Source organism: Microbacterium sp. Root322 (genome assembly GCF_001425645.1).
In the GTDB taxonomy this organism is placed as follows: Bacteria; Actinomycetota; Actinomycetes; order Actinomycetales; family Microbacteriaceae; genus Microbacterium; species Microbacterium maritypicum.
The window spans coordinates 1,494,939-1,550,854 of record NZ_LMCS01000002.1; the positions used below are offsets into that span (position 1 = coordinate 1,494,939).

A 55,916-nucleotide genomic window follows, 5' to 3' on the forward strand; every position below is an offset into this window, starting at 1 on the left:
GTCCAGGTTCTTGGGGGTCTCCACGCGACGTCCGTGGACGTACACGCCGTTGTCGATGAGCGCCATGATGCGGCTCCGTTCTCGCAGGGGCACGGCGGCAGGGAGCACCGTGGGCGGATTCGTCAGTGGGCGGATGACGCCGCCGACGGCTGCGAGGAAGGACGTGCGAAGCGGACCGGAAGGTCAACGCGTGAGCGCAGGGAGTCTCGACGCAGCGAGGGCGGCGTCGTAACTGTCACCGGAAATCTGCCGTCGCGCGGCCCGACACCTCTATGGCGACCTTTGTGCACGTTTGATGGACCTTCGTCGAACCGGCCGGTGGCCATGAGCTTGTCCCCCAAAAAGCCTACAGCGGTAGGCCTGCGGTGGTCGGTACTTTTGCTGCACCGTCTTGATGTTGCGCTGTCTGCGCAGCGGCCGGCTAGAACTGAATGGATGTGAGATGAAGAAGATCAAGGTTGCTCTGGTAGCGCTGACAACCGTCTCTCTGGTATTGGCGGGAACTCCCGCTATTGCCGCCGAGGACGACTTAGCGGGGGATGCGGCTCAGTCCGTTGCCGCGGCGGTGGAGAATCACCCCCTCGCCGAAGATGCTGAGATTATTGCGCCCGAGGCTCGTGACGGAGTGTTTGTCGCTGATTCTGAAGCAGCGCAGATCACCGTGCCGCGTACAGTCGATATGCCCATTGATGTTTCCCCAACGGGGCATTGGGCGGGAGCCCTGACTGGGATCAGCGTTGGTCTCCCGGAGCCTGTTCAGGGGGCCGCAACTGAGGTTGCAGATGACGGGAGTGTGGTAGCTGATGGGGACGGCGTGCAAGCGGTCGTCCAGACACTTGAGGGTGGTCTTCGGCTGAGCACAGTTATCGACGGGCCGAGTGCACCTACTTCCTTCGCCTACGAGCTGCCTGAGGATCTGGATATCACCCTTAATGAAGATGGGTCCGCCACGCTGTCAAGGACGGCAACCGGGCTTGACGAAGAAGGCAATGAAGTGTCCTTCACGGCTGAAGTGGGCTATGTGGGAGCTCCGTGGGCGGCTGATGCAGATGGTTCGGAGATCGAGACTCGGTACGAAGTCGTTGGCAACGAACTGATCCAGTACGTGGAGCATGGGCCCGGGACCAGCTATCCGGTTGTCGCCGACCCGACGTTCTGGTGGGGATGGAATGTGTACGCAAGCAACACGGTGGTCAGCCAGATCACCAAGCTGCTTCTGGGCGGGTCTAGCGCGGCTCTCTTGGCGAGCCGGATCACTGCGCTCATCCCCGCGGTTGGCACGTTGACCACGAACGTCATTGCTCTCGCTGGGGCGCTGCTTGCTTTCGGTGCAGCTGCGATCAACGCCTGCAACTGGAACAATCGGGGTGTCTACTTTGGCCACACCTGGGTCACTGGCGTTTTGCCTTTCGCCCCATCTATCGTGAGGAACGGGTACTTCTGCGTTCCCAACTAGTTGGTAGCGTGGGTCCAGGTGGAGCGAGGCGGCTCCCCTGGACCCACAAGGCGTTCGAGGGGCTCATATGACGGCTGTGATCTTGGTTGTCGTCCTGCTTGTGTCAACCATTGGGCTGATGCCGCGTCCTGGCCAGTCGAGGGGATTGTCCCGCGTCGTCCTGGGTGTTCTAGCCCTGGCCGAGGCGGCGTTGATCGTCCTTCTGCTGACGGACGAGGCGATCTCCTCAAGCCCATGGGTCGTTGCGGGCATAGCTGTTCTCGCCGCGATCGTCGTGACCTTCTGGTGCTTCGCTGTGGTCTCCGAATTGCAGCGGCCGACTGACTCATCCTGACAGTTCGCGAAACTGAATCCATCCACCGCTGAAGGACTCATTCGCCGCGATCGCGACGGACCTTCTTCTTTCCCTCGGTGAGATCTGGAAGACGAGTCTTGATCTCAGATTCCTTGAGATTTGTGGGGCGCCTCAGGCAATCGATCTGTCTACACTTAGGCGAGCGTGACGACCTCGCCGCCGCGAGCCGCAGAGGCCTGGGCGGCCGTGGCGATCTCGACCGTGCGGATGCCCACGCCGGCGTCGGGCTGCGGCTGCCGGCCCTCGCGCACGGCGTGCACGAACTCGTCGAGCAGCAGCGCGTCGAGGTCGGCGCCCACCGGGCTCCAGGTCTCGCCGTGCGCATCATGCCCGGCGACGCCCTTGGCGAAGGGGCTGACGGTGACGNCTCGTCGAGCAGCAGCGCGTCGAGGTCGGCGCCCACCGGGCTCCAGGTCTCGCCGTGCGCATCATGCCCGGCGACGCCCTTGGCGAAGGGGCTGACGGTGACGGTGCCGCGCTCGGCGACGACCTGGAGGGTCAGCCCTCCCCAGGTGGCCGAGCTCATCGGCCAGCTCCAGGAGCAGTCGATCGTGGCGATGACGCCGCTCGGGTACCGGATCGAGACGAGTCCGCCGGTCTCGACCTCGAGCTCGCGCTCGGCGTGCAGGATGCTGTTCGACACGGCGCGCACCGACTGGGCCCGCTCGCCCAGGAGCTCGTCGAGCAGGTCGGCGCAGTGCACGACATGGTCGACGAGCGCGCCGCCTCCGGCCAGTTCCGGATCGGTGAACCAGGCGCGGTCCTGCGGGAGCTTCCCGTTGTTGATGCCGGTGACGCCGAGGACCTTCCCGAGGCGACCGCTGCGCAGCTCGGTGATCGCGTCGCGCACGCTCGGCGCGAAGCGCACAGGGTAGGCGACCATGAGGATCACGCCGGCACGCTCGCAGGCCTCCTGCATCGCGGCGGCATCCTCGACCGTGGTGGCCAGCGGCTTCTCGCACAGCACGTGCACCCCGGCAGCGGCCGCGCGCTCGACGAGGGCGCGGTGGCGGGAGTTCTCGGCGGCGATCACCACGGCGTCGGGCTTCCAGGCGAAGGCCTCGTCGTAGGTGTCGACGTACGCGACGCCGAGCTCGGCGGCCAGGGCCGCGCCCCGGAGCGCGTCGTCGGCAGCCGCGGCGCCGTCGGGATCGGCGGCGACCAGCTCGACGCCCGGCATCGCTTTCAGCGCGTGCACGTAGCTGAGCGAGTGCGTGTGCGCGAACGAGAGCACGGCGATCCGCAGCGGGACGGGAGTGTTCATCGGGCGGCCTCCTCGGCGTCGGCGGCGGAGCGTTCGGGCAGGGTGATCGGGGCTCCGACGGCGATCGAGGCGTACGCGGCCTCGGCCACGGCCACGGCCTCGATGCCGTCGGCGGGGCTGACCCTCGCGTCACGGCCCTCGCGCACAGCGGCGACGAAGTCGGCGATCTCGGCGTAGTACGGACTCTCCTGCGGAGACATCGGCGGCAGATAGTCGGTGTCACCCTCGGGGAGCACGGCGTCGGTGCGCAGCGCGTTGTCCTCGGCGCTGTCGTAGCGCAGGCGTCCCTCGGAACCTGCGACCTCGACGCTCGTGCGGAAGGGCATGCCCGGCGCGACCCAACTGCCGTGGATGTGGCTGATCACGCCGTTGCGGTGCGTCAGCACGACATGCGAGGTCACGGGGGCGGGCACGCGGTCATCGACCGTCGGCGGGCTCTGCACCGCATAGACCGTCGCGACGGGACCGGCGAACCAGACCGCCTGGTCGATGTCGTGGATCATCAGGTCGCGGATCACGCCGCCACCGGCGCTCTCCGAGAAGAACCACGGGGTCTGCGGGGCGGAACCTGCGCGGCTGAACCGCTGCACGGCGAGCGTGCCGATGCGACCGGCGTCGATGCCCGCCTTGATCTGGGCGTACTCGCCCATGTATCGCACGACGTGGGCAGGGAAGAGCCGCACACCGGCCTCTTCTGCGGCGCGGGCGATGGTCGCAGCGGCCTCGGCGGTCGCCGCGAGCGGCTTCTCGCAGATCACGTCGAGTCCGCGCGCGATGGCCCGCTGCGCGAAGTCGGCGTGGGTGCTGCTCGGGGTCACGATGTCGACGATGTCGACCAGACCGATGAGCGTGTCGACATCGGGGACCAGCTCGAATCCGTACTCCTCGGCGATCGCCTCGGCTCCCACGAGAGAGGTGACGTACCCCTCGGCGCCGAGCGCCCGCCAGGCGTCGGCGTGCACGCGGGAGATTCCCCCGGCGCCGACGAGTCCGACCTTCAACGTGCTCACTGCTTCTCCTCGGTGTTCTCGACGGTGGTGTCGTCGGTGCCGGCCGCCTCGATCGGCAGCGGGGTGATCGGCGGGGCCGGCATGTCCTCGATGCCGTAGATCTCGGCGGCGTGGCGCTGGAACGCGTGCACGACCGCTCCGTGCGCGGCGGCCTCGGCGCCCAGTCGCGCTTCGGCGATCGGCACCTGGAACGGCAGGCCGAGGTGGCCGGGCAGGGCGGCCCGAAGCGGGTCGAGCAGCTGCTCGTGCGCTGCGGACAGTCCGCCGCCGATCACGATCATGGCCGGGTCGACCGTCATGGTCAGGGTGGCGATCCCGTGGGCGAGTTCGTCGATGAAGCCGTCGAGCTCCCGCTGGGCGGCCTCATCGCCCCCGCGGGCTTTCGCGAACACCTCGGCTGCGGTCGGCGCCGTGCGCCACGAGATCTGACCCGTCTCGGTGTTCAGCCCCCGGAAGGCGAGCCGGCCGATGTCGCCGGCGGCGTTGTGGATGCCGCGCCGCGGACGTCCGCCGAGGATCAGTCCCATCGCGATGCGGTTGCCGACCGAGAGGTAGATCACGTCGTCGACCAGCTGCGCGACACCGAGGTGGTGTTCCGCGACAGCTGCGAGGCGCACGCCGTTGTCGACGGCGACCGGACAGCCGAAGGTCTGCCGCAGCTGTGAGCCGATGTCGATGCCCGACCATTCGGGGATGACGACGGAGGTGGTCACGCGCCCCGCATCATCGACGATGCCGGGGAGCGAGACGCCGACCGCGCGCACCTTCGAGGCGGGGATGGAGACGGCGGAGAGGGTGCGGCGCACATCGTCGATCACAGCGGCGAGCTTGGAGGCGCCGTCGGGCTGCGCGGCCACACCGGAGTAGCTGCGCTGCGCGATCACGAGTCCGGACAGGTCGGCGAGCACCACGCGCACGCTCGCGACCCCGATGTCGACCCCCACCACGGTGCCAGCGGCGCCGTGGAAGGAGTAGCGGCGGGCGGGGCGTCCGGCGCCGCCGCCGTTCTGAGCGGGAGCGTCGACGATCAGCCCGGACTCGGCCAGGACGGTCACGGCGTTTTCGACCGAGGTGCGCGAGATCTCGAGCGAACGAGACAGGTCGTTCACGGTCGCGGGCCCGACATCGCGCAGCTGCAGAGCGGATCGCGCAACGATCGAGAGCGGACTGGTCACGGCCATGTGCGGTCCTTCCTTCTTCTCCGTCGTCGGGTGCGATCAAATTAGCACACCCAATTCTCAGATCAAGCTTTGATGTTCTCGAACGGGAAACACGGCTGAAACACGGGTCTGAGAACTTGTACTTGACGAATTATCCCATTGCAGTGTCATAATGAACCGTACTCAGCACGGTATAAGCAAAGGAGCACCATGCGCGTCAGCAAGATCACCGGCGTCGTCGCGGGATTCGCGGCCGCCACCCTGTTGGCCGGATGTTCGGCCGGCGGAGGCAACGCCGCAGAGGGTGAGCAGGACATCACGGTCTGGCTCTACCCGGTCATCGCCGACGAGGCGGTGCACAAGGACTTCTGGGACTCGACGATCGCCGACTTCGAGAAGCAGAACGAGAACATCAACGTGAAGTACGAGATCTTCCCGTGGGCGAACCGCGACGAGGCTCTCCAGACCGCGATCGCGGCCGGCAAGGGCCCCGACGTCGTCTACCTCATCCCCGACCAGCTCGCGGCGTACCAGAAGTCGATCGCCCCGCTCAATGATCTGTTGAGCACCGAGCGCCAGGATGATCTGCTGCCGAACGTGAAGAAGTCGGTCACGCTCGACGGAGACATCCTCGGGGCTCCGATCCTCACCAGCGCCCAGCCCCTCATCTGCAACGCCGCCGCGTTCGAGGCCGCGGGCGTCACCGAGTACCCCGAGACCTGGGACGACGTCACCGCGATGGCCCCCGCCTTCACGGAGAAGGGCATGTACGCCCTGAACTACCCGGCATCCGCGGAGAACACCCTCAACCTCACGTACTACCCGCTGCTGTGGCAGGCCGGTGGCGAGGTCTACACGAAGGACGGCGACGTCGGGTTCGACAGCAAGGAGGGCGTGCAGGCGCTCACCTTCCTCACCGACCTGGCCGAGGCGGGCGCTCTCGACCCCGAGGCGCTCACCACCAACGTCCCGCTCGAGCAGACCGCCGTCGCCCAGGGCAAGGTCGCGTGCACGTGGAACAACGCGGTCAACGAGGTCGTGCCCTTCTGGGGCGAGGAGAACGTCAAGGTGATGGCGCCGCTGACCGAGAAGGAGTCCGTGGCCTACGGCACGGTCGGATCGCTCTCGGTGCTCAAGGGCTCCAAGGCGCAGGACGCTGCGGCGAAGTTCGTCGAGTACGCCACCGGCGCCGACGTGGTCGAGCCGTACCTCAAGGCGGCCGGCTACTTCTCGGCGCTCAGCACCACCGCCCCGCTGTACGCGGACGACCCGCTGCTCGGCGAGGTCGAGAAGTACGTCCCCGACACCACGGTGGGCGAGCTCAACGCCTCGTCCCGCGCGCTCATGGGCGTGCTCGCGCCGGAGATCCAGGCAGCCCTCCTCGGGGACAAGACCCCGGAGGCTGCGCTGAAGGATGCCGCGACAGCCGCGGCACCGCTGATCAAGAAGTAACACGATCGGGGGCATGCGGAGCCCGAACTCCGCATGCCCCCGCACCCCTTCACTCCCCCCACGTGAGGTATCACTGATGACGACGGCAACCACGGCGAAGAGGCCCGCAGGGCGGGTCACCCGGGTGCTCGCACGACGAGAGGCGCGGATCGCTTTCCTGTTCGTGCTCCCCGCCTTCCTCCTTTTCATCGCCTTCCGCTTCGGCCCGAGCATCGCCGGCGTGGCCCTGAGCTTCTTCGACTACGACATCACGGGTGAGATCTCGTGGCGTGGTCTCGACCACTTCCAGCGCATGATCGCCGATCCGCTGTTCTGGCGGGCGATGGGCACCACCCTCATCTACACGGTGTGCGCCGTGCCGATCGCGCTCGTGCTGTCCACCGTGATGGCACTGGGCGTGCGCCGTGCCTTCCGGGGCGCGCGCTTCTTCCGCTCGATCTTCTTCCTCCCCGTCATCACCTCTCTCGTGCTGGCCGGGTCGATCTTCGTCTGGATCTTCTCCGCGAACGGTCCTTGGTCGGCGCTGATGGCACCGCTGGGGCTCGGCGGATCCTGGCTCGGCAGCACCGTGCTCGTGATCCCCGCGATCGTCGTCGTCGGTGTCTGGTCACGCTTCGGCTACGGGATGATGATCCTCATCGCCGCGCTGCAGGACGTTCCCCGCGAGCTCGAGGAGGCGGCGCTGGTCGACGGCGCCAACGCCTGGCAGCGCTTCCGGTACATCATCCTCCCGGTGCTGCGTCCGACCTTCTTCTTCCTCGCGGTGATCGAGACGACCGCCGCCTTCCAGGTGTTCGACGTCATCTACGTGATGACCCAGGGCGGACCGGCGAACGCCAGCTACTCGCTCGTGTACATGCTCTACGACCAGGGCTTCCGCTACTTCGACTACGGCTACGCGGCCGCGATCGGTGTGGCCCTGTTCATCATGACCCTCGTCGTCGCGCTCATCCAGCGCCTGGTGATCGGAAAGCAGAAATGACCGCTCTGTTGCAGCCTCCGACCCAGGCGCCGGCGACGCCGCCGAAGATGTCGACGAAGCAGCGTCGCGCCTACCGTGCGCTCCAGCCCACCGGATGGGGAATCGTCGGCCGGTGGATCTGGCTGAGCCTGGCCGGCATCCTCAGCTTCTTCCCGTTCTACGCGATGGTCGTGCTGAGCCTGAAGCCCGGCATGGTCGTCGAGCTCCCGGGTTCCCTGCTGCCCTTCCAGGACATCTCGTTCGAGGCCTACGAGCAGGTGCTCGCGGGACAGAACATCCTCGGCTGGCTCGGCAACACCCTCATCTACTCCCTCGTCTCGGTCGTCGCCGTACTGTTCCTCTCGGCGCTCGCCGGCTACGCCTTCGCGAAGAAGCGCTTCCGCGGCAAGGAGGTGATGTTCTGGTCGTTCCTGGCGATGGTCATGGTGCCGTTCCACGTCACCCTCATCCCGACGTTCATCCTCATGGCCAACCTCGGCGGCGTCGACACGTACTGGGGTCTGATCCTGCCGTCGCTCGCGAACGCGCAGGCCGTGTTCCTGATGCGGCAGTTCATCCAGGGACTGCCGGATGAGCTGTTCGAGGCCGCCCGCATCGACGGCGCGGGGGAGTTCCGCATCTTCCTGCGGATCGTGCTCCCGCTGTGCAAGCCGATCCTGGCGACGCTGGGCATCTTCGTCTTCCTGTGGCACTGGAACGACTTCCTGTGGCCGCTCATCATCGCGAAGTCCAACGCGATGTTCACACTCACCGTCGGCATCTCGTCGCTGCAGCAGCAGAACGTCCCGCTGAGCACCATGCTCGCCGGATCCGTCGTGGCGCTGCTGCCCATCTTCCTCGCGTACCTCATCGCTCAGCGGTACGTGCAGGAGGGCGTGGCCGGTACGGGCATCAAGGGCTGAGAAGAAGGGAAAGCACCACATGACTCAGCACCAGTTCACTTCCGAGGCGGAACTCGAGGAGGCACTCGCCACTCCGAGCGCCGGCCTGATCGACGACCTCGCACGGGGTGCGGGCGACCTCGTGATCCTCGGCGCCGGGGGCAAGATGGGCCCGACGCTGGCCATGCTCGCGCGCCGCGGGATGGATGCCGCCGGGCGCCAGGGCGACGCGGTCTACGCCGTCTCCCGCTTCGGTGACGCGGCGATCCGCGAGCGTCTGGAGACCGCGGGGGTGAAGGTCGTCCCATTCGACCTGATCGAGAACGACGACTTCGCATCGCTGCCGGACGCCCCCAACGTGGTGTTCATGGTCGGGGCGAAGTTCGGAGCCGCGACCAACGCCTCGTGGGCGTGGGAGGTCAACGCCGCCCTGCCCGACCGGGTGGCGCGCCGCTACCGCGACAGTGCCATCTCGGTGCTCTCGACGGGCAACGTCTACCCGTTCCTGCCCGCGTCCTCCGGCGGAGCATCCGAAGAGGTGCAGCCCGCACCGATCGGCGAGTACGCGCAGTCGTGCCTCGGGCGCGAGCGGGTCTTCGAGTTCGGCGCCCAGGAGCGCGGTACGAAGGTCGCGATCATCCGCCTGAACTACGCCGTCGACCTGCGCTACGGGGTGCTCGCCGACATCGGCAGCGCCGTGCATGCGGGCCAGCCCGTGTCGGTCGCGACGGCCAACGTCAACGTGATCTGGCAGGGGTATGCGAACGAGGTCGTGCTGCGCAGCCTCGTGCACGCCTCGACCGCTCCGTTCGCGATCAACCTCACCGGCCCCGAGCTGCTGAGCGTGGAGTCGATCGCCCGTCGATTCGGCACCCTGTTCGACCGCGAGGTCACGATCGTCGACGAGCCCCAGCCCACCGCGCTGCTCAGCGATGCCCGGCGCTGCATGGCCCTGTTCGGCTACCCGTCCGTCTCGGCCGAGACGCTGATCGGGTTGCAGGCGGACTGGATCGAGAAGGGCCTTCCGATGATCGCCAAGCCGACCAAGTGGGCCGTGCGGGACGGGAAGTTCTGATGGCGGTTCCCACCCTGCGACCGGAGGCTGCGGCGACCCTCGCCCGCGGCGCCGTGATCCCGGCGCATCCGCTCGCGCTCACCGCCGATCGGCGCATCGACGAACGCCGTCAGCGCGCCCTCACCCGCTACTACCTCGACGCCGGTGCCGGGGGCATCGCCGTGGGAGTGCACACCACCCAGTTCGAGATCCGCGATCCGGAGCACGCCCTGTTCGAGCCCGTGCTCGCGCTCGCCGCGGAAGAGCTGGACGCGCGGGCGAGCGCCGATGTCGTACGCATCGCCGGTGTCGCCGGCGGCACGGCTCAGGCGGTCGCCGAGGCCGAGCTCGCCCGTGACCTGGGCTACGACGCCGTACTGGTGAGCCCTCGCGTGGCCGGCGCCGACGAGCGCGCCCTGCTGGAGCGCGCCCGGGCCGTGGGCGACGTGCTGCCGGTGGTCGGCTTCTACCTGCAGACCGCGATCGGCGGCCCCGTGCTCGACCGCGACTTCTGGCGCGAGTTCGCCTCGATCCCGGCCGTGGTCGCGGTCAAGGCCGCCCCCTTCGACCGCTACCGCACGCTCGAGCTGGTGCGCGGCGTCGCGGCCTCGGGCCGCGCCGACGAGATCGCGCTCTACACCGGGAACGACGATGCGATCGTGGCCGACCTGCTCTCCGAGTTCCACGTGGAGTCGCCCTCGGGTGCGCGCACGCTGCGCTTCGTCGGCGGGCTGCTCGGCCAGTGGGCGGTCGGCACACGCGCCGCCGTCGCTCTCCTCGAACGCGCGCAGCGGGCGATGGCCGGCGATGCGCAGGCCTACCGCGAGCTCGGTCTCGTCGCCTCCGACATGGTCGACGTCAACCAGGCCGTGTTCGATCCCGGCAACGACTTCGACGGCGTGATCGCCGGCGTGCACGAGATGCTGCGTCAGCAGGGTCTGCTCGACGGCGTCTGGTGCCTCGACCCCGCGGAGGGTCTCTCGCCGGGACAGGCCGAGGAGATCGCGCGGGTGCGTCACGCCTACCCCGACCTGAACGACGACGCCTTCATCGCCGAGAACCTCGAGGCCTGGTTGAGATGAGCGCGCAGAGGAGTGTGCCGACCGTGGTCGCGGTCGTCTCGGAAGAGCTCTTCACAGAGTTCTTCTCCGACGAGGATGCGGAGCGCCTGCGTGCGGTCGCGGCTCGTCTCGGGGGCACCTTCCTGCGTGTCGACCGCCTCGCGGACGCGGAGCTCGCCGAGGCGCGCATCGTCATCACGAGCTGGGGCGTCGGCCCGTTCGACGCCGCGGTGCTGGCATCGCTGCCCGCGCTCGCACTGATCGCGCACACCGGTGCGACGATCAAGCCCTTCGCGACCGACGAGCTGTTCGACCGCGGCATCCTGGTCACCCAGGCCGGTGCGGGGATGGCGCGGCCGGTGGCCGAGGTGTCGCTGACGTTCACGCTCGCGCTGCTGCACCGGGTGCCCGAGATGCACAACGCCCTGCGCTCCGGCGACGGCTGGTACGACGCGGATGCCGTGGGCGTGCAGCGCGAGATCCTCGGCACATCCATCGCCGTGATCGGCGCCTCCCGCACCGGGCGGGCCTACCTCGAACTGATCCGCGCACTTGGGGCCGAAGCGCTGCTGGTCGACCCGACGATCGATGCCGACGCGGCGGCGGCTCTCGGAGCCGAGCTCGTGCCGCTCGACGAGGCGCTGGGTCGCGCGCAGATCGTCGCGGTGCATGCTCCCACGCTGCCCGAGACCCACCATCTCATCGGTCGCCGCGAGCTCGCCCTGATGCGCGACGGCGCGGGGCTCGTGAACACCGCGCGCTCGTGGCTGGTCGACGAGGCCGCGCTGATCGAGGAGCTGCAGCGCGGCAGGCTCAACGCCGCGATCGATGTGTTCGACGAGGAGCCGTTCGCCGCGGACAGTCCGTTCCGGACGCTCCCCGGCGCGCTGGTGACCCCGCATCGGGCGGCCGGCACGAGTCAGGGACGACGGCGTCAGGGGCGGATCGTCGCCGACGAGGTCGAGGCCTTCGCCGCGGGACACCCGCTCGCACACACCGTCTCCCGCGACCAGCTGTCGTCGATGGCATGACCGGGACGCCGCTGCGCGTGGCCTTCGCCGGGCTCGCGCACTCTCATCCGCACACCGACGCCGCGAACGTCCGAGCGCTCGGCGCCGAGGTCGTCGGGGTGCACGATGCGGATGCGGCAGCGGCGAGCGCGTTCGCGGCACGCTTCGGCGGGGCCACGGCGGCCTCGGTCGGCGAGCTCGCGGCGCTCCGGCCCGACCTCGTCATCGCAACGCCGCGTCCGCACGAGGTCGGCCCTTTCCTGCAGGCGCTCGGCGGCGGCGCCGCTCCAGTCTTCGTGAACAAGGTGATGGCGGCGACGGCTGCGCAGCTCACCGAGGTCGACCGCGCGCTCGTGGCATCCTCCGTCCCCGTCGGCACGAGTTCCGTCCTCCGCTTCGCGCCTGCGCTCAGAGCTCTCGCCCAGGAGGTCGCGGCTCACGATGTGCTCGCGCTCCGTGTGCACGCCCAGCACGACAATGCAGCCTTCCAGCTGCCGGAGCGCGCATGGCAGGACGACCCACAGAGCGGCGGAGGCACGGCGGTGACGGTGGGGGTGCACGCCTGGGAGATGCTCGACGTGCTGCTGCCTGGTGCTGCTCTCGTCTCGGGATCGGGCTGGACGCGCTCGCGCCACGGATCGGCCACGGCGTCCGAGGATGCCGCCGGCGTCGAGGGCATGGTGCGAATGCCCGGTGCGGAGCGCGAGGTGCCGGTGCAGGTGCTGATCACCGGCGCGCCCGGTGTGGACGCCTACGGGGTGGACGTGGTGACGACCACCGGCATCCGCTCGGTAGCACTCGATGTCGGTGCGGAGGGAGGTGCGGACGCGAACGACGAGCTCGGGTTCCGCGGCCTGATCCGCGCGCTGCTCGATGCGGCGCCCGCGGGGGCGACCGTGGCGCCCTGGCACGAGGCGCGGAGCGTCGTGGCGAACAGCATCCGTGCCGCCGAGATCGCGCGGGGCGACGCATGAGCGACCAGCGCATCCGGGCCGCGCGCGTCGAGGACGAGCCCGCGCTCACCGCGCTGTGGGCGACCGCGTTCGCCCCTGCGCTCACGCCTGACCAGTGGCTCATCGACGATGAACGGTTCGCCCACACGATCGTGGCCGAAGACGATGAGGGCCTGTGCGGGTCGATCTACGGTCTGCCCAAGCGGCTGCGCGAATCCGATGGCGGCATCGCCGAGGTGCAGGCGATCGGCAGCGTCGCGGTCGCCGAGCGCTCCAGGGGACAGGGCCTCGCCCGCAGGCTCGTCACCGCGACGTTGCAGGCCGGGCGCGACGCCGACTGGGCGCTGCTGTTCACCGGCACCCCTGAGGTGTATCGCTCGAGCGGGTTCGAGACCTTCTCCATGCCGCGCACCCTGGTCGGGCCGTGGAGCCCTCCCGTGTCGGCCGAGACCGAGGGGCTGGTCGTGCGCGAGACCGTGGGGCTCGGGAGCCTCCGCCCACTGCGGGAGGTCTACGAGCGTTCGCGCGCGGGTCGAGTGGTCCTGGCCCCGGTGCGCGGCGACCGTGACCGGGCGATGGCCGAGGTGCGTATGAGGGGCGCGACCCTGTACCTCCGGGTCGACGGATCGGCGCTCGTCGGCTATGCGATCGCCGAGCGCCGCGGCGACATCGGCATGCTCCTGGAGAGCGCCGTGCTCCCAGGGCGCGGTGCTGCGCGCGATGACCTGCTCTCCGCCATCGGCGCGGACTGGGCATCCACCGGGGTGACGTCGTGCGATCTCGCCGTCCCCGCTCTCGAGGATGAGGAACGCGCACTCCGCGCCTTCGCCCCTGCGGCCGTGCGGCAGGACGACCGCACCGGGATGATCCGTCCGCTGCGGCGTGAGGCGCGGCTGCGCGGCATCCGCCACTTCACGGCGGGCGACTACTTCTGAGCGACCCGCTCGGAGAAAGCACTGGGGACTGGGGATCGATCGGATGATGCGGCCCGGCCGAACGACCGGACGCCTGACCGCGGCGATGACGCCGCAAGGAGGATGAGCATGACCCAGAAGACGAGCACGACCCCGCAGGAGAAGACCGACACCGCTGCTCTGCGCAGCAGACGCATGCTGCTCGCCGGTTTCGGAGCGGCAGCCATCGGCGGCGTGGCGGCCGTCAGTGCGCAGACCCCCGCGCAGGCCGCCGGCCCGATCGTCACGCAGGGCAACTCGGGCTCCTCGTCTGTGGCGAACGGCGGCACGGCGACCGATCTCGTCACGCGCAAGGGCAAGGACGGCGATCTGGTCCGCACGACCGGATACGCCGCGGCCGGTGACGGGGGCGGCGGGCTGTACCGCTTCGTGAAGAAGAACGCTCCGGCGGCGAACGGCGGCACCGTGCTCTCGGCCCCGAAGGGCGGGGCGTGGCTGCTCGTGCATGAGGGGGTCGTGGACTTCCGGATGTTCGGGATCATGGATGCGAGCGTCAACGCCGACGACGCGCTCGACGCCATGGTGAACGATGCGAGCATCCACCGCATCGAGGGGCACAGCCCCCTCAACTTCGTGCGTCGCCACAGGTTCTCGCGGTCGAACATCGCGTTCGACTTCGGCGGGCACCTCATGACGACCGTCGGCATCGAGAATGCGGGCAAGGACGACCCCTTCGCGGCGGTCATGTTCTTCCGCGGCGAGGTGACGGATGCCGTGCACGAGGCGAAGCTCGGCGAGGTGGTGCCCGATCTGGGTGACATCTTCCCGGTCGCCGACTCCTCGTTCTTCGCGGTCGGCGACTGGTACGCCGCTGAGGTGAACGCGCTGTCGGGTCGCTGGGAGCGCGAGCTGCAGCGGCTGGTGCAGGTCACGCAGATCGTCGATGGCACGCACATCCGCATCAACTACAAGAACGGCTGGCCGCTCGGCAAAGACCGCACGATGACCTGGCGCCGCGTCGTTCCGGTGCACGACGTGACGGTGTCGAACCTGAAGTTCCTCGGCACCGGGACCGACGAGTACACGGGCTCGCACCCGTTGGCCTTCGAGTACGCGGTGCGCTGCGACGTCGACCACATCGACGGCACCGGCACCTTCTGGCCGTTGATCCAGCGCCGGTGGAACACGTACTACTCGACCGTGAGCTGCACGCTGAAGAACCCCACCTCGGTCACCTGGGGTGGGGCCGGCTACCTGACGCAGCAGATCTACTGCCTCTACGGATACGTCGCCAACTGCCACACCGCGAACGCCCGGCACCTGAACGACTTCACCGCGAGCGCCTACTGCCTGGTGGAGAACTGCCACGGCGACGGCGACGACCAGGGGCCGTTCGTCACGCACGGGCAGTACGAGCACGACCTCACATACACCGGCAACTCGGGGTTGATGACCTTCGCGAACTCGGGGGCGGCCTGGGGATCGGCGGCCAAGCGCATCACGGTGCGCAAGCACGTGTGCTCGTGGTTCGTCGCCCGCGTGCGCATCACCGACCTCACCCTCGAAGACGTGCAGGTGATCGGCAAGCCGTCGCTCGCGGGATCGGGCATGCTGTGGATCAACGCCGACGGCGCGCAGCTGCGCGGGTGCACGGCATCCGACACCCTCGTGATCACGCAGGCCTCGGACAACTCCGCGCGGCCGACCGTGATCGCCGATTCGCACTTCACCTTCGTCGCACCGGGGGAGCTCACCAACGCCACGGTGAAGACGCCGGTCACGTTCGTGGACACCGTGCTCGACCGGGTCGGCGGCATGAAGATCGCCGGGGCCGGAGCGGTCACGTTCCGCGGCTCGACTCTCACGGCCGCCGACGACGCGGCGCCGGTCGTGACATCGTCGGAGCGGCTGCGGTTCGAGGGATCGACGCTTCGCAACGCCCGCATCGCCGCGGCGCGAGGCGAGCGGCAGTCGGTCGAGATCGCGGGGTCGGACGTCGCGATCAAGGGCGGCACCGGTGTCTCGCGCACCGGCGACGGCGAGCTGCACCTGACGCTGTCCGACAGCACCTTCCGCGCGGAGGGCTCGGCCACGCATGTCGCGGTCACGAAGGGCGCGACCCACTACCGCGCCGTCGGCAACCGTTTCGAAGGCGGCGCGCTCGAGCTGGCGGATGCCGCGTTCGGCGCATCGTCCACGCTGCTGCACACCGGCAACGTCGAGTCGGGTGTGACCCGCACGGCCTTCCCCGCCGCGGGCCCGCGTGTGGTGGATACCGCGAACCTCGTGGTCTGACGCTCTCCCGGGCGCGGGCCTCCGGGGCGGAGCATCCGTCGGGAGGTGCATCCGTCGGGAGGGGCATCCGTCGGGAGGGGCATCCATCGGGAGGGGCATCCATCGGGAGGGGCATCCATCGGGAGGTGCATCCGTCGGGAGAATGTCCGGATGTCGGACCGGAAAGCCTGATCCGGTCCGACATCCGTGAGATCTCCCGACAGGTGCGCACTCCGGGGAGACGAACCGGGGAACGCGAAACGGGCAGGCGAGCAGGGGCCGTTCGATGCGTTCGGGCTACGTGGCAGGGATGCCGACGAGCTCGGCGCTGCGCTGCCAGAGGGCCTCGGCGAGAGCGGCGTCGTTCACCTGCGGATTGATCTTCGTGGTCAGCTGGCGCTCGTCGTAGTAGGCGCCGGAGAACCAGGTCTCACCGGGGGTTCCCTCGATGAACCAGCGCAGTGTCGCACCGCCCTTATCCGCACCGATGAGCATGAGGTGCTTGAGCGGGGTGCGGTAGAGCAGCCGCATGATGCTCGATGAGTCGGACGCGAAGTTCGTCTGCACCGTGCCCGGGTGGAAGGCGACCGCGCTCAGCCCCTGGGCGTGGAACTTCGTGTGCAGGCTCTTGGCGAACAGCACGTTCGCGAGCTTGGCGTCGCCGTAGGCCTTGTTCGGGCTGAAGCGGCGGCGGTTGTCGAGGTCGTCCACGTCGAGATGACCGAACAGGCGGTGGGCGATGCTGGAGGTGTTGACAACCGCGCCCTCCGCCTTCAGCACGTGTGGGAGCAGCAGGTTCGTGAGCAGGAACGGCGCCAGGTGGTTGACCTGCATGGTCTTCTCGAAGCCGTCGACCGTCGGGGTCTGATCCCCGAAGATGCCGCCGGCGTTGTTCGCCAGCACGTGGATGCCGCTGTCGCCGACGGCGTCGGTGATCTTCGCGGCCAGTGCTCGCACGTCGTCGAGGCGCGCGAAGTCGGCGGTGAACCACGCAGCGCCCGTCTCCTCGGCGATGGCGCGGGTCTTCTCGACCGACCGGCCGACGAGGATGAGGCGATGCGGGGAGGAGGCGAGCTGGCGGGCGGCCGCTGCGCCGATCCCGTCGGAGGCTCCGGTGAGGACGATCGTCTGCGGGGTCACGGCGCGGATCACTCGGCCGTGGGGGTGATGCGCTCGACGGCCCTGGTCACATGCTCGGCGATCACGGCCTGCGCCCGCTCGGGGTCGCCGCTCGCGATGGCGTCGACGATCTGCTGGTGGCTGCGCACGTGCTCCTCCTGCTCCGCGGGGTCGAGGGCCGCGTTGGCGGCATGCAGGAATCCGGTGATCCGGCCGCGCAACTGGCCGCTCAGCTCGTCGAGGAAGCGGTGCTCGGCGAGATCGGCGAGCGTCTCGTGGAAGAGGCGGTCCTGGCGCAGCACCTCGTCGATGTCGCCGGGAGCCGCATCCGCCATCGCCTGGATGATGGCTCCGAGCCGGGCGGCGGATTCCTCGCTCCATCGCTCCTGCACACGGATCGCCATGAACTGCTCCAGCACGATCCGCAGGCTGGAGATCTCTTCCAGGTCCTGCGCGCTCAGCTGGGCGACACGAGCGCCGCGGCGGGGCTCGCGGGTGATCAGGCGCTCCTCGGCGAGCCGGGTCAGGGCCTCGCGCACCGGGATGTGGCTGACACCGAGCCGGTCGGCGAGCTTGCGCTCGACCAGGCGCTCGCCGGGGGCGAGCTCTCCGGAGTGGATGGCCGCGCGCAGCTCGTCTGCGACCTGTTCGGCGATGTTCTGATCCGAGACGCTGCGCATTCGGTGCCCTTCTCGATCCGCGGTTCCGTCTCGTCGAGAGGCGCGAATTCGTTCGCTCGATGCTATGGCATTTTCCGGATGAGTGGACACGGCCAGGGATTTGCTAGATGCTATAGCAAGCCCACTCGAACGATGACGAAGGAGTTGTCCATGGCCGGGAACGCATCCGCACCCGATACGCGAACGCCGGAGGAGGTCGGAGCCTCCGCCATGAAGAAGGCGATCTGGCGTCTGGGCCCGTTCCTCGGGCTGCTGTACCTGGTCGCCTACATGGACCGCAACAACGCGGGCTTCGCCAAGCTGGAGATGACGGCGGCACTGCAGATCACCGAGGCCGCCTTCGGGTTCGCCGCCGGCATCTTCTTCATCGGGTACCTGCTGTTCGAAGTGCCCAGCAACCTCCTGCTCGAGCGCTTCGGCGCCCGTAAGTGGATCGCCCGCATCATGGTCTCCTGGGGACTCGTCGCCGCCCTCACCGCCTTCGTGCAGGATGCCACCCAGTTCGCGATCGCCCGGTTCGTGCTCGGCATCGCCGAGGCCGGCTTCTTCCCCGGCGTGCTCCTCTACCTCACGCTCTGGTTCCCGCGGCAGTACCGCACCCAGGTGCTCGCAGTGTTCGTGCTGTCGAACCCGATCGCGAACGCCGTCGCCGCGCCCCTCTCCGGCTGGATGCTCGAGCTCCACGGCATGTGGGGTCTGGACGGTTGGCAGCTGGTCTTCCTCCTGCAGGGCCTCCCCGCTGTGCTCCTCGCCTTCGTCGTCTTCTTCTGGCTGCCCGACCGTCCGCAGGATGCGCGCTGGCTCGACCCGACCGAGCAGCGGTGGATCAACGACACCCTGGCGGCCGAGACAGCGGCGACCGAGCAGAAGCACGGGCGTCTGCGCCTGCGCGAGGTGTTCAGCAACGGACGTCTGTGGACCCTGATCGTGCTGTTCTTCGGTGTGGTGTTCGGCGCGTACGGGCTCGGCATGTGGTTGCCCACGATCGTGAAGAGCATGGGCGACTTCTCCAACTCCACGACGGGGTGGATCGTCGCGCTGCCGAATCTGTGCGCCGCACTCGTCATGCTCCCGTGGGAGCGTGCCGCCCGCAAGCAGGGCAACATCCCGCTGCAGATCGGCATCACGCTCACCATCACCGCGCTCTCGCTCATCGCGGCGGTCGCGGCGCAGGGCACGCCGATCCTCGCGCTCGCGGCGCTGTGCGTCGGGATGTCGGCGCTGTTCTCGACGACGCCGCTGTTCTGGAGTCTGCCGCCCATGGTGCTCACCGGCACGGCGGCGGCTGCCGGACTCGCCTTCATCAACTCGGTCGGCAACCTCGCCGGATTCGCCGGTCCGTATGCGATCGGCTGGATCAGCGAGACCACGGGGTCGGCGATCTGGGGTCTGCTCCTGATCGCCGGACTCACGCTGCTCGGTGCGACCATCGCCTTCGCGCTCAGCCGACGGGCGGACTTCACGGTTCCGGCCGAAGCGCTGCTGGCCGCAGACGCGAAGTCCGGGGTGCGGTGATGTCCCGCAGCGACGCGGATGCGCGTGTGCGTTCGACGAGTCGACGCGCCCTCGTGGCGGGGTTCGGTGCGGTCGCGCTCGGTGCGGCCGGCTCCCTGGCTGCGGCGTCACCCGCGCAGGGGGCTCCCACCGCGGCGGGGGCGAAGGACATCACCAGGGCGGACTCGGTCTCCGAGCTGTCCCGGCGCCGTGCGCGCGACGGCGAGGTGGCGATCGTCGCCGGTTACCGGACGCCCGGCGACGCCGGACTACTCGTTTACGTGGGGGTCGAGGCTGCGGACATCGAGGCCAACGGCGGCACGGTGATCGCCGGAAAGCGCGGCAGCAGATGGCTGCTGCAGCACGACGGCACCGTCGACTTCCGGGTCTTCGGCATCACCGGGCCCGAGACGGCGGCCGATGACGCGCTCGCCGCGATGGTGAACGACATCCGCGTCAAGCGGATCGCGGCGAGCACCGACCTGCTGTTCCAGCGACGGCATCGCTTCACCCGCTCCCACATCGAGATCGACTTCGGGGGCCACGTCATCACGACGGACGGGATCGAGGCGAACACCCACGACAACCCCTTCGGTGCGGTGATGTTCTTCACCGGGGTGTCGCGGGACGTGGTGGTCGAGCACCGCCTGGCAGAGGGCTGGCCCGAGCTGACGGACGCGGTGACTGTGCCTGATGCGGCGGCGTTCCCCGTGGACTCCTGGTGGGCGCTACAGTGCGACACGGTCGCCGGAGGCGGAGCCGATGAGCGCGAGATCCAGCGATTCGTCCGGGTGACGCAGCAGATCGACGGAACGCACATCCGGATCGACTACCTGAACGGCTGGCCGCTCGACACGGGGCGAAAGCTCATCTGGCGTCGGATGGATCCGGTCGAGGGCGTGCGCATCTCGAACATGCGGTTCCTCGGGGCCGGTCCCTTCGACGGACCGACGGACGGCTCCTTCCCGGACTCTCGCGAGCTCACCGGATCGCACCCGATCGCCTTCGAGTACGCGATCCACTGCGATGTCGCCGACGTGCACGCCAGTCGCACCTGGTGGCCGGTCATCATGCGGCGGTGGAACACCCACTTCACGACCGAACGCTGCTCGGTCGAGAACCCGCCCACGGTCTTCTACGGCGGCGCGGGCTACCTCACGCAGCAGATCTACAGCCTCTACGGGCGGGTGAGCGACTGCACATCGTCGAACGCGCGGCATCTCAACGATCTGACCGCCAGTGCGTACTGCATCGTCGAGAACTGCCACGGCGACGGTGACGACCAGGGCGGGAACCCGTTCACCACGCACGGTCAGTACGAGCACGACCTCACCTTCATCGGGTGCTCGGGGCTGATGGACATCGCCAACTCCGGCGCGCAATGGGGCACCGCAGCCAAGCGCATCACGGTGCGCGACCACGTCTGCTCGTGGTTCGTCGCGGGCACGAAGATCAGCGACCTGACGCTCGAGAACGTCCGGGTGATCGGGCGATCGACCTTCGACCCCCAGGGGACCATGACGATCAACGCCGACGGCGCCCAGTTGCGAGGGTGCACCGCGGGGCTGCTGGCCATCGGCCAGCGATCGACCAGGTCGTCGCGGCCGACGACCATCGAGGACTGCACCTTCGCGCTCCCCAAGGACCAGGTGCTCATCCAGACCCCCGTCACGGTCCCCGTGAGTTTCGCACGCTGCACGATCACCGGAATCGACGGGATGAAGGCTCGGGGATCCGGAGCGGTCGAGTTCGTCGACTGCCGGCTGAGCGGTCCGGCGACCGGCGCCCCCGCCGAACTCGGCGGGTCGAGGGTGACCATCCGGGGCGGCACGGTCCGTGACGTCGTGCTCACGGCGACCGCGGTGCGCGACCAGGCCATCGTGCTCGAGGGTGTCGAGCTGAGCACGGAGCGCGGCGAGGGCGCCATGCTGTCGCGGGCCGGCGGCGCGGGCGTGATCACCTGGCGGCTGAGCGGTGTGACGTCAACGGTGCCGAAGGGGGCGGCGCACGTCGACATCGGCGCGGGCATCAACCACGCGCGGGTCACCGGCGCACAGTTCGTCGGAGGACGGCTGCGGTTGGCCGCGGGCTTCTCCGAGCCGTCGACGCTGCTCTACAGCGACGCGGTCGAGCGCGGCGTCGAGACCGATCTCCCTGCAGACGGTGAGCGTGTCCTGATCGCCGACGTGCTGAAAACCGCCTGACCGGCGGCATCATGGAGAACAGGGAGGACCACGCGTGAACGACACCGCATCTGCCACGAAACTCGGCGATCGCATCCGCATCCCCCGCACCGAGGCGCGCATCGGCGTCGCCCGGCGCGACATCACCCCGCCCACCGGCATCCGGGCGAAGAACTGGGGCCCCGCCGACTGGGAGCGCTCTGAGGGGGCACACCGTCCGTTCGAGCTCACCGCGCTCGCCGTGGTCTCCGCCGACGAGCGCCCGCGGGTGCTGCTCGCGGTGGATGGCACGTGGTGGCGTCGCGTCGCCGACGAGCAGGGCGTGCGCGGGGCGATCCTCGACGGGCTGGGGCTCGACCCCGACCAGCTGATGCTCTCGCTCTCGCACACCCATGCCGGTGCGGTGCTGTGCGCCGCCGATGCGCATCTTCCGGGTGGCGAGCTGATCCCCGGATACCTCGAGGCGCTCGCCGCTGCGGGGATCGCCGCCGGGCGCGAGGCGCTGGAGAGCGCGGTCCCCGGACTCATCGAGTGGACCACCGGGCGCTGCACCCTGGCGGCCGATCGCGAGCTCGACGTCGACGGTCGAGCCCTCGTGGGCTACAACCCCGCGGGCGAGTCCGATGACACCGTGACGATCGGACGCCTCAGCGTCGACGGCATCGTGTGCGCCACTCTCGTGAACTACGCCTGCCACCCGACCACGCTCGCCTGGCAGAGCCGAGAGGTGTCGCCGGACTACGTCGGGGCGATGCGCGAGATCGTCGAGTCCGCCACAGACGCCCCGTGCCTGTTCGTGCAGGGCGCATCGGGCGAGCTGGCTCCGCGCGAGCAGTACACGGGCGACGTCGCGGTCGCCGACCGGCACGGACGCTCGCTCGGACACGCGGTGCTCGCCGCTCTCGATGCGCTGCCCGCCCCGGGGGAGGAGCTCACGCTCGACGAAGTCGTGGAGTCGGGTGCTCCGCTCGCGATCTGGACCGGGCGGGCAGCCGCTGGAGGGGAGGAGGCCGGCTCTTCGCTGACGAGTGTGGAACTGCCGCTGCGTGACCTCCCGACGCTCGACGAGCTCGCCGAGGAGTGGAAGGACATCGATCCGCGCTCGCGCGAGGAACGTCTGGGACGTGCCCGCAACCTGCGCGACGGCTACATCGACGGTCCCACCGTGCAGCATCCGATCTGGGCCTGGCGGCTCGGGGACGCGGTGATCGTGGGGCATCCGGGCGAGGCCTACTCGCGGCTGCAGACCACGCTGCGCCGCCGATTCCCCGAGACGCCGATCGTGGTGATGAACCTCACGAACGGCCCAGGTTTCGTGTATCTGCCGACGCGCGACGCCTATGACCGCGGGGCGTATCAGGCCTGGCAGACGCCTCTCGCGCCCGGGGCGCTCGACCTGCTCGAGGAGCATGCGGTGGCTGTCGTGGCCGATCTGCTCGACCGCTGACGGCACTCCCGATACACTTGCTATAGCAAATCTCGACCACTCTGAGGAGAGCAATGACCGCCCAGCGCCCTGTCGCCATCGTCACCGGAGGATCTGCCGGGATCGGCTGGGAGATCGGTCAGCGCCTCGCCGCCGACGGCTACCTCGTGGTCGCCGCCGACCGTGTTCCCGGGCTCACCGCAGCCGACAACCCGGCCGGCATCCTGTGGCGCGAGCTCGATGTGACCGACCATGCCGGTGTCGACCGCGTGTTCGGCGAGATCGAGACGGAGCTCGGACCGATCGAGGTGCTCGTCAACAATGCCGGCATCCAGCGCCACCGCGGCATCGAAGACCTCACCTGGGACGAATGGTCGGCCGTGGTCGACGTCAACCTGCACGGGGTGTTCTCGGCGCTGCAGGCCGCAGGAAAGCGGATGCTCCAGCGCGGCGAGGGTCGCATCGTGAACATCTCCTCCATCTCGTCGCGCGGCTCTGCGGGACGCGCCCCCTACGCCACGACGAAGGCCGCGGTGATCGGTCTGACCTCGACCGCGGGTGCCGAGTGGGCCTCGCGCGGGGTGCGGGTCAACGCAGTCGCACCCGGGTACGTCGACACGGGCGTCTTCCGCCAGGGTGTCGAGGCGGGCACGCTCAGCCTCGACACGATCCTGTCGCGCATCCCCGCGAAGCGTCTGGCCGAAGCGAGCGAGATCGCCGCCGCGGTCAGCTTCCTCGTGTCCGACCAGTCGCGGTACATGAACGGCCAGACGCTCTACGTCGACGGCGGGTTCATGGTCGACTACGGCGTGCCGCTGGCGAAGAAGCCCGAATGACGACGATCGCTCGCATCGACACGGCCACGGCCGTGCTGCCGCTCCCGGCACCCCTGCACCTGGGGGCGATGACCGTGACCCGCCGCGAGTACAGCGCGGTGCGGGCGACCGCTGACGACGGCCTGACCGGTGTGGCCTACTGCCTCTCGCGGGAAGCGCCGATGGCCGAGATGGTCGACCGCCTCGTTGCGGTGCACGCGGTGGGTGCGGATGCCGACGACCCCGCCGCGACCTGGGAGCGGATGCTGCGCGGCAGTGCCATCGTCGGTCGGGTGGGCTTGGTGCGGCGCGCGATCGGCCTGGTCGACATCGCGCTGTGGGACATCGCCGCGCGGCGTGCGGGCCTGCCGCTGTGGACGCTGCTCGGCACGGGCGACGGGCCTCGCGAATCGATGCTGGTCGCCGCGTATCCCTCTGCGGACCGGACTCCCCGCGAGGTGGCCGACGAGGTTCTCGCGCAGGCGGACGGCTGGACCAACGTGAAGATCTCCCGCATTCCGGATCCGGCATATATGCGCGACCTGCTCGCGATGCTGAACGCCGAGCTGCCCGATACGACCGGCCTGGTCGTCGACGTGGGCTTCGGCTGGCCCGATGCCGACACGGCGCTGACCGAGATCGCGCAGTGGGGCGACCCTCGGCTCGCGTGGCTCGAAGACCCGCTGCTTCCCGAAGACGCCGAGGGCGTCGCGCGCATCCGCCGGGAATCACGGCTCCCGGTCTCGGTCGGCGATGAGGTCACTGATCCGGCCGTGCTGAAGGCGCTCGTCGAGGTGGGCGGTGTCGACGTGCTGCGGCTCGATGTGGTCGCGATCGGCGGCGTGACACCGGCCCGCGAGATGATCGCGTGGGCGGCCGAGCGCGGTGTGCCGGTGTCGGGGCACGTCTATCCTGAGGTCACCGCGCACCTGGGCATCGGCGTCGAGACCTTCGCCCGCGGCGTCAATCCGTACGATCCTGCGCCGTCGTTCATCCTCGGCGGTCCGTCGTTCGAGGGCCGTGTGCGGCCGACGGATGCCGCGGGCCTCGGCTTCGCGCTCGATCCCACCGTCTTCCCATTCGAGAGGGACTGAGATGCCAGACTCCCCGCGCAGCTCTGTGAACCGCAGCTCTGTGAACCGCAGCTCTGTGAACCGCAGCGTCGTGAACCGCAGCGTCGTCGTGACCGGCAGCGGCAAGGGCATCGGCCGTGCCATCGCGGAACGTCTCACCGCCGACGGCTGGATCGTGGTCGGGCTCGAGCGTTCCCCGGGCTCCGGCACGCTCGAAGACGGCATCGTGGCCGAGGTCGTGCTCGGAGACGCCGCCGATCGCGCGACGCACGAGCGTGCCGCCGCGGCCGCCCGTGTCAGGGCGCCCCTCGCCGGTTGGGTCAACAACGCCGGGATCACCAAGCGCACCCCGCTGCACGAGCTCGACGAAGACACCGTGCGCGAGGTGCTCGACATCAACGGCTTCGGGTACATCTGGGGCTGCTCGACCGCCGTCTCCGCCTTCGTCGATCAGGGCGTGCCGGGCGCGATCGTGAACATCGGCTCGATCCACGGCCGTTCCAGCTTCACCGACCATGCCGCCTACGAGTTCACCAAGGGTGGCATCGACGCCCTCACCCGCAGCGTGGCCGTGTCGTACGGCGGTCTCGGCATCCGCGCCAACACCGTCGCTCCCGGCGGGGTGCGCACCCCGCACCTGGAGGCGCAGATCGCCCGCGCGGCCGACCCCGAGGCTGAAGAGCGGGCGCTCGCGGAGGGGCCGCCGATGGGCCGCATCGCCCGCGCCGAAGAGGTGGCAGCGCTCACGGCGTTCCTGCTGTCGGATGAGGCCCCTTACCTGTCGGGGCAGTCGATCGCCGTCGACGGCGCGTGGACGGCGTCGTTCGGCGACATCGCCATCGACCAGGGTTTGCGGGAGCGCTTCGAGCGCTGATCGGGCTCTGCGTCACCGCAGATAGGCATCCACGAGCAGTGCGCCACGAATGACCCGCAGCTCGTCGAGGATGCGGGCGATGCTCTTCCCACTTACCGAAGACAGCGTGAGGTCGTGCGGACCGAGGGGTTCGAGCTTCCCGGTGCGGATGCGGATCACCTCCCAGCCCGCGGCACGGAGCGCGCGGTCTTTGCGCAGGTTCGCGTCTTGGCGTTTGCCCACGTGCTCCAGGCCGTGACGGCCGACGGTGTCGTATTCGAGCGCGATCCGGAGCTCCGGGAACACGATGTCGGGCCAGACCTCGGTGTGGCGGAAGAACGGGCGCGAGACCTTAACCGCGTTCATGGTCGGGTCGAAGTCGATCACCGCGCCGAGCTCCGTTCGCAGGCGGCCCTCGGCAGCCGATGCAGGCTTCGGGGCGCACTCGCTGACGAACGCGGTGCCCGCGGGAAGGTCGGGCGTCTTCGTGCAGAGCGCGGGCGCGGGGCGACGGGGTGCGCGGGGGCGGGCGCGTGCTTCGCCGAGCACGACCGGCTGCGGACGGGCGAGCGCAGAGCACTCAGGGCACCATGCGGAGCGCCGCCGCACCTGTCCAGGGCGCTCGCGCTGCTCGGTCGGGGTGGCGGCGAACCGATGCCCGGCCGCGCACTCCCAGCAGAGCAGCACGTCGGCGGCGAGGGGGATCTGCGACAGTGCGATGCCGTGGTTCAGTTCCGGGTGGTATTGCCGCACCAGTTCCGGATACGCCGCCCATCCGGCGCGATAGGTGCCCACCTCATACGGAACAGCGCGACCGCGGGAGAACTGCCGTCGCGCCCACCACTGCTTCACCGGTTCCGGCACGCGCCGACCATACCGGTCGCCACAGACACGCCGTCTCGCCTCTCGATGTCGATGCCGGTGTCCCCGGTTCGTGCGACGATCCGCACGTCGACAGGAGAACGGGATGCGTGGGGAAGCGACGGTGCTGCACGCCGACCTCGACGCGTTCTACGCGTCGGTCGAGCAGCGCGATGCGCCCGAACTGCGTGGCCGTCCCGTGATCGTCGGCGGCGGGGTCGTGTTGGCGGCGAGCTACGAGGCGAAGGCACGCGGGGTGCGCACCGCCATGGGCGGACGGCAGGCGCGAGAGCTCTGCCCTGATGCCGTCGTCGTCCCGCCGCGCATGGATGCCTACTCCGCGGCGAGCAAAGACGTGTTCGCGATCTTCCGTGACACCACCCCTCTCGTGGAGGGGCTGTCGATCGACGAGGCGTTCCTCGAGGTCGGGGGTCTCAGACGCATCGCCGGCAGCCCCGAGCAGATCGCGGCACGGCTGCGCGAACGCGTGCGGGCGGAGGCGGGACTCGCCATCTCGGTCGGGGTTGCGCGCACCAAGTTCCTGGCCAAGGTCGCCAGCGCCGTGAGCAAACCCGATGGGCTGCTGGTCGTGGAGCCCGACCGGGAGGAGGAGTTCCTTCTCCCTCTTCCCGTGGAACGCCTATGGGGTGTGGGCGCCGTGACGGCCGAGAAGCTCCACCGCTACGGCATCCGCACGGTCGGAGAGCTCGCCGAGCTCGAGGCGGCGACCGCCGAGCGGATGCTGGGCAAAGCGACGGGCGCGCACGTGCACGCGCTCGCTCGTCTGCGGGATCCGCGGCCCGTCGACACCACTCGGCGACGCGGGTCGATCGGCTCGCAGCGTGCGCTCGGCACCCGCCCCCGATCTGCCGAGGAACTCGATCTCATCCTCACGCAGATCGTCGACCGGCTGGGGCGGCGCCTCCGCGACGGCGATCGCGTCTGCCGCACCGTCGTGCTGCGCCTGCGCTTCGGTGACTTCTCGAAGGCCACGCGCTCCCGCTCGCTCCGCGCGCCGACCGATCGCACCGCCGTGCTGCTCACCCTCGCGCGCACACTGCTCGCCGCCGCGCACGCCGAGATCACCGCCCGCGGCATCACCCTGATCGGCATCTCGCTGTCGCAGCTCGACCACACCGACCGTGTGCAGCCTGAACTGCCGATCGACTGGGGCGACGAGGCCCGCCTCGACACCGTGCTCGACACTCTGCGGGATCGCTACGGTGCGACTTCCGTCTCGCGGGCGGCGCAGCTCGGGCGCGACCCTGGATGGTCGTCCCCGATCCTCCCGGAGCACGAGTGAGCGCTCTGCGGCGTCAGGCCTTGAGCATCGAGGCCCGCGCGATAAGCCCGTCGATCACGTCGAACGTCGCGATGGTCTCGGTGGCGACGCCTGCGTTGATGACCTGTTCCTGCGCGACGACCCACCGGGTACCGAACAGCACGCTGGTCTCGATGACGCACGACAGCTCGGGGTTCTGCAGTCGAGGCTCGTAGAACGCGCGGATCGCGGCGGAGCCGACCACGGGCTCGGGCGCGACACCGGTGATCACGGCGTCTTCGGCGTAAGTCGCCACGAACGCGTCGAGGTCGTGCGCGTTGAAAGCGTCGAGCTGCGCCTGGACAGTATCGAGGGCAGAACGGGCGGTGCGGTCAGTCAATGCGAACTCCTCCGTTGACGTCGTAGGTGGCGCCGGTGATGAAGCGGGCGCGCTCCGAGGCGAGCGATGCGATGATCCAGGCGACGTCTTCCGGCTGTCCGAACGCGCCGAGCGGGATCCCTGCTTCGAGCTTCTCGCGGCCAGCGCCCTGCAGCTGGTCGGTGATCGCGCTCGCGACGGGACCAGGGGTGACGGCGTTGACGCGGATGCCCTCGGGGGCGAGATGCCGCGCGAAGCTGCGGGTGATCGCGAGGATCGCTCCCTTGCTGGCCGCGTAGTGGATGCCGGTCTGCAGTGCGCCGACCTGGCCGGCGATCGAGGCGATGTTGATCACCGAGCGGTCGCCCTCAGCGGTACGGAGCAGCGGGAGAGCGCCGCGGGTCAGGAAGAAGGTGCCGCGAGCGTTGGTCTCCAGGACCATGTCCCACTCGTCGAACTCGATGTCGTCGTAGGGGGTGTACGGGCAGACGCCGCCGTTGTTGACGAGCACATGCAGCGAGCCCCATGTGGCCGCGACCTCGGCGATCAGGGCGTCGATCGATGCGCGCTCGCGCAGGTCGAGGCGCGAGACGTGCACTTCGGGCGCCCCCGCGGCGCGGCACTCCTCGGCGACGCGGAGGGCTTCGGCTTCCCGCCCGGCGTAGGTGATCCAGAGGGCGGCACCCTCGCGGGCCAGTTCGAGGGCGGCGGCGGTTCCGATACCGGAACTGGCCCCCGTGATCAGTGCGCGGCGAGCAGTCATGGGATCGATGCTATAGCAAATTATGGGGAGGGTGAGCGATCGGCCTGACATCGTGCATCCATCTGCTAGATGCTATAGCATCGCATCCATGACCGAGCCATTCATCCTCGTCAGCGACTGCGACCTGCCGGGAACCGTCATCGAAGACACCCTCCGACAGGCCGGGCTGCGTGCCGAACGCGCCGCCTCCGGCAGCATCGACGACATCGCCACTCTCGGCTCCGACGCCGAGGGTCTGGTCGTGCAGTGGGCGCAGATCACCGGCGAGGTGATGGATCGGATGCCGAACCTGCGCATCATCAGCCGGGTCGGCATCGGCTACGACATGGTCGACGTCGAGGCGGCGACCGCCCGCGGCATCGCGGTCGCGAACACCCCGAGCTACTGCATCGAAGAGGTCGCCGCGCACACGATCGCGATGATCATGACGCAGGCCCGCGGCCTCCCCGCCTACGACCGTGCCGTGCGCGCCGGCACCTGGAAGGCCGTCGATGCCCGCCCGCTCGCCGTGCGCCCCTCGGCCACCACGGTCTCGGTGCTCGGCTTCGGCCGTATCGGCTCGATGGTCGCCCGCGGCTGCCGTGCGCTCGGGTTCCGCGTGCTCGTCGCCGACCCGTATGCCTCCGCCGACGCAGTGCGCGACGCCGGATGCGAGCTGGTCGAGATCCCGGATGCCGTGGCCCGGGCCGACATCCTCACCCTGCACGTACCGTTGACCGCGGAGACCCGCCATCTGATCGATGCCGCGGCCCTCGCAACCATGAAGAGGGGCGCTGTCGTGGTGAACACCTGCCGCGGTCCGCTCATCGACGAGGAGGCGCTCGCCGCCTCGCTGCGTGCCGGGCACCTGGGCGCCGCGGCACTCGACGTGTTCGCGGGGGAGCCCCTCGCCGCCGACTCCCCGCTGCGTGACCTCGACGACGTGCTGCTCACCCCGCACGCTGCCTGGTACTCGCCCGAGGCGCTGGCGGACCTGCCCGTGCACGCGGCCGAGAACATCATCCGCTATCTGGCCGGCGAATCCGTGCCGATCGTCAACCCGACCTTCGCCGCTGCGCGCTGACGGAAGGAACACCATGGAACTCCTGCGACTCGGCCCCGTCGGCCACGAGCGTCCCTACGCGCGGGAGGCGGGCATCACCTACGACCTGTCGCCCCTCACCGCCGAGATCGACGGTGCCTTCCTCGCCGCCGACGGCATCGCCCGCGTGCGCGAGGCCCTCGGCCGCGGCGAGCTTCCCGCGGCCACTGTCGACGGGCTGCGCATCGGCGCTCCGGTCGCCCGCCCGACCGCGGTGATCTGCATCGGCCAGAACTACGCCGCCCACGCGGCCGAGTCCGGATCCGTGCCGCCCGAGCATCCGGTGATCTTCTTCAAGCACCCCAACACGGTGGTCGGCCCGGATGATGTCGTGCTGCTGCCGCCCGGTGCGGAGAAGGTCGACTGGGAGGTCGAGCTGGCGGTCGTGATCGGCAAGACCGCGCGCTACCTGTCGTCTCCGGATGCCGCCCGCGAGGTCATCGCCGGCTACACGATCTCGAACGATGTGTCCGAGCGCGCCTATCAGCTCGACGTGTCGGGCGGGCAGTGGTCGAAGGGCAAGTGCTCCGAGACGTTCAACCCGCTCGGGCCGGCGCTCGTCCCCGCCGACGAGGTCGACCCGCAGGCGCTGCGGCTGCGGTCGTTCGTGAACGGCGAGCCGAGGCAGGACTCGTCGACCGCCGACATGATCTTCCCGGTGCTGCAGATCGTGCACGAGCTGAGCCACTACCTGGTGCTCGAGCCCGGCGACGTGATCAACACCGGCACCCCGCAGGGCGTCGCGCTCTCCGGCCGGTTCCCGTACCTCCAGGACGGCGATGAGATGACGATCGAGATCGAGGGCCTCGGTCGCCAGCACCAGCGCACCGAGCGGGTGCACCTGCGCTGACCTGCGTCATCCACCCGGCGGCCTGTGTCCGGGGCACGGTTCCTTTCGCTGAGTGCACCGTGCCTCGGGCAGAGGCCGTCGGTGCTGCCGCGAGGTCTCAGCCGGCGAAGGGGATGACGGGGAGGCCGCGCACGCCCGGTCGCACGGCGAAGAGCGAACCCGCCTCGGTGCCGTGGTCGGGGCCGAGGTCCTGCGCCGAGGTGGTGATGTAGAGCGTGCCGAGGTCGTCGTCACCGAACGTGCACGCGCTGACCTGGGGTACCGGGAGATCGATCGTCGCGATGCGCTGTCCGGCGGCGTCGTAGCCGTGCACGGCGCTGCCGCCCCAAAGGGCGACCCACACGCTGCCGTCGGCGGCGACCGTGAGGCCGTCGGGTGACCCCTGTTCCTCGGGGATCACGACGAAGGCGCGTCGCCCGCGCAGCTCCCCCTCGGTCACGTCGAACACGTCGATGCGGTGCGTCGCGGTGTCGACGTAGTACGCGCGTCGTCCGTCGGGCGAGAAGCCGACGCCGTTCGAGATCGTCGCCCGCGCCAGCACGGTCGCGATGTTCAGGTCGGCGTCGAGGCGCAGCAGGCTTCCGGCATCGGCCGCGGCGTCGTAGGCCATCGAACCGGCCAGCAGTCGGCCGCGAGGATCGCAGCAGCCGTCGTTCATGCGCACACGAGGGTCGTCGCCCAGCGAGGCCACGGCCCTGGTGTCGCCGTCGACGTCGTCCGCGAGGTAGAGCGTGCGGGCGCCGACCGCCACCAGGCCGCCACCGGATCGGGGGCGAGCGAAGGCCAGGTACTCGTCGTCGATGTGCTGGCGGGTCACACCCTCGGGACGCAGCGCGAGCAGGTCGCCCGCGCTTCCGTCGACCCAGCGCAAGCCGCCCCAGCCCGCCCACCAGACGGGTGCTTCGGCGTGGTGGGCGATCGGACCGGTGACGTTCTCCGGGGTCATGCGTCCCCGCCCGCGTGCGGGGCGGAGGCATCGAGCGCCTCGGCACCCGTTCTGCGACTGCGCGCCACGTACACGGTGTTCGACGACGTGCCGCCCGTGACGGCGTTCTCGAAGTCGACGACATGAGCGACGGCGTCATCGAACACGGCCGTCAACTCGACCATGAACTCCTCGTCGGGCGGGTCATCCGACCACAGGGCGAAGACGCCGTCGGGGGCGAGATGACGGTCGAGCGCGCGCAGACCGGCGGCGTCGTACAGGTCGGCGTGCGTCGGATCCAGCTGGTGCCGCGGAGAGTGGTCGACGTCCAAGAGGATCGCCGAGTACCCGGTGCGACCCTCGACGGGCGCGGAGCGCATCACCGCGAAGAAGTCGTCTTCGAGCAGGGTCGTGCGCGGATCGTCGACGAGTTCCGCCGACACCGGGAGGAGCTTGCGCTCATGCCACCCGATCACGGCGCCCAGCCGGTCGATCACCGTGAGGGCGCTCACCCGCTCATCCCGCAGGGCCGCGACGGCGGTGTAGCCGAGCCCGAGCCCGCCGACCAGCACCGAGAGGTTGTCGCCGTCGACCGCTGCCAACCCCAGGTCGGCGAGCTCTTCCTCCGCCACGGTGAACAGGCTCGACATCAGGTACTCGTCGCCGAGCTTGACCTCGTAGATCTCCTGTCCCACCGCGGGCTCCGTGCGCCGGCGCAGAGTGAGGTCGCCGATCGGGGTGGACTGCCAGTCGAGCTCTTCGAACCGAGTGATCACTGCGGCATGCCTCCGTCGTCGTCCGCCCGGATGGGGCGGGGGTGCGGGCAGAACCCGCGGATGTGCCTGGGCTTCAGGACTGTTCGTCGCGGCGGGGGAGCCGGATCCGCTCGGGCTCAGGGGTGGTGGGCTCGGACACTGATGGTGCTGCCGGTGCGGAGATCTCTCTGGCCACCTGCTTCTCGAGCACGGTGACCGCGTCGTCGGAGAGCAGGATGAGCCCGTCGAGCTCTTCACGCACGCGCTTGTAGGCGACGTTGCGTTCGGCCTGTGTGGCCGATTCGTCGACCGCGACCTTCAGCAGCTGCTGTGCGCGGTCGAGGCGCTTGCGCTCCGGTTCGGTGAAGGTCGAATCGCGCAGGCGTCTGGCGTCCTTCTCGGCGATCTCGAACGCGACCGCGTAGTCGCCGACGGCTTGTAGATACTCGGTGACCTGCTGCTCCGACACCTTCGCGTTTGCCGAGGCCGGTCGCAGGGCATCCGCCGTCTTCTTGGCGCGCAGGAACGCGGCGGTCAGGGGCTGGCGACCATCGCTCATGGCGGGGAAGGCGATGAGCTTCGCCACGTCGAGTTCGTAGTCGAGCCAGCGTGCGGTGATCTCGTCGTGCTCGCTGAACAGGCGCGCTACCAGGTCGTTCGGGGCGACGGATGCCGTCGTGTCGACGACGGAGGGCCCGCGGCGCCGGGCCTGCTGGGTCAGCGCACGCGCCTCGATCTCGGCGGTCTTCAGCTGCGCCTTCATGCGGAGAGTCTCCAGACGGCGCTCGTGTCGGCGCTTGGAGCTGCGCTCCCATGCCTTCGCGGCGCCGCCAGCCATTCCCATGATGGGGAAGATGAGCCACCAGTAGTGCTGCGCGAAGTTCCAGAAGCCCTGGATGAACTCGTCCATGATGAGTTCAGCCTACTTCTCGAGGTGGCCGCCCCGCGGGCCGACCGATCCGTCGGTGCGTCGTGCGGCGTCTCCCAAGTCGAGCACGGACGACGGGGCAATGAGGCGCAAGACAGCCACACCAGAAGAGTCGCCGACCCCCAGAAAGTGACGCGACGAAAGTTCGGCACCCCGGTGCCCTATTCTGACGTCGGAAGAGACCTGTGGTCCGGGGAGGGAACATGATCGATCCCCGCAGTGATGCGGAGTTGCTGAGCGCGCTACGGGCCGGTGATCGGGGCAGCTACGAAGCCCTCTGGCGCCGCCACGCGGAGGCGGCGCACCGCTACGCTTATCGGCTCTTTCCGGCCCGTGCCGATGACCTCGTCTCGGAGTCGTTCCTGACGATCTATCAGCAGGTCACCACGACCGACAGAGGTCCGCAGTTCGCCTTCCGCTCCTACCTGAAGACGGTGATCCGCAACACCGCCATCGCCTGGCGGAAGGACGCGGCGCGCGTCCTGACCAGCGATGATGTCGATCAGTTGGAGCTGCGCGACGGGCTCAGCGTACTCGAGCAGCAGGCGAGTTCGGCAGATGTGCTCGCAGCCTTCCAGGCCCTTCCCGAACGGTGGCAGCGCGTGCTGTGGCTGGCGGAGGTCGATGACGTCGACCGGCCGGAGATCGCCGAAGAGCTGGGGATCAAGCCGAACGCGGTGTCGGCGCTGCAACGTCGTGCGCGCACGGGGTTGAAATTCCAGTGGCTGAGCCGACAGATTCCCGTCGCTCTTCGCGATGACACGACGCATGTGGCGCGCCTGATCCCTCAGTACCTGACCGAACCGAACAACGTCGCCGTGGAGCGGGAAGTGGCTGACCACCTCTCGGAGTGCGGGGAATGCAGAGATCTGCTGCAGTCGACGCGGGGTGGCGCGGCACGGCTGCAGGGCAGGACCCTCGCCGTGCTGCTGGGGGCGGCGGGGCTCGGGGCGCCTACAGCCGCCTCACTGTCGTCCGGTACGGCCGCCGCTGCGGCGTTCGCCGGGTTCTCCGGATGGCTCCTCGCCGGGTCCCTGGGTGCGGCCACGGTCGGCGGGATCATCGTCGCGGCGCTGATCGCCGGGCCCGGCCCGGCGCCCTCTCAGGCGGACGTGCTGCCGGCGAGCTCGGACGCCGTCAGTGCCGCGGCATCCGAGCCAGACCCTGTCCGCGCTTCGGGCCCGGATCTGCTGGTCGCTGCTCCGCCGGTTTCGGCCCCGGAGGAACCGACCACCGGGCGTCGGATCCTCGACCCGACCGTTCCCTCAGCGGGGCTCTCCGACGACCCCGATCAGTACTTCCCCACGGCTCCGACCCGGCCGCAGCCCGCCGATCCGCGTACGCCGGGACCTGGCACCGATCCAGAGTCCCCGTTGTCTCCGGGGGTTGCCAACCCCACCACCTTCTCAGGTCACCTCTCCCCTGTCATCGCGGGGCAGACAACGCCGGGCGAGAGCATCGTCGTCTCCCTGGACTCTCAGCGCTACACACCCACGGTCGCCGACGACGGCACCTGGAGCTTCGACACCCGCGCGTTGCAACTCGGCGCAGGAACCTACGCCTACGAGGTGTGGTCATACGACGAGACTTCGCAGTCGGCCGTCACATCGGGCACCTTCACCGTGCTCCCGATCCAAGTGCAGGGCTTCGAAGACCTGACCGGATTCGAAGACATGAGGGTCGAAGAGGCGCAGACCACCGGTGTGGTCATCGCGGTCACGGGGCCGCCGAACGGGCGAGTGTTCATCACCTCGATGGAGGGGCACTCCGCGACCATCGACCTGGATCAGAACGGATACACGCGCAAGCGACTCCTGATGGACGCAGCGGGGTGGTACTACTTCACCATGCGGGCGCTCGACAGCGACGGGTACTGGGGGCCGGCGTATGAGAAGGCCGTGGATGTGTACGACCCCGACGTCATCTTCGACCCCTGGGGCGAGGGGCCGGACAGCATGACCTTCGACTTCGTCGATCCGTGACTCGCGCCACGATTCCGGGGATCTGCACTCCTTCTCGGCGGGATCGTGGGGTCCTCCCGGGCTCCACGACCCCGGCTCATTCGGTGATCATGCAGGGCCCCTCGTGTGGCGAAGGATCCGCGTACCCGTCAGCCCAGGCGATCTGGGCCAGTTGGAGCTTCGAGCGGGCAGGGCGACCCGCCGATGTGAACTTGTCGCGCACGCGATTGAGGTACTTCCTTGCCGTGTCGTGGCGGATGCCCATGGCATCGGCCGCTTGACCGATGGTCATGCCGTTCACGTAGAGCGCGAGCACTCGCGCCTCCTGGGCGCTCAGACGCGTTCCCGGGGAGCCGGGTTTGACGATGTCGTGCGCGGGGGACGTCATGATCGTGCCTCCCGTCAGGACGATGGTGGCGGCGACGACGAAGTCGTCTTCCGAGTCGGCGGTGGACACGAATCCGTCGGTGCCTGCGGCCGCGACACGCCGGGCAGTCGTTCGCGTACCCGGCGATGTGAGAGCGAGCACGCGGATCCCGGCCTCGCGCAGAGCCGTGAGCGCGGACAGATCGTTCGACGCGAGCGGATCGAAGGGGAGCGAGAGCACGAGCAGATGAGGCCATCGAGTTCTTTCGGTGTGGCGCAGCCACCCTAGGAAACCGCGGAGCGTGGGGCAGACCTCGACGACGTCGAGGCCTGAGATCCCCGACAGCAGCTGTTCGATGCGGGAGCGCTGCAAGACGAGCTCGTCGACGACTGCGGCGCGACGTGTATGGCTCATGCCCTCGAGCTCGTTCAGCGTCGAGGCAACCGTCGAGTCGGCTGTCGTCGTGCGCCGATCAAGAACTCTCACACAGAGAAGGTGTGTGAGAGTCGCAAAAAGTGACGCCGAGATTGACGTCCTTTCGGGATCGACAGCCATCCACGCACGGGGTTCGAGCACCGCCGAGGACCTCGACGCCGGGGTCTGGAGCGATTCGCAGTATCTCGACACGCATTGGGTGCTGCGCCGCATGCGTGTGTCGGGAGACTTCGGGCGGATGCCGTCTGGTCGGCAGGAGCGCGCTGTCGGTCGCCGGCGCGACACCGGCGCACCTCTGTCCGGGGGAGGCGAGCGGGACGAGATCGATCTCGAGGGACTCGGCGTCCCGGTCGCTTCAGGGCCGACTGTCGGGCCTCGCCACTCCGTAGAGAGGCGAGGCCCGACACGGCTCGTCAGTCGGCGTCGATGGTCTTCCGCCGTGCGCGTCCGACGAGCAGGATCATCGCGCCCAGGGCGAGCAGCACGCCGGCCGCGCCGACGGCGATGCCGGGAAGGTCGCCACCGGTCGTGGCCAGCTGTCCCTTCGCGCCCGGGGTCGCCGTCGGCGTCGTCGGGGTCGTCGGCGTCACGGGCGCCTTCTCGATGGTGACGGTCTGTGCGGCGTCGTCGATGTCTTCGTGCACGGCGATCGGGTCGCCCGTGGTGTCGGTTCCTTCGTAGAGGCGCTCGAAGGCGACGAGCGTGCCGCCGGCGTAGCCGACCGGGACGGTGAAGGTGACGTCGATGGAGCCGTTCGCGGTCTCCGGGGTGAAGGTGATGGACCCGGTGATGCCGGTGGCGGTGCCGTCGGCCTTGTTCTGCAGTTCGCCGGTCACGGTGTACTCGGTGCCGGGGGTGAGGTTCTGGTAGGTGACGGTGTCGATGACGGTGCCGCCGTTCCAGGGCAGGATCCGGTCGCCGTCAGCGGAGTCGACCAGTGAGGTCCCGATGGAGGGGGCCGGTACTGCCGTGGTGACCCACTCGACGGTGGCATCGTCGGTGGTCGTCGCCGTGCTCGGTGCGACCAGGATGATCGTCTGCGCGTGGTCATCCGCCGTGGGCGTCGGTGAGTTGCTCGTCGGTACCGAGACGATCTTCCCGGTGCCGCTCAAGCCCTCCGCCACCACGGACACGGTCGCCGAACCTGCGGCGGTCGACCCGCGAAGGTCGAGGTACAGCGTCTGACCGTCGACGACGGCGTTCGCGTCGATCGCGTTCCCGCTCGCATCCACGAGTGACACCGCAGGGTCGGCCGTCACACTGACGGTGGGCTGGTCGGTGGTCACCAGGAAGGGGCCGACCAGTGAGTCGGCGGTCTGCGGGGCGCTGGGGGCGTCGATGCTGGCAGTGACTGCGAAATCGGCCGGGGTCATCCCCGTGCTCGCGTTCGCACCGTTCACCAGGTGCCAGTAGGCGGCTTCCGAATCCGGAGTCTCCCACGCCCACGCCGCGTCGAAGTTGAGGTCGGTGTAGCGCCAGACCGCGTACTGGGTGGCCTCGATCGCGTCATTGCGGGAGATGCCGGGGGCACCCGCGGCAGCGCCGAACTCCTCGAGGCTCAGTGCGGGGTAACCGTGGGCCAGCACCCAGAGCACCTTCCCTTGGATCACGGGGTCGGTGAAGTAGTTGCTGCCGAGGTAGTCCTCGGCGTCGCCGACGTACCCCTCGAGCTGCGTCCTTGAAGAGACGGGGTTCTCGATGCAATACGCCCAGAAGTCGGGGTCGCCGACGGCTGGGACCTCGGCCCAGATCGGGAACATCCCCGTACCGGAGTACCCCTGCTTGCTGCCGATGTAGACCGAATCCCCTGCGTCGACCGATGCTGAAGCCGCCAGGGGGGCGATCAGCCCGCCCAAGGCGAGCACGCTCGCACCGATCCAACTTCCGAGTCGGCCCCGAATCTTCTTATGTTCCTTCACGCTGCACTCCCTGCGATCGCGCCCCTGAGCTCTCCCGGGCGGGTCAGTTCAGGGGCATTCCTTATTGACGGTCATCGGAGAACAGGGGGAGTGTTCCGCGATTCCTTCTTAAGGAGTGCGGGACCTGCGAAAGGTGACGGCGTTCAGCAGCCTTCTTTCCTGGTCAGCAGGTTTCGATCGGCGCGCCGCGTGCACAGCTCCGGACCTGCGCGCCCACACTCTGACGGATGCCGCCCCGCCTCGGCGTGTCCAGGTCGATCTCCGAAGTTTGTGCGCGCCACACGTGAACGCGCGCGGCCGCGACCCGACTCAGTGCCCGAGCTTCTCCGCGCACGCGACGCAGTGCTCGGCGAATGGGCGCACGGCCAGGCGCTCCGCGGGAATCGGCTTCCCGCAGTTCGCGCACCTGCCGTAGGCGCCGGCATCCATCCGGGCCAGCGCGTCGTCGACCTGGTGGAGTTCGGATGCTGCGGCCTCGGCAAGCCCGGTCAGGCGCGACCACTCCGACGAGAGTGTTACGCCCTCGGGGTCGTGCTCGTCGTCGTCGTTCGAGCCCGCCCGGTCATGCGTGAGCTCGGCCAGCATCAGCGACGTGGATGCTACGCGCGCCTCGGCCCGCGCACGGAGGCCCGTGAGGAGGGCGCGAAGGTCGGTGGTCATCCGCCCACTCTATGCACGGTCACCTCTTCGGGAGGAGGCATCACCTCGGGAGGAGATCTCCGCCCCGGGAGGAGGCACCGCGGGGGTTCATGCGCCCGAAAGGCGAAAGTCCTCCCGAAGGCAGCGGGCGTCTCAGCCGAGGAGCAGCGTGATCACGGTCGCGCCGCCACCGCCGAGGATGAGCGCGATGATGACGGTCCACGCCACGATGCGCATGCGTCGGTTGCGCTTCTCGCCGAGGTCGCCGTAGTCCTCGTCGTTCGAGTCCTGACGGCTCACGTCGCTCATGCGCTGACCTCGGTGACGGTCGGGCCGAAGTACGACGGGAGGGTGGCCTGCGAACGCTCGCGCAGTTCGGCGGCCGTCACGGTGAAGACGCCCTGAACCTCGAGCTTCGCGCCTTCGCTGTCGGTCACGCCGATGCGCATCACCGGGTAGTCGCGTCCTTCGCACAGACCGCGGAACTTCACGTCGTCTTCGCGGGGCACGGTCACCAGCACGCGGCCGGTCGACTCCGAGAACAGGGCGGATGCGGCATCCACACCGTCGCGCTCGATGATCTCGTTCAGCCAGACGCGGGCGCCGACACCGAAGCGCATGACGCCCTCGGCGAGAGCCTGCGCGAGGCCGCCTTCGGAGAGGTCGTGGGCCGAGGAGATCAGCCACTCGTCGCGAGCCGCCGACAGCAGACCGGCGAGGCGCTTCTCGCCAGCGAGGTCGACCTTGGGGGGCAGACCGCCGAGGTGCTGGTGCACCACATCGGCCCAGGCCGAGCCCGAGAGCTCGGTAGAGGTGGTGCCGAGCAGGTAGATGTTCTGACCCTCGTCCTGCCATCCGGAGGGGATGCGGCGCGAGACGTCGTCGATGATGCCGAGCACGCCCACGAGCGGGGTCGGGTGGATCGGCACGTCGCCCGTCTGGTTGTAGAACGAGACGTTGCCGCCGGTGACCGGGGTGCCCAGCTCGTAGCATCCGTCGGCCAGGCCGTCGACCGTCTGACCGAACTGCCACATGACCTCGGGGTTCTCGGGAGAGCCGAAGTTCAGGCAGTCGGTGATCGCGGTGGGAACGGCACCGGTGACGGCGACGTTGCGGTACGCCTCGGCGAGGGCCAGCTGCGCACCCGCGTAGGGGTCGAGCTGGCAGTAGCGGCCGTTGGCGTCGGTCGAGACCGCGAAGCCGAGACCCGACTCCTCGTCGACGCGGATCATGCCGGCGTCGTCGGGGAAGCTCAGGGCGGTGTTGCCGAGCACGTAGTAGTCGTACTGGTTGGTGATCCAGCTCGTGTCGGCCAGGTTCGGCGACGCGACGAGGTTCAGGAACTGCTCGCGCAGCGTCTCCGGGTCGTTCGAGCGGGGAAGGTTCTCCGCGGCATCCGCCTGCAGTGCGTCGATCCACGTCGGGTAGGCGACCGGACGGTCGTAGACGGGGCCGTCGACCGCGACGGTCGAGGGGTCGACGTCGACGATGCGCTCGCCCTGCCAGTCGATGATGAGGCGTCCGTCGCCGGTGACCTCGCCGAGCACGGAGGTCTCGACCTCCCACTTGTTCACGACCTCGAGGAATGCGTCGAGCTTCTCGGGGGCGACGATCGCCATCATGCGCTCCTGCGACTCCGACATGAGGATCTCCTCGGCCGTGAGCGTGGGGTCGCGCAGCAGCACGTTGTCGAGGGAGACCTTCATGCCGCTGTTGCCGTTGGCCGCGAGCTCGCTGGTCGCGCAGGAGATGCCGGCCGCGCCCAGGTCCTGGATCGCCTCGACGAGCTCGCCGCGGTACAGCTCCAGGCAGCACTCGATGAGCACCTTCTCGGCGAACGGGTCGCCCACCTGCACGGCGGGACGCTTGGTCGGACCGGTGGAGTCGAAGGAGTCGGAGGCCAGGATGCTCGCGCCGCCGATGCCGTCGCCACCCGTGCGAGCGCCGAACAGCACGACCTTGTTGCCGACGCCGGTCGCGTTGGCGAGCTTGAGGTCTTCGTGACGCAGCACGCCCACCGCGAGCGCGTTCACGAGGGGGTTGGCCTGGTAGACGGAATCGAACACCGTCTCGCCGCCGATGTTCGGAAGGCCCAGGCAGTTGCCGTAGAAGCTGATGCCGCTGGTCACGCCGTGCACGACGCGGGCGGTGTCGGGGTGGTCGATCGCACCGAAGCGCAGGGCGTCCATGACCGCGACCGGGCGGGCGCCCATCGAGATGATGTCGCGGACGATGCCGCCGACACCGGTCGCCGCGCCCTGGAAGGGCTCGATGAACGACGGGTGGTTGTGCGACTCGGCCTTGAAGGTGACGGCCCAGCCCTCGCCGACGTCGACGACGCCCGCGTTCTGGCCCATGCCCACCATGAGGCGTTCCTTCATCTCGTCGGAGACCTTCTGGCCGAAACGACGCAGGTAGTTCTTGGACGACTTATAGGAGCAGTGCTCCGACCACATGACGGAGTACATCGCCAGCTCGCCCGAAGTGGGGCGGCGTCCGAGGATCTCCTTGATGCGCGCGTACTCGTCGGGCTTGAGTCCGAGAGCCGCGTACGGCTGCTCCTTCTCGGGCGTCGCGATCGCGTTCTCGACAGAGTCGGGGACGTGCTGGTGGGAAGGTGCAGGGGCGGTGGTCACGCGCACTCCAAAGGAAGGGGCCGGCGGGGCAGGTTCAGTCTACCGGCGCGGCGTCCGACAGGATTTCGGCTGGAGGAGCACGTGAACCCGCCGCCTTCATCGAATCGTTGTATGAAACACCCAGGCTTTCCGCCCTGGTGATCCTAGGGTGGCGATATGCGCCTGCGTCTCCTTGCCCCTCTCGGCCTCGCGACCGTCTTGGTCATGGCCGGATGCACTCCTGCCCCCGACGTATCGCCGAGTCCCTCCGCCTCCGCGCCGGATCCGACGCCGACCCCCACAGAGGAACCCATCGTGGCTCCCGAGGCGGCGTTCGATGTGACGTGCTCCGACGTGAACAGCGCCGTCGCGGGCGTTCTGGGTGCGTCTGTCGGCGGGGAGAAAGACGTCCTGGGCCTGACATCCACACCGATCTGGTATCCGGGGCCGGCGCAGTACATGATGCAGCAGGCCGGAGGGATAGCGTGCTCGGCGGGCGACCCCGTGCAGTTGGACCCCAACTCGACCTCCCCCGCGGACTGGAGCATCGCGGTCGTCCCGAATGCGCAGGCGATCATCGACGGTGCGGCGGAGCGTGGCGCGAGCGACATCCCCGGAGACGGCATCCGGTGCTACACGGGCTCGTGCACCATCGAACTTCGCGACGGCGACGTGCTCATGACCGGTTCGTTGCGGTCCTCCGCATTGGTCGAGAGCGATGCCGACCGTGTTCGCGAGGCGATGGCGGGAGTTCTGGCCTCGGCCGTCGCAACCCTTCGCGACTTCGAGCCCGGTCAGAGCAAGATCGCGGGGGCACGATGCGAGACGCTGCTCACCGCCCAGGAGGCGTCCGAGATCCTGGGCAGGGAAGTCGTGATCATGGACTACACCGAGCTCGGGGGGTGGGGAACAGCCGCGGAGATCTACTTCGCGAGTGAAGGAGCGCAGTACTGCATGTACGCGACGGGGCCGGACCCGTACGGCGATCCCACGCTGGTCGCGCTGACCACCCTTCCCTCCGGTGCGTGGGCGTTCGAGAAGCTCGATGCCGGGAGCCCGGTCTCCCTCACCGGCGCGGACGCCGCCCTCACGGGAGTCGACTTCTACGGCCGGACGGTGCTCGATGCTCGTGTCGGTGCCGACTGGCTGCGGTTCACCGTTCCCGTCGGGGAAGACGCATCCTCCGTCACATCCGTCGCGGAGGCGACCATCGAGCATCTGACCCGGGGCCGTCCCGCCCCGCAGTGATTTCTTGCGAGGGCCGCGCCGCGGATGCGCCGGATGTAGGGAGCGGGGACGGATGCAGGAAGACTCGCCGTCTTCTGCTCCTGCATCCGTCCGATCTCCCGACAGATGAACCGCCGGGAATCGCCGTCACGCACGGAAACGTGAAATGCGACGGCGCGGGGCCGTCCGTAGATTGGTCGGACCCCGCTGTGAATGGAGTTTCCCGTGTCCGACATCCGCGCCCTGCGCCCCTCCTGTACCCACGCCGTCGGCTGAACCGGCGGGAACCCAGATCATGACCGCGGACCGTTCCTCGCACGCGTCGCATCCGTTCGATGCGCGTACCCGTCTCTTCCTCGATCGGCCGCAGAGTCGTAAGTGGAGTCTGCATCCCGGCCACATCGGGGCGTGGGTGGCGGAGATGGACTTCGGGGTCGCTCCCGAGATCGCGGAGGCGCTGCACCGGGCGATCGACGGCGAGAACCTCGGCTACCTCTCGCCCCCGCAGGCGACGGAGCTGGGAGAGGCGACGGCCGAGTGGATGCGCGACGAGTACGACTGGGCGGTCGACCCGGAGCGGGTGCATCCGGTGTCGGATGTGATGGCGGCTCTCGGGGTCGCGGTGCAGGAGTATGCGCCGGCGGGTTCGCCCGTGATCGTGCCGACTCCTGCGTACATGCCGTTCCTGACATACCTGCCGGCGATCGGGCATCCGGTGATCGAGGTGCCGGGGGTCGAGGTCGACGGGCGCTGGCAGCACGACCTGCAGCGCATCGACGAGGCTTTCGCCGCGGGGGCGCGGACACTCGTGCTCTGCAACCCGCACAACCCCACCGGCACGATCGTCGGTCGGGAGGAGCTCGAGGCGATCTCTCAGATCGTGGAGCGGCACGGCGGGCGGGTGTTCGCGGATGAGATCCACGCCCCGCTGCGTTACGACGGTGCGCCGTTCGTGCCCTACGCGTCGGTGTCGCAGGCTGCGGCCGCGCATACGGTCACGGGGACGAGCGCATCGAAGGCGTGGAACATCCCGGGGTTGAAGACCGCGCAGCTGATCACCTCGAACGATGCGGATCAGCAGCTCTACACGCGGTTCGGGTTCGCGGTTCAGCACGGCGCGGCCACCCTCGGCGTCGTCGCCTCGACGGCGGCGTATCGGTCGGGAAAGCCGTGGCTGACGGACGTGATCGAGTACCTCGACGGGTCGCGGCGGCAGCTCGCATCGCTGGTGGACGAGCATCTTCCCGGCGCCGTGTATCGCGTGCCCGAGGCGACATACATCGGGTGGATAGACCTGTCCGCGCTGGGGATCCCGGGCCCTCCGGCGACGTTCTTCCGTGAGCAGGCCGGGGTCGTGCTGACAGAGGGGCGACTGCTCGGGCGTGGTGCGGAGGACCATGCGCGGGTCGTGTTCGCGACGCCTCGTCCGGTGCTCGACGAGGCGTTCGCGGCGATGGGCGCTGCCCTGCGTCGGGCCGGTCTCGCGGCCTGACATCCGGCGCCCTCGAGCGATGCTGTCGAGGCTGTCAAGGGTCTCCTCGATGTCGGTGGCCTGACGTAGAAAGGGAGACGAGAGAAGGGATCCCCATGGCTGCAGGCGACATCGAGACGTTCCACCGCAACGGCATCTGGTTCAACCGCATCGAGGGTGAATCGCAGACGTTGGGCAGCAGTTTCATGAGCGAGGCCGAGGCGGTGAAGGTGGGTCGCAGTGCCGCGGTCGCGCGTCAGGTCGAGCACACGGTGCGCACCGACGAGGGCCCTTCGGTCGACTCCTTCTCCTACGACCTGCACCCGCGTGAGCTGATCGGCCGATGACCGCGGCTTCCGACGCCGATCACGTTCCCGGGTCCGAGCGACGCATGCTGTTGCAGGCATGCGTCAACGGCGCCCGCGATGCGGTCGGACACCCGTGGCTGAGCGCGGATGCCTCGGTCGTGGCCGACGATGCCGCCAGGGCTGTGGCGGCGGGCGCGCACGAGGTGCATGTGCATCCGAAAGATGCCACGGGGCGCGACAGCCTCGCCGCCGACGATGTCGCACGGTGGGTGCGGGCGATGCGCTCCGCGAGCCCTGGCGTGCCGGTCGGTGTGACCACGGGGGCGTGGGCCGAGCCTGATGTCGAGCGTCGTCTCGCGGCCATCGAGACGTGGACGGAGCTGCCTGATCACGCGTCGGTCAACTGGCACGAGGCCGGCGCCGACGAGGTGGCCGCGCTGCTGCTGAAGCGAGGTGTCGCGGTCGAGGCGGGGCTGTGGGATGCGGCTGGCTTCGAGGTGTGGAAGCGGTCGCCGGTGAGGGGAGAGTGCCTGCGGGTGCTCATCGAGCTTCCCGACGAGCCGACCGACACGCTGCGCGACCATGCCGAGGGGATGATCGCCCACGTCGAGCTCGAGGAGCCCGACCTGCCGATCCTGCTCCACGGGGAAGAGGGCTCGACGTGGCCGGTGTTCGACCTCGCGGTCGAGCTCGGCGTGGCGTCGCGCATCGGGTTGGAAGACACCCTGCTGCTCCCCGACGGTGCGACGGCACCGGGCAACGCCGCGCTCGTGCGGGCGGCTGTGGCGAGGCTACGGGGAGTCTGACCGCCCGGCGACCTGCGCTGCGGCATCCTGGGGCGATGTTCGCTGACTCACTTCTCGTCTTTCTTCTCGCGAATCTCGTATACGTCTTCATCGGGATCGCCATCGCGTGGCTGGTGATCTACTCGGCCGTGCGGGCGGCGCTGACCTCGCACCGACAGGCGATGGCGCGGGAGGCGCGTCCCGGCCAGGAGTGACCGGCGGGTGCCGGTGGATGCTGGCCGACGCGCGGTGAGAACCTCGACGCCCCGCCGACATCGCCGGCGGGGCGTCAGGGTGAGTGCGACAGACACTCGGCGGATGCCACGAGCGGGGCGCAGCATCCGCCGATGTCTCAGGCGGCGTCGATGCGGTGGCGACGACGTCGGGCGACGAATGCCGCGCCGAGCAGGAGCAGCACCAGGCCGAGGGCTGCGCCCCCGATGGGCAGCTCCGCACCCGTCTGGCCCAGCTGGCCGGCGCCGGGAGTGGTGGTACCGCCGGGGGTCGTAACTCCGCCGCCCTGGCTGAGGGCGGGACCGACGGCTGCGGTGGCCGCACTCGTGACGGAACCGGCGCGGAATCCGTCGAGCGTCCCGGTCACTGTGACCGTGATCCGCTTGCCGAGGGCGTCTGCCGGAACGACGAACTGGGCGCCCGACGCGGCCGCGCGGGCCATCCGCAGGACGGGTGCATCGCTCACGACGGGCTCGCCGTCGATCGCCCAGGAGTAGCTGAGCGCGGTTCCGGCGGGCCAGCCGTCCGAGGTCGCGGTCAGGGTCTGTCCGACCGCCGCGGTGCCCGTGATGATCGGAGCGCTGGTCGGCGCGAGCACCTTCATGATCGAGAGCTCCGCGACGCAGGTGACGCAGGTGCCGCCGAGGGTGGCGACGCGCGCGGTCGACGAGAAGGCACCGCTCGGTGCATCCTCAGCCACTTCGACCGTGAACTGCACCTCGGTGGAGGCCCCCGCTGCGACCCCCGCGGGGACGCTCCAGGTGAGGGTCGTGCCGTCGAGGACAGTGCCCGCCGGCACAGCCACCAGCGTCGCGCGCGAGAGCACGTCGCTGAGGTCGACCGTCACCACGGAGGAGGCGAGGGCCACCCGACCCGTGTTTGTGGCGCTGAGCGTGTAAGTGGCGGTGTCGCCGATGTCGAGCGGTTCCGAGGCGGCCGGAGTCGCCGTCAGCGAGACGGACAGCTTGTCGGGCCAGGCGGGCTTGCCGGGCTCGAGGATCCAGTCGTTCCAGAGCGCGGTGATGTCGCGGCCGGAGAGCTCTTCGGCGAGAGTCTTGAGGTCGGAGCTCGTGCGGCTCTGGCCGGCGAAGCGCGTCTGCCATTCCTTGATCAGAGCGAAGAAGGCATTGTCGCCGATCGAGATCTTCAGCGCCTCCCAGAACTGGGCGCTGCGGGTGTAGGTCTGGTAGCCGTAGAGCTCGTTCGAGGCGGTCTGGGCGCCCGGGGGGATGTTCCAGTCCGCGCTCGACGAGGCCTTGTTGTTCCACGAGTTGAAGTAGCTCTGCTCGGTGCTGGTTCCCGAGCCGAAGGCTGCGGCACTGTTGTAGTAGGTCGGGCCCCAGGTGGCCATCCCCTCGCCGATCCAGATGTCGGTCCAGGTGGTCGGTGCGACGTTGTTGCCGTACCACTGGTGGACGAGTTCGTGGATGAGGGTGTTGCCGTTCACGGAGTTCGTGCTCGGGAAGAACGATCGGTCCTGCGTCTCGAGGGCGTAGTTGACCCCGCTGGGTACGGTGTCGACGATCACGCCGGTGCTGTTGCCGGGGTAGGGGCCGTAGATGCTCTCGAGGTTGCGGGTGATGGTCTCGAGCTGCGCGACCCGGTTGCGGATGGTGGTCTTGTTCGTGTCGCTGAGCCCCGCGTCCATGAAGGACCACGAGGGGATGACGCGGTTGTCGGTCAGGGTGACCGAGCCTTCGATCACCTCGAAGCGCCCGATCGCGATGACCACGAGTTCAGAGGCCATCTGCTTGTCCTGTCGCCACACCCAGGTGGTGCGCTCGCCCGAGACGGTCTTCGACTGCAGTTCGCCGTTGCTGGCGACGGCCGCGTCGCCCTGCACGCCGGAGACGTTTGCGAGCACCGAGGGGGCATCCACCGAGATCGTGTACGTGGCCTTGTCGCTCGGGGTGTTGTTGTGGGGGAAACCGGCCATGGTGCCGATCGGCTGTCCGAGGAGGATGGCGCCGTCGTTCGTGCCGTTCCAGCCCTCGAAGGCGCCGTCGCTGTCGACGTGGCGCACGGGTGTGCCGCTGTAGGTGACGGCGACCGTGAACTCCCCTTCCACCGGGGTCGGCACGGTGACGATGAGCTTGAACTTCTCCGCAGCCGGGTCGATGTCGCGCGACCAGCTGGCAGGGACGCCGTTGACGGTCACCCCCTCGACCGTCATGCCTTCGAAGTCGAGGGAGAACTCGTGCAGCGGAGCGAGGGCGCGGGCGGTCATCGTCGTCGTGGCCGTGGTGATGTCGCCGGTGACCAGTCCGTCGGCGACGCCGGTCGGGCTCCAGCTGAGGGAGACGTCGTAGTCGAGGGCGTCGTAGCCGCCGTTGCCGATGTTCGGGAACATCGGGTCGCCCGAGGTGCGGGGTCCGGCGACGGAGTCGTCGGCCGCTGCCGCGGGAAGAGAGGTTGCGAGAAGGGAACCGGCGAGGAGAGCGGTGATCGGAAGAGTCGCGATCAATCGTCGACGGGCGGGGGAGGTCAGTCGAGGCATGGGGGCTTTCAGGTAGGCAGAACGCGGGCGACCGGTCACGTCGTCGTGTGCGGGGGAGGCTTGTGGCCCTGGGGATGCGTATGAAACGTATGGAACGTATGTTTCTGCAATATATCGTGCCGTTCACGGTTCGGTTGCGGCGAGTTTTTCTGTTCGCTGACCGGGGGAATTGTTCGACCCCGTCCAGGATGCCGCCCACCGTGCATCATTCGCCCGGAGATGCGAAACGCCCCCGCCGTTCGGGTCGGCGGGGGCGTCGGCTTCGCGGGTGCGGTTTTACTGCACCGACCATCCGCCGTCGGAGGCGAGGATGGCGCCGTTGATGTTCACGGCGTCGTCCGACAACAGGAACGTGATGGATGCGGCCAGGTGCTCGGCCGTTGCCACGGTCGGGATCGCCTGCTGGAACGGGGCCAGGCGGCCCGAGCCGTACTCGGACATGTGCGGGGGCATCGGGATACCGGTGGCGACGCCGCCCGGGGCGACCGAGTTCACGCGGATGCCCTTCGGCCCGTACATGAAGGCCGCCGACTTGGTCACGCCGATGATGCCGTGCTTGCTGGCCGTGTAGGCGTTGCCCGAGGCGTTGCCGCGCAGGCCGGCCTCGCTCGAGACGTTGAGGATCGAGCCCTGGCCCGCCGCTTCCATCACGGGGATGACCGCGCGCATGAGCTTGAACGGAGCGGTCAGGTTGATCGCGATCACGCGGTCCCAGACGGCGTCGGGAGTCTCGCCCGCGGGAGAGAAGTCGTCGTTGATGCCGGCGACGTTCGCCAAGCCGTCGATGCGATCGCCTGCGGCAGCGAGCACCGCATCGATCGCCTCCTGCTTCGTGAGGTCGCCCGCGACCGTGACGATGTCGGCATCCGGCAGCTCCGCCTTGAGGGCGTCGAGCTTCTCGGCGGCGATGTCGCTCGCGATCACACGTCCGCCTTCGCGGGCGATGCGCGAGGCCGTGGCCTTGCCGATGCCGGAGGCGGCACCCGTGACGATCACGGTCTTGCCGGCGAAACGGCCGGAGGTGGGCTTCTCGGTCCAGCCCTCGGAGGTGTCGTCTTCGGGGATCTCGCCGCCGTTGGCCGCGCGCACGAGATCGTCGACCACCGACTGGGGAAGCTGGCCCTGGCTCATCGCGACCAGCTGCTGCAGGGGAAGGCCGAGCACGGGGGTGAGCAGCTCGGGGTCGGCGCCCGTCTGTGCGAAGAGTCCGCGGATGAGAGGCCCGCCGGTCGGGTCGTTCATCCAGTCGCCGATGGTGGAGTGTGCGGTGAGGGCCATGCTCGTTCTCCTTGTTCGGGTGCCGTTGTAGTTTCGCAACGGTGCGTCTACTTATGTTCCAGTCTACGCCTGAGTACGCTCGAATGGTGCCCCGTCCTCGCAGTGAGAAAGCCCGCCAGTCCGTGCTGGAGGCCATGCGGCGCGCGCTCGCCGCAGACGGATACGAGGCCGTCACGATCGAGGGCCTCGCCGAGTCTGCGGAGGTCTCGAAGCAGACGATCTACCGGTGGTGGCCGTCGAAGGCGGCGATCCTCGGCGAGGCACTGCTCGAAGGGTCGCTGCCTGGGGCTGAGGTATCGGTGCCGATGACGGACGACCTCGGGGCTGATCTGCGGGCATGGTTCTCGGCGATGTCGGACGGGTTGGCCCGGCCCGAGGGTGTGGCGCTCGCGCGGGCGCTGATCGAGGTGACGGCGGCTGATCCCGAGTTGGGGCTCGTCTTGAACGAGCGGTTGGCCGCGCCGATCCGTGAGTGGGTGGCCGAGCGGGTGGCGCGCGGGCGTGCCGCGGGGGATGTGCGGGCGGATGTGGATGCGGCCGCGATCGCGGACCAGTTCATCGCGATGGCGTCGTACTCCGCGTTGATCGGGCAGCCGTTGAGTGCGGAGCGGGTCGAGGAGACCGTGGTGCGGTTGCTGCGGGGGATCGCGGCGTAGGGGGCACTGAGCTGTTGAACTAGCGTTCTTGCCGGTGGAGGAGGCGGAGGGCGGCGAGTGCGATGCGGATCGACTCGTCGTCGACGTATCTTCCGCCGATGAGCGCGAGCAGCATCGATTCGATGGATCGCAGGATCGTGTCGACCTGCTCACGGTGGAAGCGGTCTTGCCTGGCTCGCTCCCATCGCTCGCGGAATGTGCGGAACAGCTCCAGGATGAGCCCGGTGTAGGCGGCGTTCCGGCTGTCGACTCCCTCCACCCCTTCAGCGGGCCACCACATGTCGCCGAGCACGTTGTCCAGGCTGCCGACGGTGTACTCGAGGTTGTCGGAGCCGAAGAGTTCTTCACAGACGCGGACGAGAGCATCGCGGTCGAGGCTGTCCCATCGTGGCGAGGGGCTCAGGGGTGCAGGCTCCGAGGGGACCCGGACGGCCTCCGAATAGGGCGGTGCGGCGATTCGTTCCGCCTCGCGCTCGGTGAGTGACGTCAGGTCGGACTGGATGAGCGACAGGCGGTGGCTGATGTCTCCGCCTTGCGTGGCGACGGTGGACTGCAGATCCTCCACCCGAGAGCGGGTCGTGGTGGTGGTGTTGTCGATGTGGGCGGCCTTGTCGCGGGTCTCGGTGACCTTCTCCTCGACTTTCTGCACGAGCTTCTTGAGCGTGACACCGAACGCGCTGAACTCCGACAGGTCGGGCCAGAGGAGCAGCAAGACGAATATCACCGCTGCGAGCACGCCGGCACTCGTGAGATTCGGGCCGGAGCAGGTCCGGGTGAGGCCGTCTTTCTCGGAGTCCACCGTCTCGCAGACCTGGAACCATCCCGTGAGCGAGAGATAGACGGCCAGCCCGACGATGATCAGGACGAGCAGGTAGCGGATGAGCCGGCCGCCCGGGCTTGTCAGCCAGTCGTGGAGCTTCTCCAACCGGCCGGGGTCGGGCTTGGTGGCGGGAGGGGTGTCCGGCGTCATGGCCCTCATGGTGGCAGAACTCGGGGTGCGCCGGAAGGGTGTGTGCGCGGGGTGAGCCGGCGCGTCGGGGTTTAGAAGTCGCCCTCGGCCACCTGGAAGCAGGTCAGCCCGCGAGACCGCCACATCTCGACCACGCTGCGGCGGTCGTCGACGACGCCGATCACGGTGAAGTGCGGCTCGATGTGGGCGTCGTAGATCTCGGCTTTGACGATGCTGTCGGCGCGCTGGTCGCCCGTGCGGCGGAGCAGGAGGCGGTCGAACGGGATCTCGTTGAATGTCAGCCAGGCTTCGGTGGCGCGGCGGGCGGTCTCATCGCGGCCCGAGACGACGATGAGCGCGTCGACGTCGGGATGCGCGGCGAACGCCTGAGCGGCGACGACGACGGGGTGGTTCGGAGTGTCGACCGCCACGTTGCGCATGTCGTACGGGGAGCGGTCGCCGATGAGGGCGAGCGTGCCGTCGACGTCGAAGATCCAGGCGCGGGGGCGATCTGTGGGCATGGTGCGAGGGTAGTGGGTTCTTCGTCGGACGGTCGCCGCGTGGAGTGCCGAGCGGATGCGCCTACTGTGCCGGTTCGGACTTGGCCGCTTCCGTCCGCCCGTCCGCGAATCGCGCCTGCGCCCGGTCGTGCCTCTTGCCGACCTCGACGAGCTCCGTGGCCTTCGGCAGCCCCATCGGCTTCGTCGATACGTACACGCTCTCGGCGGTGTCAACGCGGAAAGTCTCATGCCACACGCCCACCGCTCCCGGGGCCTTGCGGGCGGCGCGATTGAAGGCGGTCCAGGCGGGGCGGTGCTCCTGGCTCGGGTTGGACGCGTAAGCGTAGAGCTTGTCGACGGACGACCAGTACTGCACGACGTAGGGGCCGCCCGCGCCGAAGAGCAGGTGGTAGCCGAGCATGCCCGAGTCGGGGTCGATGGAGAGTTCGCGCAGCATCCGCGGCATGGCGAAGAAGGCCGGCATCCACAGGTCGGGGCGCCACCAGCGGTTGATCTGCATCCCGATGTGGAACACGACGAGCTCGCCCTCGTGGCGGTGGGTCATGCGGCCCGTGATGACCTTCGACATGAGGACTCCTCTTGATTGGATAGCGTCACTATCCATAATGGATAGCGCTACTATCGAAGTCAAGAGGTGGCCATGAGAATTTCCGAACTGTCAGCGCAGACCGGCGTGACGGTGCCGACGATCAAGTACTACCTGCGCGAGGGACTGCTGCCCGAGGGCGAGCGGTCATCTGCGACTCAGGCCGCATACGGCGAGAAGCACGTGGAGCGGCTGCGGGTGATCCGCGCGCTGCTCGACGCCGGCGTGAGCATCGCCGAGACGCGTCGGGTGCTCGGGGCGCTGGATGATCCGCCGGCGAGTGCGAACGACCTGCTCGGAACGGCGCATGCGGCGATCACTCCCCCGGTGGATGAGGCGCTGGATCTGACGGAGGCTGAGCGCCTGGTCGCAGGGCTCGGGTGGAAGCCAGGGATGTGCGACCCGGCAGTGCTGCATGCGGTGGCCCGAGCGCTGCAGGGGCTGGAGCGTGTCGGGTTCAGTGTGCAGGATGCGGTGATGGCGGAGTACCTCGCGAGCATGCGGCGGATTGCGGATGCGGAGATCGCGGGGGTGCCGGGGGAGTCTGCGGAGGCTGCCGTGCGGTACGTGGTGCTCGGGTCGGTGCTGGTGGAGCCGTTGCTGTTGGCGCTGCGGCGGGTGGCGCAGCAGGTGAGCTCGGGGGAGCGGTTTGGCGAGGCGAAGGCCAACCGTGCTTCGCTAGACGATGCTGCCCCGTCCATGCCTAGCCGTGGGGGCGAGACTCACTAGGCTCGTTGCGGCTGAGAAGCACCGTACCTGACCTGTGACGCAAGGGGATGAGATGTTTGACTACTGGGTGACCGTCGGCGCAGCCGCTCTCGTTGGCGGCATTGTCTCGGCCTTGATCACGGCGGCCGTCACGATGTCTTCCACATCGCGCAACATATTCCAGAAGTCAGTGATCGAGCAACGCCAGGTCTGGCGCGACTCGCTGCGGATACTGGTTCCTCGGCTTCTGAGCGACCGTGATCGCACGTCGCAGCAGTGCATCCGCGACTCTATCGTCTTGCATCTCAATCCCTCCAAGGATCTCGAAGCGGTATCCCTGATCGACGCATTCATCGCGAAGCGCTCGCCGCAGAATCGAGAGGCTGTCGTGCGCCACTTTCAGATCATGCTTAAGCACGAATGGGAAAAGTCGAAAATCGAAGCGACGGCGAGCACGCGGGGTGCCGATCGAAAAGCAGCGCAGATCGTCGAGGCTCAGCTTCGGCAGTTTGGCGCGGGATCTGAAGACGCCGCCGCCCCATGGTCGAGACGGAGTTAGAGGGCTTTGCGTAGGTGCTCGCGCAGCACATTGTCACACACATAGACGTACGTTCCGCGCATGCCTCGAGTCAACAGCACCCCATAGATGTTCCGGATGAACGTCAGCAGGTCATCGTCCCCGAAGGCATCCTTCAAGTGCCCGGTGTTCTCCTTGCCCTTCTTGTCGCGATAGCTCTCGCGATCAGCGACGATTCGCCCGGTTGCCGAGTCGAGGCGGAGGTCCGGTCCGATGATGACGCCGGCATAGTTCAGGTCGTGCCCCTGAACGGTGTGGATCGAGCCGACTTCTTCTAGCGACCCCTTCGAGTTGATCCAGTCCTTGTCCGTGCCGTTCCACCGCAGATGCTCACCGTCCAGCTCGATGTCGAATGCGTCCGAGTTCGTCCTCGAAACCCAGTCCCACGCGTAGCCTGCGACGAGGCGGCACAGACCGACCTCGGCATCCTTCTGCCGGATGGCATCTCGCATCTCTCCGAGGTCGTCGAAGAGACGGAGCTCATACTCACCGAGGTCGGGGAGCGAAGGAGCTTCATCCCTCAGTAGCGCGCGGACGAACTCGACATAGTCTGCGCCAGCCTGCACGCGCATCTGAGTCGTCAGGCGGAAGAAGCGATGTGCATCCTTGGCCCCACTGATTTCGGCGTTGAGCGCAGCTGGAGAGAGATCATGAGGCCGCACGCTCTGCTCACCATCGACGAGCAGGAGCTGATGCTTGCTCCGAGCCTTGATCCAGTCGAGCTGGGTGTATAGAGGATCGTCGCTTCCGAACAGCTCCTCGTTGATCTCTCGGAACTTCTTGTTCTGCACGCCCGATGCCTGATTGGCTCGCTGCCCAAGACGGTGAGTCTCGTCGACGAGGACGAGGTCGTAGGCCTCGTTCGATTCTCCGAGCTGGAATGGCGACACCACCATCGCAGCATCAAGCTTGGGCGTCTTCTTGAAGACCTTCTTGACTGACTCCCGCAAGGACTGCTGCGGAATCACGAGCGCCATACGAAGCGCCTTAAGTAGCTCGCGATTCTCGGGGACGAAGAACTCCGAGAACATGGAGTCAGGCTCGACGCCGTCATGGTCTTGGTAGTCGCGGATGTCGGCGAGCAGCTTCATCAGGAAGATCGCGATGATCGTCTTCCCTGTTCCCGGGTTGCCCTGGACAACGAGCGTTGATCGAGCGCCCGGGTTCTGAAGGTCTTCGAGCAGTCCCTCCAAGATGTCCATGATCGCGATGCCCTGATCATCTGTCAGAGCTTTGAACGGCGAGAGTTTGAACAGGTCGGAATTCTCGATCTGCGGGATGCTGCGCGAGAAGAGCCCCTCTGCTCGCAGCGCCTCGAACACGTCGCGGAAAGACTCACGGTAGAGGTCGCGGTCGTAGTACTGCGCGTCTGTCAGACCGTCGTTCCCGTTGAGGATGCGGTATCGGCCGTCGCCTGAGAACCAACGGATGAGATGCGATTCAAGGTCGAGACAGACGGACTTATTGAACGTGTGATCCACGACGACGCGGATCGATTCGAGGGACTCGTTCTGCTTCGAACCGGCGAGGTGCTGACGCATCCGAGTAGCGGCACTGACCGTCTCGCCTACGTAGAGCCCGGGTGAACTGCGCTGAGCGTCACCTTCGATCACATAGACAACCGGCCAGTTGGTGTGCCGGGCGTCGTCACGCGCCCACGTATCAACAGCGTCTCGCCGGAAAGGAAGGCGCTGGATGCTGAAATCTGTCACTCCGGCGCCTCGGGAAGCTTGGTGTACTTGGTCATGCGTCCTTTGGCCAGCTCCACCGGGTACTTCGCCTTCGTCGACTCCAACTTCTTCATGACGATTTCGTCGAGGTCAACGCCCATCTTGTTCGCGAGGTGGATGCAGTAGGTGACGACATCTGCGAGCTCCGCTTCGACCTGTTCTTGGTCGAAGTCAGCGGACCACTGGAAGCACTCGAGGAGCTCGCCTGATTCAATCGAGATGCTCTTTGCGAGATTCTCGGGGGAGTGGAACTGGTCCCAGTCCCGTTCGGCGACGAAGGCGCGGAGGGCGGCGAGAGTCTGCGGCGACGGCATGGGATGGACGCTACCAGGCACCGTAAGTGCTGTGTCTCGTTGACCCCAGGCGAGCACAAGATGCAGGAGCGGCATCAGCGAGGGAGATAACGGCCACCCGTAGTGTGAAGCGACTTGGGGCAGTTCCATTTCACATCGGGGACTCCGGCAAGATCCGAATCAATCGAGATTCTTGCGACAACGTCACTTCAAGCTACAGCCAGCCGGTGCACGCGTTGCGGCGTGGGTGAGGCGCGGACACTACTTAGGTCTCACCGCCGGTGCCGCTACGCTTGCTCTGAAGGGCGCGGTGGGGTGCCTGCGTAGCGGAAGGAGCACCGATGGTTTTGCCCCGGATCGTAAGTCTCTTTTCGGGTGCTGGTGGCCTCGATCTCGGCTTCAGCCAAGAGGGATACGAGATCGCGTTCGCGGTCGATCAGATGGCCGCGGCGATCCAGACACACAAACGCAACTTCCCTTCAACAACATCGATCGCTGCCGACATCACAGTTCGGAACGAAACTTCCGGAAAGCTCGCCGTCCTGGATGAGATCGCGAACGCGCTCACGGATGGTGAGGCGATCGGGATCATCGGGGGTCCCCCATGTCAGGGGTTTTCGCGCGCGAACCCGAACTCCCGCGCTGACGATCCCCGCAATCAGATGCCGGCCTATTACCTCGAAATCGTGGAGGCGCTGCAAGTGCGCTACAACGTGCAGTTTGTCCTCTTCGAGAATGTCATGGGTATCCGCGATGCCAAGCACTCCATGACTTTCGGCGGGATCCTCGCCCGGTTCGAGGAGCTACGACTTACTGCGGGCGTAGCTGAGCACACCGCCCTCGACTATGGCGTACCACAGACGCGCAAGCGCGTGATCATCTCCGGTT

Annotated in this window: 52 protein-coding genes and 1 pseudogene (1 of these 53 only partly in view); 30 read left to right on the plus strand and 23 right to left on the minus strand. The window is 68.5% G+C overall.

Annotated elements, in window-relative coordinates:
- The first annotated feature begins 442 nt into the window (after window positions 1–442).
- Together ASC55_RS12095 and ASC55_RS12100 are read left to right on the plus strand one after the other, a co-directional pair.
- The gene (locus ASC55_RS12095; protein ID WP_055875756.1) at window positions 443–1,456 is read left to right on the plus strand and encodes a hypothetical protein; all 1,014 of its coding nucleotides are present in this window, start codon (window positions 443–445) and stop codon (window positions 1,454–1,456) included.
- 67 nt (window positions 1,457–1,523) lie between these two features.
- Window positions 1,524–1,790, plus strand: a complete 267-nt coding sequence (locus ASC55_RS12100; RefSeq protein WP_055872001.1) for a hypothetical protein — start codon at window positions 1,524–1,526, stop codon at window positions 1,788–1,790.
- A gap of 388 nt (window positions 1,791–2,178) precedes the next feature.
- Here ASC55_RS12100 and ASC55_RS12105 read toward each other — a convergent pair.
- The 3 genes and pseudogenes from ASC55_RS12105 to ASC55_RS12115 all read right to left on the minus strand — a co-directional run.
- Window positions 2,179–3,075 (minus strand): annotated as a pseudogene (locus tag ASC55_RS12105) (Gfo/Idh/MocA family protein); the annotation flags it as partial.
- Window positions 3,072–4,085, minus strand: a complete 1,014-nt coding sequence (locus ASC55_RS12110) for a Gfo/Idh/MocA family protein (RefSeq protein ID WP_055875758.1) — start codon at window positions 4,083–4,085, stop codon at window positions 3,072–3,074. The gene ASC55_RS12110 and the pseudogene ASC55_RS12105, both read right to left, overlap by 4 nt.
- Complete coding sequence (locus ASC55_RS12115; protein WP_055875760.1) at window positions 4,082–5,266, minus strand: ROK family transcriptional regulator; 1,185 nt, start codon at window positions 5,264–5,266, stop codon at window positions 4,082–4,084. Before ASC55_RS12115 ends, ASC55_RS12110 begins: the two co-directional genes overlap by 4 nt.
- A 189-nt stretch (window positions 5,267–5,455) precedes the next feature.
- Here ASC55_RS12115 and ASC55_RS12120 point away from each other — a divergent pair, with 189 nt between their 5' ends.
- From ASC55_RS12120 to ASC55_RS12160, 9 genes are all read left to right on the plus strand, one after another.
- A complete protein-coding gene (locus ASC55_RS12120; RefSeq protein WP_055875762.1) occupies window positions 5,456–6,697 on the plus strand; it encodes an ABC transporter substrate-binding protein in 1,242 nt (413 codons plus the stop codon).
- A 76-nt stretch (window positions 6,698–6,773) separates the two neighbouring features.
- On the plus strand, window positions 6,774–7,679 hold the full coding sequence (locus tag ASC55_RS12125; RefSeq protein ID WP_047523748.1) for a carbohydrate ABC transporter permease: 906 nt from the start codon (window positions 6,774–6,776) through the stop codon (window positions 7,677–7,679).
- Complete coding sequence (locus ASC55_RS12130; RefSeq protein ID WP_047523747.1) at window positions 7,676–8,581, plus strand: carbohydrate ABC transporter permease; 906 nt, start codon at window positions 7,676–7,678, stop codon at window positions 8,579–8,581. Before ASC55_RS12125 ends, ASC55_RS12130 begins: the two co-directional genes overlap by 4 nt.
- 19 nt (window positions 8,582–8,600) lie before the next feature.
- Complete coding sequence (locus ASC55_RS12135; protein ID WP_055875765.1) at window positions 8,601–9,635, plus strand: NAD-dependent epimerase/dehydratase family protein; 1,035 nt, start codon at window positions 8,601–8,603, stop codon at window positions 9,633–9,635.
- Complete coding sequence (locus ASC55_RS12140; protein WP_055875767.1) at window positions 9,635–10,696, plus strand: dihydrodipicolinate synthase family protein; 1,062 nt, start codon at window positions 9,635–9,637, stop codon at window positions 10,694–10,696. Before ASC55_RS12135 ends, ASC55_RS12140 begins: the two co-directional genes overlap by 1 nt.
- Window positions 10,693–11,706 carry a hydroxyacid dehydrogenase gene (locus ASC55_RS12145; protein ID WP_055875769.1) on the plus strand — a complete coding sequence of 338 codons (1,014 nt, stop codon included), beginning with the start codon at window positions 10,693–10,695 and terminating at the stop codon, window positions 11,704–11,706. Before ASC55_RS12140 ends, ASC55_RS12145 begins: the two co-directional genes overlap by 4 nt.
- Window positions 11,703–12,659, plus strand: a complete 957-nt coding sequence (locus ASC55_RS12150) for a Gfo/Idh/MocA family oxidoreductase (RefSeq protein ID WP_055875777.1) — start codon at window positions 11,703–11,705, stop codon at window positions 12,657–12,659. The genes ASC55_RS12145 and ASC55_RS12150 overlap by 4 nt, the downstream gene beginning before the upstream one ends.
- Window positions 12,656–13,573, plus strand: a complete 918-nt coding sequence (locus ASC55_RS12155) for a GNAT family N-acetyltransferase (RefSeq protein ID WP_055875780.1) — start codon at window positions 12,656–12,658, stop codon at window positions 13,571–13,573. Before ASC55_RS12150 ends, ASC55_RS12155 begins: the two co-directional genes overlap by 4 nt.
- 108 nt (window positions 13,574–13,681) lie before the next feature.
- Window positions 13,682–15,847, plus strand: a complete 2,166-nt coding sequence (locus tag ASC55_RS12160) for a peptidase C14 (RefSeq protein ID WP_082524326.1) — start codon at window positions 13,682–13,684, stop codon at window positions 15,845–15,847.
- Window positions 15,848–16,123: 276 nt separating this feature from the next.
- Here the strand turns inward: ASC55_RS12160 and ASC55_RS12165 are convergent, their stop codons facing one another.
- Together ASC55_RS12165 and ASC55_RS12170 are read right to left on the minus strand one after the other, a co-directional pair.
- Window positions 16,124–16,966, minus strand: coding sequence for an SDR family NAD(P)-dependent oxidoreductase (locus ASC55_RS12165; protein WP_055876164.1), 843 nt, complete (start codon window positions 16,964–16,966; stop codon window positions 16,124–16,126).
- 8 nt (window positions 16,967–16,974) lie between these two features.
- A complete protein-coding gene (locus tag ASC55_RS12170) occupies window positions 16,975–17,625 on the minus strand; it encodes a GntR family transcriptional regulator (protein ID WP_017830085.1) in 651 nt (216 codons plus the stop codon).
- 150 nt (window positions 17,626–17,775) lie between these two features.
- Between ASC55_RS12170 and ASC55_RS12175 the strand changes: the two genes are divergently transcribed.
- From ASC55_RS12175 to ASC55_RS12200, 6 genes are read left to right on the plus strand one after another with little or no spacing between them, the layout of a single operon-like run.
- Window positions 17,776–19,140 carry an MFS transporter gene (locus ASC55_RS12175; RefSeq protein WP_055875783.1) on the plus strand — a complete coding sequence of 455 codons (1,365 nt, stop codon included), beginning with the start codon at window positions 17,776–17,778 and terminating at the stop codon, window positions 19,138–19,140.
- A complete protein-coding gene (locus ASC55_RS12180) occupies window positions 19,140–21,323 on the plus strand; it encodes a hypothetical protein (RefSeq protein ID WP_055875788.1) in 2,184 nt (727 codons plus the stop codon). The genes ASC55_RS12175 and ASC55_RS12180 overlap by 1 nt, the downstream gene beginning before the upstream one ends.
- A gap of 34 nt (window positions 21,324–21,357) precedes the next feature.
- A complete protein-coding gene (locus ASC55_RS12185; RefSeq protein WP_055875791.1) occupies window positions 21,358–22,749 on the plus strand; it encodes a hypothetical protein in 1,392 nt (463 codons plus the stop codon).
- A 53-nt stretch (window positions 22,750–22,802) separates the two neighbouring features.
- Window positions 22,803–23,564, plus strand: a complete 762-nt coding sequence (locus ASC55_RS12190) for an SDR family NAD(P)-dependent oxidoreductase (protein ID WP_055875794.1) — start codon at window positions 22,803–22,805, stop codon at window positions 23,562–23,564.
- On the plus strand, window positions 23,561–24,637 hold the full coding sequence (locus ASC55_RS12195) for an enolase C-terminal domain-like protein (RefSeq protein WP_055875796.1): 1,077 nt from the start codon (window positions 23,561–23,563) through the stop codon (window positions 24,635–24,637). Before ASC55_RS12190 ends, ASC55_RS12195 begins: the two co-directional genes overlap by 4 nt.
- Before the next feature lie 40 nt (window positions 24,638–24,677).
- Window positions 24,678–25,490 (plus strand): SDR family NAD(P)-dependent oxidoreductase, encoded by an 813-nt coding sequence (locus ASC55_RS12200; protein ID WP_235563363.1) that lies wholly within the window; start codon window positions 24,678–24,680, stop codon window positions 25,488–25,490.
- 12 nt (window positions 25,491–25,502) lie between these two features.
- On the opposite strand, the gene ASC55_RS12205 is transcribed toward ASC55_RS12200, so the two are convergent.
- Window positions 25,503–26,333, minus strand: coding sequence for a zinc-ribbon domain-containing protein (locus ASC55_RS12205; RefSeq protein WP_055875800.1), 831 nt, complete (start codon window positions 26,331–26,333; stop codon window positions 25,503–25,505).
- 103 nt (window positions 26,334–26,436) lie between these two features.
- Here ASC55_RS12205 and dinB point away from each other — a divergent pair, with 103 nt between their 5' ends.
- On the plus strand, window positions 26,437–27,633 hold the full coding sequence (gene dinB, locus ASC55_RS12210) for a DNA polymerase IV (RefSeq protein ID WP_055875804.1): 1,197 nt from the start codon (window positions 26,437–26,439) through the stop codon (window positions 27,631–27,633).
- Between the two features lie 13 nt (window positions 27,634–27,646).
- Here dinB and ASC55_RS12215 read toward each other — a convergent pair whose 3' ends face one another.
- Both ASC55_RS12215 and ASC55_RS12220 read right to left on the minus strand, forming a co-directional pair.
- The gene (locus tag ASC55_RS12215; RefSeq protein WP_055875808.1) at window positions 27,647–27,991 is read right to left on the minus strand and encodes a nuclear transport factor 2 family protein; all 345 of its coding nucleotides are present in this window, start codon (window positions 27,989–27,991) and stop codon (window positions 27,647–27,649) included.
- Window positions 27,984–28,733 carry an SDR family NAD(P)-dependent oxidoreductase gene (locus tag ASC55_RS12220; protein ID WP_055875811.1) on the minus strand — a complete coding sequence of 250 codons (750 nt, stop codon included), beginning with the start codon at window positions 28,731–28,733 and terminating at the stop codon, window positions 27,984–27,986. The genes ASC55_RS12215 and ASC55_RS12220 overlap by 8 nt, the downstream gene beginning before the upstream one ends.
- 88 nt (window positions 28,734–28,821) lie before the next feature.
- Between ASC55_RS12220 and ASC55_RS12225 the strand changes: the two genes are divergently transcribed.
- Both ASC55_RS12225 and ASC55_RS12230 read left to right on the plus strand, forming a co-directional pair.
- Window positions 28,822–29,796: a C-terminal binding protein gene (locus ASC55_RS12225; protein WP_055875814.1), complete on the plus strand. Its 975-nt coding sequence runs from the start codon at window positions 28,822–28,824 to the stop codon at window positions 29,794–29,796.
- Between the two features lie 13 nt (window positions 29,797–29,809).
- Window positions 29,810–30,664 (plus strand): fumarylacetoacetate hydrolase family protein, encoded by an 855-nt coding sequence (locus ASC55_RS12230; RefSeq protein ID WP_055875816.1) that lies wholly within the window; start codon window positions 29,810–29,812, stop codon window positions 30,662–30,664.
- A 97-nt stretch (window positions 30,665–30,761) separates the two neighbouring features.
- Here the strand turns inward: ASC55_RS12230 and ASC55_RS12235 are convergent, their stop codons facing one another.
- From ASC55_RS12235 to ASC55_RS12245, 3 genes are all read right to left on the minus strand, one after another.
- Window positions 30,762–31,610: an SMP-30/gluconolactonase/LRE family protein gene (locus tag ASC55_RS12235; protein ID WP_055875819.1), complete on the minus strand. Its 849-nt coding sequence runs from the start codon at window positions 31,608–31,610 to the stop codon at window positions 30,762–30,764.
- Entirely contained in the window at window positions 31,607–32,365 is a 759-nt protein-coding gene (locus ASC55_RS12240; RefSeq protein ID WP_055875823.1) for a hypothetical protein, read from the minus strand. Before ASC55_RS12240 ends, ASC55_RS12235 begins: the two co-directional genes overlap by 4 nt.
- Window positions 32,366–32,438: 73 nt before the next feature.
- A complete protein-coding gene (locus ASC55_RS12245; RefSeq protein WP_055875826.1) occupies window positions 32,439–33,254 on the minus strand; it encodes a hypothetical protein in 816 nt (271 codons plus the stop codon).
- A gap of 221 nt (window positions 33,255–33,475) precedes the next feature.
- Here ASC55_RS12245 and ASC55_RS12250 point away from each other — a divergent pair, with 221 nt between their 5' ends.
- Window positions 33,476–35,254: an RNA polymerase sigma factor gene (locus ASC55_RS12250; protein WP_055875829.1), complete on the plus strand. Its 1,779-nt coding sequence runs from the start codon at window positions 33,476–33,478 to the stop codon at window positions 35,252–35,254.
- Between the two features lie 76 nt (window positions 35,255–35,330).
- Here the strand turns inward: ASC55_RS12250 and ASC55_RS12255 are convergent, their stop codons facing one another.
- The 5 genes from ASC55_RS12255 to purL form a co-directional block, all read right to left on the minus strand.
- Window positions 35,331–36,014, minus strand: a complete 684-nt coding sequence (locus tag ASC55_RS12255) for a helix-turn-helix transcriptional regulator (RefSeq protein WP_055875832.1) — start codon at window positions 36,012–36,014, stop codon at window positions 35,331–35,333.
- Window positions 36,015–36,448: 434 nt separating this feature from the next.
- The gene (locus ASC55_RS12260) at window positions 36,449–37,900 is read right to left on the minus strand and encodes a VaFE repeat-containing surface-anchored protein (RefSeq protein ID WP_055875835.1); all 1,452 of its coding nucleotides are present in this window, start codon (window positions 37,898–37,900) and stop codon (window positions 36,449–36,451) included.
- A 363-nt stretch (window positions 37,901–38,263) separates the two neighbouring features.
- Window positions 38,264–38,614, minus strand: coding sequence for a TraR/DksA family transcriptional regulator (locus ASC55_RS12265; protein WP_055875838.1), 351 nt, complete (start codon window positions 38,612–38,614; stop codon window positions 38,264–38,266).
- A gap of 132 nt (window positions 38,615–38,746) precedes the next feature.
- Window positions 38,747–38,902: a hypothetical protein gene (locus ASC55_RS17645; RefSeq protein WP_170287942.1), complete on the minus strand. Its 156-nt coding sequence runs from the start codon at window positions 38,900–38,902 to the stop codon at window positions 38,747–38,749.
- Window positions 38,899–41,229 carry a phosphoribosylformylglycinamidine synthase subunit PurL gene (gene purL, locus ASC55_RS12270; RefSeq protein WP_055875842.1) on the minus strand — a complete coding sequence of 777 codons (2,331 nt, stop codon included), beginning with the start codon at window positions 41,227–41,229 and terminating at the stop codon, window positions 38,899–38,901. The genes ASC55_RS17645 and purL overlap by 4 nt, the downstream gene beginning before the upstream one ends.
- Before the next feature lie 294 nt (window positions 41,230–41,523).
- Between purL and ASC55_RS12275 the strand changes: the two genes are divergently transcribed.
- From ASC55_RS12275 to ASC55_RS17515, 5 genes are all read left to right on the plus strand, one after another.
- Window positions 41,524–42,456 (plus strand): hypothetical protein, encoded by a 933-nt coding sequence (locus tag ASC55_RS12275; RefSeq protein ID WP_055875845.1) that lies wholly within the window; start codon window positions 41,524–41,526, stop codon window positions 42,454–42,456.
- 274 nt (window positions 42,457–42,730) lie between these two features.
- Window positions 42,731–43,927, plus strand: coding sequence for a MalY/PatB family protein (locus ASC55_RS12280; protein ID WP_055875853.1), 1,197 nt, complete (start codon window positions 42,731–42,733; stop codon window positions 43,925–43,927).
- A gap of 95 nt (window positions 43,928–44,022) precedes the next feature.
- A complete protein-coding gene (locus ASC55_RS12285) occupies window positions 44,023–44,253 on the plus strand; it encodes a hypothetical protein (RefSeq protein ID WP_055875857.1) in 231 nt (76 codons plus the stop codon).
- A complete protein-coding gene (locus ASC55_RS12290; protein WP_157559445.1) occupies window positions 44,250–45,020 on the plus strand; it encodes a 3-keto-5-aminohexanoate cleavage protein in 771 nt (256 codons plus the stop codon). The genes ASC55_RS12285 and ASC55_RS12290 overlap by 4 nt, the downstream gene beginning before the upstream one ends.
- Before the next feature lie 35 nt (window positions 45,021–45,055).
- Entirely contained in the window at window positions 45,056–45,214 is a 159-nt protein-coding gene (locus ASC55_RS17515) for a hypothetical protein (RefSeq protein WP_017830110.1), read from the plus strand.
- A 137-nt stretch (window positions 45,215–45,351) separates the two neighbouring features.
- Here ASC55_RS17515 and ASC55_RS12295 read toward each other — a convergent pair whose 3' ends face one another.
- On the minus strand, window positions 45,352–47,730 hold the full coding sequence (locus tag ASC55_RS12295; RefSeq protein ID WP_082524328.1) for a M1 family aminopeptidase: 2,379 nt from the start codon (window positions 47,728–47,730) through the stop codon (window positions 45,352–45,354).
- Between the two features lie 276 nt (window positions 47,731–48,006).
- Window positions 48,007–49,008: an SDR family NAD(P)-dependent oxidoreductase gene (locus ASC55_RS12300; RefSeq protein ID WP_055875862.1), complete on the minus strand. Its 1,002-nt coding sequence runs from the start codon at window positions 49,006–49,008 to the stop codon at window positions 48,007–48,009.
- 86 nt (window positions 49,009–49,094) lie between these two features.
- Here ASC55_RS12300 and ASC55_RS12305 point away from each other — a divergent pair, with 86 nt between their 5' ends.
- Complete coding sequence (locus ASC55_RS12305) at window positions 49,095–49,664, plus strand: TetR/AcrR family transcriptional regulator (RefSeq protein ID WP_235563364.1); 570 nt, start codon at window positions 49,095–49,097, stop codon at window positions 49,662–49,664.
- Between the two features lie 19 nt (window positions 49,665–49,683).
- Here ASC55_RS12305 and ASC55_RS12310 read toward each other — a convergent pair whose 3' ends face one another.
- The 3 genes from ASC55_RS12310 to ASC55_RS12320 all read right to left on the minus strand — a co-directional run bounded on the left by ASC55_RS12310 (window position 49,684) and on the right by ASC55_RS12320 (window position 51,702).
- Window positions 49,684–50,634: a hypothetical protein gene (locus tag ASC55_RS12310; protein ID WP_055875868.1), complete on the minus strand. Its 951-nt coding sequence runs from the start codon at window positions 50,632–50,634 to the stop codon at window positions 49,684–49,686.
- 71 nt (window positions 50,635–50,705) lie between these two features.
- Window positions 50,706–51,134 carry a phosphatase domain-containing protein gene (locus ASC55_RS12315; protein WP_055875871.1) on the minus strand — a complete coding sequence of 143 codons (429 nt, stop codon included), beginning with the start codon at window positions 51,132–51,134 and terminating at the stop codon, window positions 50,706–50,708.
- Between the two features lie 61 nt (window positions 51,135–51,195).
- Window positions 51,196–51,702 (minus strand): DUF4188 domain-containing protein, encoded by a 507-nt coding sequence (locus tag ASC55_RS12320; protein WP_055875874.1) that lies wholly within the window; start codon window positions 51,700–51,702, stop codon window positions 51,196–51,198.
- A 72-nt stretch (window positions 51,703–51,774) separates the two neighbouring features.
- Between ASC55_RS12320 and ASC55_RS12325 the strand changes: the two genes are divergently transcribed.
- Both ASC55_RS12325 and ASC55_RS12330 read left to right on the plus strand, forming a co-directional pair.
- A complete protein-coding gene (locus ASC55_RS12325) occupies window positions 51,775–52,449 on the plus strand; it encodes a MerR family transcriptional regulator (RefSeq protein ID WP_235563365.1) in 675 nt (224 codons plus the stop codon).
- Window positions 52,450–52,501: 52 nt separating this feature from the next.
- Window positions 52,502–52,987, plus strand: coding sequence for a hypothetical protein (locus ASC55_RS12330; protein WP_055875878.1), 486 nt, complete (start codon window positions 52,502–52,504; stop codon window positions 52,985–52,987).
- Here ASC55_RS12330 and ASC55_RS12335 read toward each other — a convergent pair.
- Window positions 52,984–54,717: a DUF2075 domain-containing protein gene (locus ASC55_RS12335; protein WP_055875881.1), complete on the minus strand. Its 1,734-nt coding sequence runs from the start codon at window positions 54,715–54,717 to the stop codon at window positions 52,984–52,986. The genes ASC55_RS12330 and ASC55_RS12335 overlap by 4 nt on opposite strands.
- Window positions 54,714–55,049, minus strand: coding sequence for a nucleotide pyrophosphohydrolase (locus ASC55_RS12340; RefSeq protein WP_055875884.1), 336 nt, complete (start codon window positions 55,047–55,049; stop codon window positions 54,714–54,716). Before ASC55_RS12340 ends, ASC55_RS12335 begins: the two co-directional genes overlap by 4 nt.
- A gap of 320 nt (window positions 55,050–55,369) precedes the next feature.
- On the opposite strand from ASC55_RS12340, the gene ASC55_RS12345 reads away from it, so the two are divergent.
- On the plus strand, window positions 55,370–55,916 hold the 5' portion of the coding sequence (locus ASC55_RS12345) for a DNA cytosine methyltransferase (protein ID WP_055875888.1). It continues 494 nt past the right edge of the window; 547 of the gene's 1,041 nt are visible here — the first part of the coding sequence; its start codon is at window positions 55,370–55,372; its stop codon lies beyond the right edge, outside the window.

What these genes read in the sequence shown, in the direction of transcription:
- ASC55_RS12095 (WP_055875756.1), top strand. Translation starts at nt 443, where the DNA reads ATGAAGAAGATCAAGGTTGCTCTGGTAGCGCTGACAACCGTCTCTCTG.
- ASC55_RS12340 (WP_055875884.1), bottom strand. Translation starts at nt 55,049, where the DNA reads ATGCCGTCGCCGCAGACTCTCGCCGCCCTCCGCGCCTTCGTCGCCGAA.
- ASC55_RS12250 (WP_055875829.1), top strand. Translation starts at nt 33,476, where the DNA reads ATGATCGATCCCCGCAGTGATGCGGAGTTGCTGAGCGCGCTACGGGCC.
- ASC55_RS12140 (WP_055875767.1), top strand. Translation starts at nt 9,635, where the DNA reads ATGGCGGTTCCCACCCTGCGACCGGAGGCTGCGGCGACCCTCGCCCGC.
- ASC55_RS12235 (WP_055875819.1), bottom strand. Translation starts at nt 31,610, where the DNA reads ATGACCCCGGAGAACGTCACCGGTCCGATCGCCCACCACGCCGAAGCA.
- ASC55_RS12255 (WP_055875832.1), bottom strand. Translation starts at nt 36,014, where the DNA reads ATGAGCCATACACGTCGCGCCGCAGTCGTCGACGAGCTCGTCTTGCAG.
- ASC55_RS12310 (WP_055875868.1), bottom strand. Translation starts at nt 50,634, where the DNA reads ATGACGCCGGACACCCCTCCCGCCACCAAGCCCGACCCCGGCCGGTTG.
- ASC55_RS12285 (WP_055875857.1), top strand. Translation starts at nt 44,023, where the DNA reads ATGGCTGCAGGCGACATCGAGACGTTCCACCGCAACGGCATCTGGTTC.
- ASC55_RS12190 (WP_055875794.1), top strand. Translation starts at nt 22,803, where the DNA reads ATGACCGCCCAGCGCCCTGTCGCCATCGTCACCGGAGGATCTGCCGGG.
- ASC55_RS12320 (WP_055875874.1), bottom strand. Translation starts at nt 51,702, where the DNA reads ATGTCGAAGGTCATCACGGGCCGCATGACCCACCGCCACGAGGGCGAG.
- ASC55_RS12280 (WP_055875853.1), top strand. Translation starts at nt 42,731, where the DNA reads ATGACCGCGGACCGTTCCTCGCACGCGTCGCATCCGTTCGATGCGCGT.
- ASC55_RS12330 (WP_055875878.1), top strand. Translation starts at nt 52,502, where the DNA reads ATGTTTGACTACTGGGTGACCGTCGGCGCAGCCGCTCTCGTTGGCGGC.
- ASC55_RS12195 (WP_055875796.1), top strand. Translation starts at nt 23,561, where the DNA reads ATGACGACGATCGCTCGCATCGACACGGCCACGGCCGTGCTGCCGCTC.
- ASC55_RS12120 (WP_055875762.1), top strand. Translation starts at nt 5,456, where the DNA reads ATGCGCGTCAGCAAGATCACCGGCGTCGTCGCGGGATTCGCGGCCGCC.
- ASC55_RS12290 (WP_157559445.1), top strand. Translation starts at nt 44,250, where the DNA reads ATGACCGCGGCTTCCGACGCCGATCACGTTCCCGGGTCCGAGCGACGC.
- ASC55_RS12135 (WP_055875765.1), top strand. Translation starts at nt 8,601, where the DNA reads ATGACTCAGCACCAGTTCACTTCCGAGGCGGAACTCGAGGAGGCACTC.
- ASC55_RS12100 (WP_055872001.1), top strand. Translation starts at nt 1,524, where the DNA reads ATGACGGCTGTGATCTTGGTTGTCGTCCTGCTTGTGTCAACCATTGGG.
- ASC55_RS12180 (WP_055875788.1), top strand. Translation starts at nt 19,140, where the DNA reads ATGTCCCGCAGCGACGCGGATGCGCGTGTGCGTTCGACGAGTCGACGC.
- ASC55_RS12315 (WP_055875871.1), bottom strand. Translation starts at nt 51,134, where the DNA reads ATGCCCACAGATCGCCCCCGCGCCTGGATCTTCGACGTCGACGGCACG.
- ASC55_RS12295 (WP_082524328.1), bottom strand. Translation starts at nt 47,730, where the DNA reads ATGCCTCGACTGACCTCCCCCGCCCGTCGACGATTGATCGCGACTCTT.
- ASC55_RS12150 (WP_055875777.1), top strand. Translation starts at nt 11,703, where the DNA reads ATGACCGGGACGCCGCTGCGCGTGGCCTTCGCCGGGCTCGCGCACTCT.
- ASC55_RS12130 (WP_047523747.1), top strand. Translation starts at nt 7,676, where the DNA reads ATGACCGCTCTGTTGCAGCCTCCGACCCAGGCGCCGGCGACGCCGCCG.
- ASC55_RS12170 (WP_017830085.1), bottom strand. Translation starts at nt 17,625, where the DNA reads ATGCGCAGCGTCTCGGATCAGAACATCGCCGAACAGGTCGCAGACGAG.
- ASC55_RS12155 (WP_055875780.1), top strand. Translation starts at nt 12,656, where the DNA reads ATGAGCGACCAGCGCATCCGGGCCGCGCGCGTCGAGGACGAGCCCGCG.
- ASC55_RS12265 (WP_055875838.1), bottom strand. Translation starts at nt 38,614, where the DNA reads ATGACCACCGACCTTCGCGCCCTCCTCACGGGCCTCCGTGCGCGGGCC.
- dinB (WP_055875804.1), top strand. Translation starts at nt 26,437, where the DNA reads ATGCGTGGGGAAGCGACGGTGCTGCACGCCGACCTCGACGCGTTCTAC.
- ASC55_RS17645 (WP_170287942.1), bottom strand. Translation starts at nt 38,902, where the DNA reads ATGAGCGACGTGAGCCGTCAGGACTCGAACGACGAGGACTACGGCGAC.
- ASC55_RS12325 (WP_235563365.1), top strand. Translation starts at nt 51,775, where the DNA reads ATGAGAATTTCCGAACTGTCAGCGCAGACCGGCGTGACGGTGCCGACG.
- ASC55_RS12175 (WP_055875783.1), top strand. Translation starts at nt 17,776, where the DNA reads ATGGCCGGGAACGCATCCGCACCCGATACGCGAACGCCGGAGGAGGTC.
- ASC55_RS12115 (WP_055875760.1), bottom strand. Translation starts at nt 5,266, where the DNA reads ATGGCCGTGACCAGTCCGCTCTCGATCGTTGCGCGATCCGCTCTGCAG.
- ASC55_RS12225 (WP_055875814.1), top strand. Translation starts at nt 28,822, where the DNA reads ATGACCGAGCCATTCATCCTCGTCAGCGACTGCGACCTGCCGGGAACC.
- ASC55_RS12125 (WP_047523748.1), top strand. Translation starts at nt 6,774, where the DNA reads ATGACGACGGCAACCACGGCGAAGAGGCCCGCAGGGCGGGTCACCCGG.
- ASC55_RS12220 (WP_055875811.1), bottom strand. Translation starts at nt 28,733, where the DNA reads ATGACTGCTCGCCGCGCACTGATCACGGGGGCCAGTTCCGGTATCGGA.
- ASC55_RS12160 (WP_082524326.1), top strand. Translation starts at nt 13,682, where the DNA reads ATGACCCAGAAGACGAGCACGACCCCGCAGGAGAAGACCGACACCGCT.
- ASC55_RS12300 (WP_055875862.1), bottom strand. Translation starts at nt 49,008, where the DNA reads ATGGCCCTCACCGCACACTCCACCATCGGCGACTGGATGAACGACCCG.
- ASC55_RS17515 (WP_017830110.1), top strand. Translation starts at nt 45,056, where the DNA reads ATGTTCGCTGACTCACTTCTCGTCTTTCTTCTCGCGAATCTCGTATAC.
- ASC55_RS12145 (WP_055875769.1), top strand. Translation starts at nt 10,693, where the DNA reads ATGAGCGCGCAGAGGAGTGTGCCGACCGTGGTCGCGGTCGTCTCGGAA.
- ASC55_RS12230 (WP_055875816.1), top strand. Translation starts at nt 29,810, where the DNA reads ATGGAACTCCTGCGACTCGGCCCCGTCGGCCACGAGCGTCCCTACGCG.
- ASC55_RS12245 (WP_055875826.1), bottom strand. Translation starts at nt 33,254, where the DNA reads ATGGACGAGTTCATCCAGGGCTTCTGGAACTTCGCGCAGCACTACTGG.